The organism is Paenibacillus sp. P5_B5, assembly GCF_056400365.1.
In genome coordinates this window covers 115343-173013 of record NZ_JBFULK010000004.1, presented here as the reverse complement: position 1 = coordinate 173013, position 57671 = coordinate 115343, and the positions used below count along the sequence as shown (strand labels likewise).

Annotated in this window: 55 protein-coding genes and 1 other annotated feature (2 of these 56 running past the window's edge); of the genes, 11 read left to right on the top strand and 44 right to left on the bottom strand. The window is 41.5% G+C overall.

From position 1 onward, the window contains the following. The 4 genes from AC1DOK_RS07270 to AC1DOK_RS07255 form a co-directional block, all read right to left on the bottom strand. Positions 1–88, bottom strand: the 5' portion of a protein-coding gene (locus tag AC1DOK_RS07270; protein WP_477553582.1) for a hypothetical protein. Its footprint begins 581 nt before the window's first position; the window shows 88 of its 669 coding nt (coding positions 1–88); the start codon lies at positions 86–88; its stop codon lies off the left edge, out of view. 11 nt (positions 89–99) lie between these two features. Beyond that, positions 100–1140, bottom strand: coding sequence for an SAF domain-containing protein (locus AC1DOK_RS07265; protein WP_477553581.1), 1041 nt, complete (start codon positions 1138–1140; stop codon positions 100–102). 13 nt (positions 1141–1153) lie between these two features. Further along, complete coding sequence (locus AC1DOK_RS07260; RefSeq protein ID WP_477553580.1) at positions 1154–2710, bottom strand: serine/threonine protein kinase; 1557 nt, start codon at positions 2708–2710, stop codon at positions 1154–1156. A gap of 214 nt (positions 2711–2924) precedes the next feature. Beyond that, the gene (locus AC1DOK_RS07255; RefSeq protein WP_477553579.1) at positions 2925–3236 is read right to left on the bottom strand and encodes a winged helix-turn-helix transcriptional regulator; all 312 of its coding nucleotides are present in this window, start codon (positions 3234–3236) and stop codon (positions 2925–2927) included. Positions 3237–3373: 137 nt separating this feature from the next. Here AC1DOK_RS07255 and AC1DOK_RS07250 point away from each other — a divergent pair, with 137 nt between their 5' ends. Further along, on the top strand, positions 3374–3778 hold the full coding sequence (locus tag AC1DOK_RS07250) for a DoxX family protein (protein ID WP_477553578.1): 405 nt from the start codon (positions 3374–3376) through the stop codon (positions 3776–3778). A 76-nt stretch (positions 3779–3854) separates the two neighbouring features. On the opposite strand, the gene AC1DOK_RS07245 is transcribed toward AC1DOK_RS07250, so the two are convergent. Continuing rightward, positions 3855–5828, bottom strand: a complete 1974-nt coding sequence (locus tag AC1DOK_RS07245; protein ID WP_477553577.1) for an FAD-dependent oxidoreductase — start codon at positions 5826–5828, stop codon at positions 3855–3857. Between the two features lie 507 nt (positions 5829–6335). Here AC1DOK_RS07245 and AC1DOK_RS07240 point away from each other — a divergent pair. Beyond that, positions 6336–6509, top strand: coding sequence for a hypothetical protein (locus tag AC1DOK_RS07240; protein ID WP_477553576.1), 174 nt, complete (start codon positions 6336–6338; stop codon positions 6507–6509). 62 nt (positions 6510–6571) lie between these two features. Here AC1DOK_RS07240 and dtd read toward each other — a convergent pair whose 3' ends face one another. Both dtd and AC1DOK_RS07230 read right to left on the bottom strand, forming a co-directional pair. Continuing rightward, complete coding sequence (dtd, locus tag AC1DOK_RS07235; RefSeq protein WP_477553575.1) at positions 6572–7012, bottom strand: D-aminoacyl-tRNA deacylase; 441 nt, start codon at positions 7010–7012, stop codon at positions 6572–6574. Between the two features lie 15 nt (positions 7013–7027). Further along, the gene (locus tag AC1DOK_RS07230; protein WP_477553574.1) at positions 7028–9214 is read right to left on the bottom strand and encodes a RelA/SpoT family protein; all 2187 of its coding nucleotides are present in this window, start codon (positions 9212–9214) and stop codon (positions 7028–7030) included. Positions 9215–9572: 358 nt separating this feature from the next. On the opposite strand from AC1DOK_RS07230, the gene uraA reads away from it, so the two are divergent. Both uraA and AC1DOK_RS07220 read left to right on the top strand, forming a co-directional pair. Next, positions 9573–10862, top strand: coding sequence for a uracil permease (gene uraA, locus AC1DOK_RS07225; protein WP_477553573.1), 1290 nt, complete (start codon positions 9573–9575; stop codon positions 10860–10862). A 262-nt stretch (positions 10863–11124) separates the two neighbouring features. Then, the gene (locus tag AC1DOK_RS07220) at positions 11125–11409 is read left to right on the top strand and encodes a hypothetical protein (RefSeq protein WP_477553572.1); all 285 of its coding nucleotides are present in this window, start codon (positions 11125–11127) and stop codon (positions 11407–11409) included. A 5-nt stretch (positions 11410–11414) separates the two neighbouring features. Here the strand turns inward: AC1DOK_RS07220 and AC1DOK_RS07215 are convergent, their stop codons facing one another. The 7 genes from AC1DOK_RS07215 to AC1DOK_RS07185 all read right to left on the bottom strand — a co-directional run bounded on the left by AC1DOK_RS07215 (position 11415) and on the right by AC1DOK_RS07185 (position 18734). Further along, the gene (locus AC1DOK_RS07215; RefSeq protein ID WP_477553571.1) at positions 11415–11831 is read right to left on the bottom strand and encodes a DUF4395 domain-containing protein; all 417 of its coding nucleotides are present in this window, start codon (positions 11829–11831) and stop codon (positions 11415–11417) included. Between the two features lie 187 nt (positions 11832–12018). Further along, a complete protein-coding gene (locus tag AC1DOK_RS07210; protein WP_477553570.1) occupies positions 12019–12531 on the bottom strand; it encodes an adenine phosphoribosyltransferase in 513 nt (170 codons plus the stop codon). A gap of 25 nt (positions 12532–12556) precedes the next feature. Then, on the bottom strand, positions 12557–15040 hold the full coding sequence (recJ, locus tag AC1DOK_RS07205; protein WP_477553569.1) for a single-stranded-DNA-specific exonuclease RecJ: 2484 nt from the start codon (positions 15038–15040) through the stop codon (positions 12557–12559). Between the two features lie 19 nt (positions 15041–15059). Beyond that, the gene (locus AC1DOK_RS07200; protein WP_477553568.1) at positions 15060–16010 is read right to left on the bottom strand and encodes a cation diffusion facilitator family transporter; all 951 of its coding nucleotides are present in this window, start codon (positions 16008–16010) and stop codon (positions 15060–15062) included. 140 nt (positions 16011–16150) lie between these two features. Further along, the gene (secF, locus tag AC1DOK_RS07195) at positions 16151–17077 is read right to left on the bottom strand and encodes a protein translocase subunit SecF (RefSeq protein ID WP_477553567.1); all 927 of its coding nucleotides are present in this window, start codon (positions 17075–17077) and stop codon (positions 16151–16153) included. Continuing rightward, positions 17067–18299 carry a protein translocase subunit SecD gene (gene secD, locus AC1DOK_RS07190; RefSeq protein ID WP_477553566.1) on the bottom strand — a complete coding sequence of 411 codons (1233 nt, stop codon included), beginning with the start codon at positions 18297–18299 and terminating at the stop codon, positions 17067–17069. Before secD ends, secF begins: the two co-directional genes overlap by 11 nt. Positions 18300–18467: 168 nt before the next feature. Then, complete coding sequence (locus AC1DOK_RS07185) at positions 18468–18734, bottom strand: post-transcriptional regulator (protein WP_477553565.1); 267 nt, start codon at positions 18732–18734, stop codon at positions 18468–18470. A gap of 201 nt (positions 18735–18935) precedes the next feature. Here AC1DOK_RS07185 and spoVB point away from each other — a divergent pair, with 201 nt between their 5' ends. Then, positions 18936–20504 carry a stage V sporulation protein B gene (gene spoVB, locus AC1DOK_RS07180; RefSeq protein WP_477553564.1) on the top strand — a complete coding sequence of 523 codons (1569 nt, stop codon included), beginning with the start codon at positions 18936–18938 and terminating at the stop codon, positions 20502–20504. Here spoVB and AC1DOK_RS07175 read toward each other — a convergent pair. Next, positions 20494–20748, bottom strand: a complete 255-nt coding sequence (locus AC1DOK_RS07175; RefSeq protein ID WP_477553563.1) for a YetF domain-containing protein — start codon at positions 20746–20748, stop codon at positions 20494–20496. The two genes, spoVB and AC1DOK_RS07175, sit on opposite strands and share 11 nt — an antisense overlap. Before the next feature lie 220 nt (positions 20749–20968). Here AC1DOK_RS07175 and AC1DOK_RS07170 point away from each other — a divergent pair, with 220 nt between their 5' ends. Together AC1DOK_RS07170 and AC1DOK_RS07165 are read left to right on the top strand one after the other, a co-directional pair. Then, a complete protein-coding gene (locus AC1DOK_RS07170) occupies positions 20969–21358 on the top strand; it encodes a TIGR04086 family membrane protein (protein ID WP_477553562.1) in 390 nt (129 codons plus the stop codon). A 104-nt stretch (positions 21359–21462) separates the two neighbouring features. Continuing rightward, positions 21463–22311, top strand: coding sequence for a phosphatase PAP2 family protein (locus tag AC1DOK_RS07165; protein WP_477553561.1), 849 nt, complete (start codon positions 21463–21465; stop codon positions 22309–22311). 75 nt (positions 22312–22386) lie between these two features. Here AC1DOK_RS07165 and yajC read toward each other — a convergent pair whose 3' ends face one another. The 8 genes from yajC to AC1DOK_RS07125 form a co-directional block, all read right to left on the bottom strand. Further along, positions 22387–22692 carry a preprotein translocase subunit YajC gene (gene yajC, locus AC1DOK_RS07160; RefSeq protein ID WP_477553560.1) on the bottom strand — a complete coding sequence of 102 codons (306 nt, stop codon included), beginning with the start codon at positions 22690–22692 and terminating at the stop codon, positions 22387–22389. Positions 22693–22717: 25 nt separating this feature from the next. Then, positions 22718–23854 carry a tRNA guanosine(34) transglycosylase Tgt gene (gene tgt, locus AC1DOK_RS07155; protein ID WP_477553698.1) on the bottom strand — a complete coding sequence of 379 codons (1137 nt, stop codon included), beginning with the start codon at positions 23852–23854 and terminating at the stop codon, positions 22718–22720. 13 nt (positions 23855–23867) lie between these two features. Then, positions 23868–24920 carry a tRNA preQ1(34) S-adenosylmethionine ribosyltransferase-isomerase QueA gene (gene queA / locus AC1DOK_RS07150; RefSeq protein ID WP_477553559.1) on the bottom strand — a complete coding sequence of 351 codons (1053 nt, stop codon included), beginning with the start codon at positions 24918–24920 and terminating at the stop codon, positions 23868–23870. Positions 24921–24928: 8 nt separating this feature from the next. Next, entirely contained in the window at positions 24929–27013 is a 2085-nt protein-coding gene (locus AC1DOK_RS07145) for a SpoIID/LytB domain-containing protein (RefSeq protein WP_477553558.1), read from the bottom strand. Between the two features lie 108 nt (positions 27014–27121). Further along, on the bottom strand, positions 27122–28126 hold the full coding sequence (ruvB, locus tag AC1DOK_RS07140; RefSeq protein WP_477553557.1) for a Holliday junction branch migration DNA helicase RuvB: 1005 nt from the start codon (positions 28124–28126) through the stop codon (positions 27122–27124). 108 nt (positions 28127–28234) lie between these two features. Then, positions 28235–28861, bottom strand: a complete 627-nt coding sequence (gene ruvA / locus AC1DOK_RS07135) for a Holliday junction branch migration protein RuvA (RefSeq protein WP_477553556.1) — start codon at positions 28859–28861, stop codon at positions 28235–28237. After that, complete coding sequence (gene ruvC, locus AC1DOK_RS07130) at positions 28858–29361, bottom strand: crossover junction endodeoxyribonuclease RuvC (protein ID WP_477553555.1); 504 nt, start codon at positions 29359–29361, stop codon at positions 28858–28860. The genes ruvA and ruvC overlap by 4 nt, the downstream gene beginning before the upstream one ends. Before the next feature lie 231 nt (positions 29362–29592). Further along, a complete protein-coding gene (locus AC1DOK_RS07125; protein WP_477553554.1) occupies positions 29593–30255 on the bottom strand; it encodes a BofC C-terminal domain-containing protein in 663 nt (220 codons plus the stop codon). A 153-nt stretch (positions 30256–30408) separates the two neighbouring features. Between AC1DOK_RS07125 and AC1DOK_RS07120 the strand changes: the two genes are divergently transcribed. Further along, entirely contained in the window at positions 30409–32292 is a 1884-nt protein-coding gene (locus tag AC1DOK_RS07120) for a hypothetical protein (RefSeq protein ID WP_477553553.1), read from the top strand. 30 nt (positions 32293–32322) lie between these two features. Here AC1DOK_RS07120 and AC1DOK_RS07115 read toward each other — a convergent pair whose 3' ends face one another. The 7 genes from AC1DOK_RS07115 to AC1DOK_RS07085 form a co-directional block, all read right to left on the bottom strand. Beyond that, positions 32323–33372, bottom strand: coding sequence for a LysM peptidoglycan-binding domain-containing protein (locus AC1DOK_RS07115; protein WP_477553552.1), 1050 nt, complete (start codon positions 33370–33372; stop codon positions 32323–32325). Positions 33373–33520: 148 nt separating this feature from the next. Continuing rightward, entirely contained in the window at positions 33521–34402 is an 882-nt protein-coding gene (gene ilvE, locus AC1DOK_RS07110; RefSeq protein ID WP_477553551.1) for a branched-chain-amino-acid transaminase, read from the bottom strand. Between the two features lie 6 nt (positions 34403–34408). Further along, entirely contained in the window at positions 34409–35293 is an 885-nt protein-coding gene (gene pheA / locus AC1DOK_RS07105; protein ID WP_477553550.1) for a prephenate dehydratase, read from the bottom strand. A gap of 2 nt (positions 35294–35295) precedes the next feature. Continuing rightward, positions 35296–36273 (bottom strand): homoserine kinase, encoded by a 978-nt coding sequence (gene thrB / locus AC1DOK_RS07100; protein ID WP_477553549.1) that lies wholly within the window; start codon positions 36271–36273, stop codon positions 35296–35298. 50 nt (positions 36274–36323) lie between these two features. Further along, positions 36324–37385: a threonine synthase gene (thrC, locus tag AC1DOK_RS07095; RefSeq protein ID WP_477553548.1), complete on the bottom strand. Its 1062-nt coding sequence runs from the start codon at positions 37383–37385 to the stop codon at positions 36324–36326. 41 nt (positions 37386–37426) lie between these two features. Then, positions 37427–38713, bottom strand: a complete 1287-nt coding sequence (locus tag AC1DOK_RS07090) for a homoserine dehydrogenase (RefSeq protein WP_477553547.1) — start codon at positions 38711–38713, stop codon at positions 37427–37429. Positions 38714–38742: 29 nt separating this feature from the next. Next, the gene (locus tag AC1DOK_RS07085; RefSeq protein WP_477553697.1) at positions 38743–39183 is read right to left on the bottom strand and encodes an ACT domain-containing protein; all 441 of its coding nucleotides are present in this window, start codon (positions 39181–39183) and stop codon (positions 38743–38745) included. Between the two features lie 234 nt (positions 39184–39417). Here AC1DOK_RS07085 and AC1DOK_RS07080 point away from each other — a divergent pair, with 234 nt between their 5' ends. From AC1DOK_RS07080 to AC1DOK_RS07070, 3 genes are all read left to right on the top strand, one after another. Further along, a complete protein-coding gene (locus tag AC1DOK_RS07080; RefSeq protein ID WP_477553546.1) occupies positions 39418–39930 on the top strand; it encodes an NUDIX hydrolase in 513 nt (170 codons plus the stop codon). A 106-nt stretch (positions 39931–40036) separates the two neighbouring features. Beyond that, positions 40037–41443, top strand: a complete 1407-nt coding sequence (locus AC1DOK_RS07075) for an aldehyde dehydrogenase (protein ID WP_477553545.1) — start codon at positions 40037–40039, stop codon at positions 41441–41443. Positions 41444–41483: 40 nt separating this feature from the next. Further along, entirely contained in the window at positions 41484–41909 is a 426-nt protein-coding gene (locus AC1DOK_RS07070) for a GNAT family N-acetyltransferase (RefSeq protein ID WP_477553544.1), read from the top strand. A 1-nt stretch (position 41910) separates the two neighbouring features. Here AC1DOK_RS07070 and AC1DOK_RS07065 read toward each other — a convergent pair whose 3' ends face one another. The 14 genes from AC1DOK_RS07065 to AC1DOK_RS07000 form a co-directional block, all read right to left on the bottom strand. Then, positions 41911–42168, bottom strand: a complete 258-nt coding sequence (locus AC1DOK_RS07065) for a hypothetical protein (RefSeq protein WP_477553543.1) — start codon at positions 42166–42168, stop codon at positions 41911–41913. Between the two features lie 200 nt (positions 42169–42368). After that, positions 42369–43382: an alpha/beta hydrolase gene (locus tag AC1DOK_RS07060; protein ID WP_477553542.1), complete on the bottom strand. Its 1014-nt coding sequence runs from the start codon at positions 43380–43382 to the stop codon at positions 42369–42371. Positions 43383–43889: 507 nt separating this feature from the next. Further along, positions 43890–45191: a GTPase ObgE gene (gene obgE / locus AC1DOK_RS07055; RefSeq protein ID WP_477553541.1), complete on the bottom strand. Its 1302-nt coding sequence runs from the start codon at positions 45189–45191 to the stop codon at positions 43890–43892. Between the two features lie 14 nt (positions 45192–45205). Next, on the bottom strand, positions 45206–45967 hold the full coding sequence (locus AC1DOK_RS07050; protein ID WP_477553540.1) for a Spo0B domain-containing protein: 762 nt from the start codon (positions 45965–45967) through the stop codon (positions 45206–45208). A gap of 223 nt (positions 45968–46190) precedes the next feature. Then, positions 46191–46505: a 50S ribosomal protein L27 gene (rpmA, locus tag AC1DOK_RS07045; protein ID WP_477553539.1), complete on the bottom strand. Its 315-nt coding sequence runs from the start codon at positions 46503–46505 to the stop codon at positions 46191–46193. A 5-nt stretch (positions 46506–46510) separates the two neighbouring features. Beyond that, positions 46511–46858 carry a ribosomal-processing cysteine protease Prp gene (locus AC1DOK_RS07040; RefSeq protein WP_477553538.1) on the bottom strand — a complete coding sequence of 116 codons (348 nt, stop codon included), beginning with the start codon at positions 46856–46858 and terminating at the stop codon, positions 46511–46513. 13 nt (positions 46859–46871) lie between these two features. Further along, a complete protein-coding gene (gene rplU / locus AC1DOK_RS07035; protein WP_477553537.1) occupies positions 46872–47183 on the bottom strand; it encodes a 50S ribosomal protein L21 in 312 nt (103 codons plus the stop codon). Positions 47184–47196: 13 nt separating this feature from the next. Next, positions 47197–47274 (bottom strand) — a sequence feature (ribosomal protein L21 leader region). Between the two features lie 333 nt (positions 47275–47607). Next, positions 47608–48777, bottom strand: coding sequence for an Rne/Rng family ribonuclease (locus AC1DOK_RS07030; RefSeq protein ID WP_477553536.1), 1170 nt, complete (start codon positions 48775–48777; stop codon positions 47608–47610). 20 nt (positions 48778–48797) lie between these two features. After that, positions 48798–49673: a M50 family metallopeptidase gene (locus AC1DOK_RS07025; RefSeq protein ID WP_477553535.1), complete on the bottom strand. Its 876-nt coding sequence runs from the start codon at positions 49671–49673 to the stop codon at positions 48798–48800. Beyond that, entirely contained in the window at positions 49666–50658 is a 993-nt protein-coding gene (locus AC1DOK_RS07020; RefSeq protein WP_477553534.1) for a peptidoglycan DD-metalloendopeptidase family protein, read from the bottom strand. Before AC1DOK_RS07020 ends, AC1DOK_RS07025 begins: the two co-directional genes overlap by 8 nt. Positions 50659–50794: 136 nt before the next feature. Continuing rightward, positions 50795–52933, bottom strand: a complete 2139-nt coding sequence (locus tag AC1DOK_RS07015; protein WP_477553533.1) for a DNA topoisomerase III — start codon at positions 52931–52933, stop codon at positions 50795–50797. Positions 52934–53238: 305 nt separating this feature from the next. After that, a complete protein-coding gene (locus tag AC1DOK_RS07010; RefSeq protein WP_477553532.1) occupies positions 53239–55809 on the bottom strand; it encodes an NEW3 domain-containing protein in 2571 nt (856 codons plus the stop codon). Positions 55810–55839: 30 nt separating this feature from the next. After that, positions 55840–57567: an ABC transporter permease gene (locus AC1DOK_RS07005; protein ID WP_477553531.1), complete on the bottom strand. Its 1728-nt coding sequence runs from the start codon at positions 57565–57567 to the stop codon at positions 55840–55842. A gap of 10 nt (positions 57568–57577) precedes the next feature. Next, positions 57578–57671, bottom strand: partial view of an ABC transporter ATP-binding protein gene (locus AC1DOK_RS07000; RefSeq protein ID WP_477553530.1) — the end only. The gene runs 986 nt beyond the window's last position; the window shows 94 of its 1080 coding nt (coding positions 987–1080); its start codon lies beyond the right edge, outside the window — the gene reads right to left on this strand; the stop codon is at positions 57578–57580.

Below are 57671 nucleotides of genomic sequence, written 5' to 3'. Positions count from 1 at the left end.
CTCTATAACCGCAAGCCGTTAGAATTTTACTAATATAAATCAGCAAATCACTCTTATCACAAGCTCCTATAACAACTATACGGTTCATCCATATTCCCCTTATTGCGCAGAATTGCTATCAAAAATACGTGACTGCTCTTCTACATCACTTATGTTATTTGGGACGCCTTCAATACTTGGAGTATGCACTTCATTTGATCTAGATTCTCCGCTTATTATAGCTTCTACATTTGAAGCATTAGAGTCAGAGGTAGGAGCAATAAGACTAGAATCTCTTGGATTTCTAACTACATCTGAACTTTGCTTGGATATGTATGTTAACTTATCCGTTTCGCCCATTTCCTTCAGATCCTTCTCCAGAATTTCTCGATGCCGTTTCTCCAGTACCGTTCTAGCTACATGAACGATATTCGGATCAGCTTTGATTAGATCAAGCACTCTGCTGCTTACTGGATATGTGACTATCGCCTCTTCCTGCATATAAGGATCAACATAACTTAGTGCATAAATCGTTGCTTGTTCAAGATAGGCATCGACAAGTGCGCTCGACATCGTCAGAATCTCTTCCTCATCCATTTCGACCCATAAGATCCCGCCAATCAAATCTTTAACCTTCTTCTTGGTTAGAACGATGTAATCGTGACCAGTAGGAAACTTAATACGAATGTCGGTATAATCCCCTACTTTTAATTTGCTAGGTAAAGCAATCATCTTAAATTCATTGTTTCGTAAATCTTGTGGAACATTGCCATTCTCGAATAGCATCGACTGGATTAAAGATGTATTCCTCTTTATATCAATTTTGGCAACCTTACCAACTGCATCTTGCTTCGTAACTATATTCTGTGGAATGATCTCCTTCGTAAGCTCCACCATTGAAATCTGATCTGCTGAAATAACCGTTCCTGCTCCAATGTCTTGATTAAGTACATACACCTTTTGTTTAGCTATTTGCTGCTCAATCAGAAGCTTCTCTGCTTCTTTCACTTTATCCTCGTAGGACGTAATTGTTTTCATTTGAGCGTCGTTAAGCTCCTGATAACCCCAATATACAATCCCACTAGACAATATAAGCATAGACAATGCACCTATCGAACCTGCCATTATTAAGTTTTTGGTTCTTTGACGAATAACCGTCATCTAAGTCCTCCTCTCATCTTATCGTCACAGCATATAGTAGGATCATTACTGCTAAAGCACTTGAGGCAATTAAACAAAGTTTGAATACTCTCTTGAAAATTTGCCTTCGAGACTTCTCCTCATCTACTTCCTTTATGATCAGCTCCATCACTTCTTCTACAGCTTCATTCATACGAAATGGATCTGGCTGACAAGGAATTGAGACCACCTGAGCGTTCGTTACACCGCTTCGAATGTCATCAATCGTTTGCTTCACTGCAAATGGTACTGTATAAACACAACGACTTTGATCTTTGTACGGATATTTACCATGAAATCTAGCAATCTCATACTGTCGCCATTCACAGCCAGAGACTACAACGATTTGTTTATGAGCACGGATGAATTCTTCAAACCAGTCATTTCCGTCATAACAGCCAATATCTAATACAATATAAGTGTAGTCCTCTAATAAGAGTGAAACTAAGTCTACGTTAGCTCCTGATTTATAATATTCAACACCGTTAATTGTAAATTTATTAGTCCCATCAAGAGGTGTTCTAGACCCTTCATACATACACTCTATTCTGGAGAAATCCTGTGAATCATTAGCTTCTACTATTGCTACTTTAGCTTGCCTCGCGGAAAGATAATTAGCGATAAGAATAGCTGTATGAGTTGTCCCTACCCCCTTATATACACCTGTAACCGCGATTATCACGGGTCCTATATTCTTAGAATGAACTGCATGATTAACATTATTCTGATCCCGTATTGCTGATCTAGTATGGCTAATTCGAGTCAAATCTCGTTTAACATCATTCGCTTTCTGATATCGATCATATGGTGAACTTCGTAACAGCTTATTGATAATTTGAGTTAATTCTTGTGATAGACCTTCCTCTATTTCATCTAACCGCTTTTGAGTGACATAGTAGTATTTACCTCTGCTAAGTAGATAGTACATAACCGCACCTAAGGTATATAAATCTGTACGGTTGTCCGTTTGTTGTTGTTCGAACTGCTCAGGAGCAGCAAATCCAATCGTACCTAACTGAACTGTATCCGTCTGTTTACCTTCTTTGAAGTTACGGGCAACTCCAAAATCAATTAATCGAATATTGTCATTCTCGTCGATCATGATGTTAGAGGGCTTAAGATCTCTGTAAATAATCGGAGTTGATTGACCATGATGTAGATAATCAAATAACTCGCAAATTTGAAGAGCGTATTTAATTACAGTCTGACTTTCCATTCTCTTGTTCTTACGTTCAAATATTTGCTGTAAAGTATGGCCCTTAATGTAATCCATAACAAGATAACTTGTCCCATATTCGTCAGGTCTGATGTAATCAATAACAGTGGGTAAATAGGAGTGGTTCAAACGCACCAAGATTTCTGCTTCATCAATAAATCTTTGGTAGTCTTGATTCTCAATCACCGTTTCTTTGATCGCCCACTGCTTACCAAGAAGCTTCAAGTCCTGAGCGAGATATACAGTCCCCATCCCTCCTTGACCTAACAAGGATATGATGCGATATCGTCCTGCTAGAATATCTGAAATGTTAAGCTTACTTCCGCGTGATTCCAATCAGCTACCCTCCTATAGGTTCTAGACCCTTTAACTCCCCCCTTTATTAGACAAATACATACATTCATAGGACCAACAGCCCCTTTCAAGCACAAAAAAACGCCCATGACACACGATTTACGTGAGTCTTGGGCGGTTCTTCCGCACTAAATATTAACTTAATACTATGTTTATCATAAATTGGGACATTTTGCAAGTAGGAAATTTAGATTTCCTACTGCCCTGACCATTTCTCAGCCCATTTCTGAACCTCATCCATCGTTCGCTCTAGGTCCTTCCCTTTATCCGATAGTTCGTACTCAATACGCACCGGAGTTTCAGGATATACATGCCGAATAATGATACCGGCTGTTTCTAATTCTTTAAAGCGCTCAGAAAGCATACGATCACTCATGTTAGGTATCACATCAGAAATATCTTTGAAACGCTTTGGACCACTTATCAATACTTTAATAATGAGCCCTGTCCATCTTTTGCCCAGTAGCTCAAAAGCATCTTCAAATCGCGGACAAAGTCGATCTGTCATGTTAAATCATCTCCTTAACCAATTATATTTTAACATAACCCCTTGACAAAAAGATAGTCACTAACATATTATACTAACATAAAGTAAGTAATTATAAATAAATTATTTATTAATTATAATTTAGGGGATGATGTTTTATGTCGATTGCTATCGGTTTATTACTTATTCGTTTAGTTGTGGGATTATCCCTAGCTGCACATGGTGCACAAAAACTATTTGGTTGGTTCGGAGGATACGGTCCCAAAGGTACTGGTGGGTTCTTTGATTCCATCGGATTTAAACCAGGCGTATTACTAGCGGTACTTGTTGGTCTTGCTGAGTTTGGGGGAGGCCTAATGATTGCAGCTGGCTTCCTAACCTGGTTAGGTGCAGCCTTCATTGTCATCGTCATGCTGGGTGCATTACTGAAAGTTCATTTAAAGCATGGCTTCTGGAATGGAGCGAATGGCATAGAGTTTCCTTTAATCCTCATCGCTGTTGTCATTGGAATCGCTCTGATCGGTGCAGGCGACTATTCACTCGATGCATTGTGGTTTAATTAATTCAATTATTTAATCTTAACAAAAGAAGACTTACATCCTAGAGATGCAAGTCTTCTTATTTAAATTTACATGGTGCTTATTCACCAATCAAACTTACTTCAATATCCTTCAGCATCATGAACATTTCACCATTGGTAAGGTTCTCAGGGTCTTTGACCGCTTTGAACGTATCTTCTTTCACGATACCCGCCTTGATTAGCTCGCCTTGCGCATCGCTTGGTGCATTCACCTTAACACCTAATCCAAGTGCAATTGTATAACTTGCCTGTTCAAGCGTAAGTGGTAATTTCGCAGCCTCTTTCAAATCACCCTTAACAGCCTTGCTTGGATCACTCTTAACAGCATCTGCTTTCATTCGTTTGACACCGCTAATCAAGTTAGCCATGCGAACAGGATTGGATTTCTTGCTGTAATCATATTTTTTCTCATAGCCCAGGTATTCAAGTCCATATGCAAGTGCCACACGGAGGCCTTCATACTGAGGATCTTTCATATAATCATAAGGCTCAATCTTGAATGGTTTAACATCCATTCCTTGCTTATTGAGTTGATCCTGCAGCTGTGCGATCAGCTCCTTGGATGCCGACATTTCGCGGAAGGATACATTAGCATCTTTGGCAAATTTAGCTGCCGCCCCAGCCGCTTCCCCTGTTCCCATACCAACTGGCACAGTACGTGCAGATCCATGTGGAAGGGTATCAAAGCTAGCCGCGCGACCAACTACTAATAGTCCATCTACTTTAAGCGGTACGATGCTGCGGAATGGAATCGCGTATTGATCCGTCTTACCTACGACAGTTCCATCGCCTGCTGCGCTTGAATTCTGGATATCAACCTCATACGAGCCGAAGGCGATTCGATCCCAGTGATCAACATTCTCTAGTACATCAAGAATGTGCAGACGGTATTCACCTTCAATATGGCGTGTTTCGCGGACATACAGTTCAGGTGCAGTTGCATCAAGTTCAAGGCCTGCAAACTCTGGGAAATTAGCTTTCATATAATCCACGACAAGCGGAACTTCCTTCTTACCAATCTCAAAGGCTTCCTCTCTAGACTTCGGATCTGCTCCGTCGATACCGAATATTTGTAATGCATTAATGAGCATCGTTTCATTATTTTGGCGTCCGATATTTAGACCCCGCATTTTAACACGTTCAGGATTACTAGAAGGATATTTGTACATTTCATTATAGCCCCATGCACTAACTTCATTCGCTCCAGTTCCTGCGTTGTCATCACCATTCAATCTTTCTTTCACTTGCTTCCAAACATCAGGCGTCACATTCTTCAGACGAAATACTAGCGTAACAGCCATTTTCGTCTTGGTATCGCCAACCAAATCTTCCCTACCATATGTATAAGGTACACCTGCCGCTACAGCAAGATCGGCGTCTTGCGTCGCATCAATTACGGATTTGGCCTTAACTGTTTTCTTAGAGCCATCCTGTAGTATTAAATTCACACCTTCAATTACCTTGTTCCCATTTGATGTTTCTTCAGCTTTCATCAGCGGTTCAATGGTTTGCACCTGCAATAACAGGTCAATGTTCTTCTCATCTTTGACCATTTTATTAAACACATTAGCTGCTGTGATGACGTCGAACGAATCTCCCTCAATCTGATCGAACATTTCGGAGAAAAGTCCTTTATTGAGTGGAACCTGACCGGTGATTGCATTGCCTCCAGGCTTCCAGTTCATATCGATGGTATTAAGCCACCCTAACGTAAATAAACCACCTAGGATTTCACGATTATCACCGTCTACTAACAAAGTTCTCAGCCCATTGCGAGATGCCGATACTGCGGCTGCAATTCCCTCAGGATCCGTCCCGACTACGATGACATCATACTGATCCGTAATATTAGGCGAGATATTAACCTTCTCTAGCTCCTGCGGCTTTGATAGATTGTGAGGGTGCTTATATTGATAATATAATGCTGCTCCTCCTGCGATCAACGTTAAGATAATCAGAGAACTCATAATGACAAGCCATAATTTCGATTGTTTCGTTTGTTTCAAGTTAGATGATTTCGATTGTGCTGCCATAATTCACCTTCCTGTAATAAAATTTATGAAAATAGGATTATTTCCACGAAATATGTATATTCAAACAGAACTAGTGTACCACAAACCGAGTAGAGAACGAAAGAAGAGCCATCATGGCTGATGGCTCCTATTAGCACGACTAGGCTTTGATCTCAATTTATGATGCACGGGGGCAAACTCTCCACTCACTTCCATATCACTTGACTGACTACCCCAATGCAGTGCTTCATGATAGGTTGAATGCTCATTATTCATTAAACTTGTGATAATCTTTTCTTTACTAGACTGATGCATGCAAGCTTACGCCCCTCTGTAGTTTGGTGTATTAATAGATACCTCTATTGTTGCCAAATTTGCAGGTAACCTTACACACTCTCCGAACTTAAGAATCTTGTAAGAAATGAGTAAGAAAAAAGTGAACTTCATTTACTAAGATGAAAGTGAACGAAAGATTATTTCATATTTTGGTCTACATATATCGAATACACAATCTAGGAGGAAATGATAATGACAGCTCATATTATTATGAAATGGATATTTATTTTATGTATTGCTTCGCTTATCATGAATGGAATTTTCTATTTAAGTGTTGGTAACTCAACGTCGCTAATTAATATTTTTTCTGCTATTGGGTTTGGGGTCATCACAGGGATCGGTACGTTAATGACGAGGAACAAATAAAACCACTCATCATAAAAAAATAAAAACCGTAATCCCCATAAGAGAAATACGGCTATGAAATCCTATTTGCTATCAATGATTAGAGTGACAGGACCCGAATTGGTGAACGATACATCCATCATCGCGCCGAAGGAGCCTGTTGCAACGATTAGTCCCTTGTCTCGCAATAGTTCATTGAACTGCTCATACAATACTTCTGCTTGCTCAGGTCTAGCAGCGGAGATAAAGCTTGGTCGCTTGCCTTTACGGCAATCACCATACAGTGTAAATTGTGATACCGATAGGATTTGTCCACCTACCTCGAGAACAGATAGGTTCATTTTCCCCGCATCGTCTTCAAAAATCCGTAATCCAGCAATTTTCTCAGCTAAATAACGAGCATCTTCTATCGCATCCTCATGTGTTACGCCAACTAGCAACATAAGTCCGTGCTCAATCTGACCTACAACCTCACCGCTGACGACCACCTTGGCTTCTTTACTACGCTGAACAACGACTCTCATCTATTCGTACGCTCCTTATGCCTGCATAATCCGTTGGACGGAATATACGTCTTTGACACGTTTGATCTTCTCCACTACGGAATGTAAATGGTCTACATTGCGAATTTGGATTGTCATATGAATTAACGACATTTTGTTCTTATCTGTACGGCCCGATACAGCAGAAATCATTGTCTTACTCTCCGAAACTGCCTGGAGCACTTCGTTCAAGAAGCCTCTGCGATCATGACCAGTAATTTCAATCTCCACATTGTAATTGGATTCGACAGCTCCAGCCCATTCCACTTCGATAATCCGGTTGCTATCATCAACATCGTCAGTCGGGATGTTCGTACAATCTGTTCTGTGGACAGTTACCCCGCGACCGCGTGTAATATACCCGACGATTTCATCACCTGGAACTGGATTACAGCATCGGGCAAAGCGTACAAGTAGATTGTCGATGCCTTTGACACGCACACCATTAGTCGGATAGCCTTTGCGTTCCTTCTCAGGTGCCGATTTAACTTCCTTCACTTCATTGGTAAGCTGAATTTTCTCGGCTTCTTCAACTTCCTTACGGTACTTCTCCGTAAGCTTATTCACAACTTGAGAAGCTGTAATACCACTAAAGCCAATGCCAGCTAGCAAATCGTCTGGATCGTTAAAGGTAAATTTCTTAGCTACATCATTTAATTTCTCATCGTTCAAGAAATTCGAAGGATCAAGTCCCATACGCTTGATTTCACGTTCAATCGCTTCACGGCCTCGTTCAATATTTTCTTCGCGCTTCTCTTTCTTGAACCATTGCTTAATTTTACTGCGTGCATGGGAAGATTGGGCGATCTTAATCCAGTCTTGACTTGGTCCGTATGAATGCTTCGACGTGAGAATTTCTATGATATCTCCTGTCTTCAACGTATGATCAAGCGGAACGATTCTTCCATTCACCTTCGCGCCAATCGTACGGTTACCTACCTCCGTGTGAATGCGGTAGGAGAAATCGAGTGGCCCCGATCCCTTAGGCAGCTCAATTACTTCGCCTTTAGGTGTAAACACAAACACAAGGTCTGAGAAGAAGTCCATCTTCATCGATTCCATAAACTCTGCAGCATCCGTCGTTTCATTCTGAAGCTCTAGAATTTCATGGAACCAGCCCATTTTCTCACCAAAAGTACTTGATGGAGCTACCGAGCCTTCTTTATAGGCCCAGTGAGCAGCTACCCCAAATTCAGATGTTTTGTGCATATCCCATGTCCGAATTTGAACCTCTAATGGCTCCCCTTTAGGACCAATCACAGTCGTATGCAGTGACTGATACATATTCGTCTTGGGCATTGCGATATAATCCTTGAAGCGACCTGGCATCGGCTTCCATAGAGTATGAATAATACCTAGTGTTGCGTAGCAATCCTTAATATTCTCCACAATGACTCGAAGTGCCATTAGGTCATATATTTCGTTAAACTCTTTATTCTTAGAGCTCATCTTCGTATAAATGGAATACAGATGCTTCGGTCGGCCCGAAATATCTGCTTCAATGTTCATTTCCTTGAGCTTACTCTTGATGTTCGTGATGACTTCTTCAATATATTGCTCGCGCTCAGCGCGTTTTTTCTGCATGAGATTGACAATACGATAATACTGCTGAGGGTTTAAATAGCGGAGGGCAATATCTTCCATTTCCCATTTAATTGCTGAAATACCAAGTCGATGTGCGATCGGACAGAATATTTCTAATGTCTCATAAGCGATTCGCCGTTGATTCTCTTCAGACTGATATTTAAGCGTCCGCATATTATGGAGCCTGTCAGCAAGCTTAATCAAAATAACTCGAATGTCCTGTGCCATAGCCACGAACATTTTACGATAATTCTCATTCTGTTGCTCTTCTTTGGATTTAAATTGAATCCGTTCAAGCTTGGTTAGTCCACCAACGAGCATAGCACAAGTTGATCCAAACTTTTCTTCAAGTAACTCCAATGAAACCGTAGTGTCTTCCACGACATCATGAAGCAAGGCAGCGATAATTGAGGTGACGTCCATTTGCATGTTCACCAAAATTTCCGCTACCGCTACAGGATGCAGTATATAAGGTTCGCCTGATTTACGCGATTGCCCATGATGAGCTTTCTCCGCAAATTCATACGCTTGTTCTATCTTCTTTAAATCGTTCTCCTTGAGATAACCTGCCGCTTTCTCGAGTAAGAGCTCTATGCCCATAATTCAGTCCATTCCCTTACTATCGATTCAAATTTTATTTTAATTTTAATTTTAATTCATTATGCCTTGCAGGTCTACCTTACGTCAACTATAGTCTGTAAGGTATTCGTCAAAATATATCAATTTGTAACAGTATACGTTGGAATTAAGGGAAAGTTCTCAATAACTTTCTTATTTCAGTAGCAAAATTTTTTTACCTCATTCATAAATTCTTAGAAACATCATCAAAAACATTTATGCTCTGAGTATTAAAGTAGTTTCTTGTAAGTAATTGACGAATTTACAAATGAATAATACACTCTGTAAAGGAAATTTAAGTCTTCTATCTATTTATAAGCCGAAAGTGAGGAATTTAGCAGTGGAATCAAACCAGCAGTCTAGCCCTAAATTTATCGACATTCATGAAAAGCCTCCGCTTCTTACCGCAATCCCCCTCAGTCTACAGCATTTATTTGCCATGTTTGGATCAACTGTACTTGTACCGATTATTTTTGGTGTTAATCCAGCTACGATCCTGCTCATGAATGGTATTGGAACCTTGCTGTACATCTTTATCACTAAAGGTAAAATCCCTGCTTTTCTTGGATCAAGCTTTGCTTTTATCTCTCCTGTCACAGTTGTAATTGCTTCTCAAGGAGGCTACGAGGCAGCACTCGGCGGATTCATCGTTGTCGGGGTTATTTTCTCACTCGTTGCACTACTCATTGGCAAGATCGGTACCGCGTGGATTGATGTCGTGTTCCCACCTGCCGCTATGGGCGCAATCGTTGCCATTATTGGACTCGAGCTTATCCCTGTAGCTGCCAAGAATGCAGGTATTATTGGGGATGCCGTAAACGGAGTACCTTGGAGCGCAGATCCCAAAGTACTAACAGCATCACTGGTCACATTCGGTATCGCTGTATTCGGAACAGTTCTCTTCAGAGGCTTCCTACGTATTATCTCCATCCTATTCTCAATCATCGTCGGTTATTTAATTTCAATCCCACTTGGTCTGGTTAATTTCGATGGAGTGAGAGACGCAAGTTGGTTCCAAATGCCAACATTCTATACACCAACATTTGAACTCAATGCGATTCTGATCATTTTGCCTGCTGCACTCGTTGTAATTGCAGAGCATATTGGTCACTTGGTCGTTACAAGTAATATTGTTGGTAAAGACTTATCCAAAGATCCTGGTCTACATCGCTCCTTACTTGGAAACGGAATTTCAACCATTATTTCCGGATTCTTTGGTTCCACTCCAAATACAACCTATGGTGAGAATATTGGCGTACTCGCATTAACACGTGTTTACTCAGTATTCGTAATTGGCGGAGCTGCTGTACTAGCAATCGCGTTATCATTCATTGGTAAATTAGCCGCATTGATCCAGGCTATTCCAGAGCCTGTTATGGGCGGGGTATCACTACTCTTGTTCGGAGTAATCGGGGCTTCTGGTATTCGAATTCTAGTTGATTCCAAAGTCGATTATGGTAATGCTAAGAACATTGTTCTAACAACAGTCGTACTCGTTATTGGTCTATCTGGTGCTATTCTGAAATTCGGTAACTTCGAGCTTAAGGGTATGGCATTAGCTACTGTCATCGGTATCCTGCTTTCCCTCATCTTCAAGCTAGCGGATGTGCTTAAATTAACACGTGATTAATAACACTTGATTAATAATAAGATATGTAAATTAAGGCTCTAAATCAAAATCAGTGCTTGCTACAGAAAGAACATACGCAGATCGTAGCGGACATCTATCGTCGCCATTACTATTTTTCAAGCACTGATTTTGGTGTTGAGCCTAGATTAAAGTATATAAATACTGTAAGACAAAGAATCGTGGATTCCACATAGGACCCACGATTCTTTATGTCTATCATGTTATAATGATCTAAATCAGTTGAATTGGAGGCCATGTAGAGATGCCGTTCGTATTGAAAAATCAAGTAACATCCGAAATTTATGCCTGTAAGATGCTTAATAATTATAATATCCTCTATTATGGAATCAAATCCTGGCAGTGGAAGGATGAAGCTGAAGCGGGTGCCTCTTTATTCTTGCAAGAGCAAGCAGTAGACAAGAGTGAAGACTGGGTAATTATCGAAGTAGAAGACAATCGGCTCAAACTATTCAATGTTAAACTTAAAAATGATCCGAAGCGTAAACTGTATCTTGATGATTCAGGTACCGTTCATACCAGATTCTAACGAAGCTAACTTCTTCTGTGTTTGAACTGCTTAAACTGAAAATAAAGAAAACATCCAATGCAGAACCCGAATAGAGCCATTAGAGCCGCAATAGCAACCATACCCGCAAATACATATCCTGCAGTTGACCACGGCATGACAAATAGAAACAGGTTAGAGAACGTCAACAAGATGACTGCAATGGAATTATTAAATCGTTGGAGTTCAAATGCTTCTGTATCGAACTTGCCCACATGACCCTGAAGTAGCGGTTTTACTACCATAATAAATAAATTCCCTTTACCACCACTCACTAGACCGACCACTTGAATGACCCATAATAATAAAATAAGTATCGGTTGTTGTAAAAGTACAGATGCGGTTATAAACAATACCATCGCAGCTTGATTGGTTCGAACGTAAGGAATAGGTATTTCTTTCATCTTAATCACCCACTTAAAAGGTATGAATACTATGTATTGAGTATACATCCGACCATGGCTAATTACAATAAGCATTTAACTTATAAGCTGAAAGATATAATTCTATATCACTAAGAAAAACCGCTCAGCTTATTAGCAGTTTAACTGCTAATAAGCTGAGCGGTTCTCGTATATGCCAATCTATGAATTAATAAGTAATTAAGGAACGAACTGGCACTTCACCCATCTTGCTGCGTCCATCTAAGTAAGAAAGCTCAATGAAGAATGCTGCACCGGTCACGATTCCACCAAGACGTTCCACTAGGTTAATCGAAGTCTGAATTGTTCCACCAGTAGCAAGCAAGTCATCCGCTATTAATACACGTTGTCCTGGCACAATCGCATCATCATGCATAGCTAGTTTGTCCTTACCATATTCAAGTGAATAGTCAGCTTCAATTGTTTGACCTGGAAGCTTACCTGATTTACGAATTGGAATAAATCCGACACCAAGTGCGTAGGCAAGTGGTGCACCTACAACGAAGCCACGAGCTTCTGGGCCTGCAATTACATCGATTTCCAAGTCTTTGACAAGCTTGGCAAGTTCATCGATCGCTTCTTTGTATGCTTTCCCATTCTTAAGTAGCGTTGTGATATCCTTAAACCGAATTCCCGGTTGAGGATAGTCCATAATAACGCGAATATGTTCTTTAAAATCCATTTGATCTTCCTCCTAAAACATTAGGTTATGATGGTTGAACCGTATCTTCTAGTATATTTCTCATCCACTGCTCTAATTGCTTGGCAGAAGTATAAATACAAATCTGTTCTACTTCAGCAAGGTCGAGGCGAGCTTGGTATGTGGTAGATTCTGATAAGTCCCGTTTAGATGGGGTAGATGCTACTCGCAAATGGGTAGCGTCTCGTTCAATAAATTGCAATTCCTCAAAAACAGAAAGCATCCAAACAACCGATTGATCAGAAAGATTAAGACGGCGTGCAAGCTCACGACAGACACGCGCGTGTTCTGAGGATAGATTCCACTGTCCAAGAGATTTAAGCGAGCTATACAGCCCCTTGAACTCATCACGAGATGGCATTACACTACTGCTTTGCGGATCAGTATCTGCAAGTAAGGCATAACAGCGCTGCATTCCCGTGCTCAGAAGCACAGCTTGCCGAAGATGTTCAATTTGTCTCGGCAAATTGTAGAATACCACATCGGTGACGGAATGAAAAGCACGCATCTCCGCGTGCTCATTCGCAGGCGTCACCTCGCCTGTGCCGGCGTGTATCTGCCACGCCGGTATAGAGAGGCGCGCCGCATCTGCGGCAGGCGCGCTAAGGCTGCGCTCGCTGCTGTTGCCTGTGGCAAACAGCAGCAAGCCCGGTACGGCGCCGGCTTCTGGCGGCGCCGCATCCGCCGCGGCGCTGAGCGCGGCGAGCTTCTCCTGCGCGCGCGTAGCACCGCGCCAGTCGAACAGCTGCAGATGAGGGATCTTGACATCCCTCATTAATAATTGCGGCTTACGAACGCCATTCCATTCGTTCACAGATAGCTCTGCTAGTGTATCCACTGTTGCTCCTACAGTCATCCACGGGCTAAGGTTACCTTTGCTAAAGGCAACACCTTCAATGGAACAGCTGATCTCGTCCTGTACTTGTGTTAGAGCGAGCTTCAAATGCTGACTTTCCTTCCCCATTGTGCGGATGTCTGAAATCTGAAGATCAGTGATAACAAATTTGGGTGTTGGATTACCCATACCATAAGGTGCAAGCATTGCTAGCTCTTCTATACAAGCAATCGGTACATCTGCAAGACTGCAGGTTACATCTGCTTGTAGCTGTGGAACCAGCTGCTCTGGTTTTAATCGTTCAACTGCATAAGCATTCAGCCCATCTCTTAGCTGATCGATTCGCTCCGCTTGAAACGACATACCAGCAGCTGCAGCATGTCCACCAAAGTGATCAAGCAGTGATGCGCACGATGTCAGTGCTTCATACATATCGAATCCAGTAATGGATCGTGCTGAACCTTTAGCAGTTCCTTTATCCGTATCAATACTGAGAATAATCGTAGGCCTGTAATAGCGCTCGACAATTCGAGAAGCAACGATACCAACAACACCCACATTCCAGTCTTCACCTGCAAGCACCAACACACGAGGCAGCACCTCGGTGCTTGGTTCCATCCCGGCTTGGCCTTCTAAGCGCATACTCTCCACTTGGGCAACCGCTAGTTCAGTAAGCTGTTCAACGATATGCTGACGTTCAATATTTAACGCATCAAGCGTTTGAGCAAGCTGAGCTGCTTCGTTCACATCCTCAGTAGTCAACAGCTTCACTGCTGCTTCGGCTGACTCAAGTCTACCACTTGCATTAAGTCTTGGACCAATACCAAATCCAATATGCCCAGCGGAAACGTCTCGCTCCTCTACTTTGCACACCTGCAGCAAAGCCTTGAGTCCAGGTGAGGTTGTATTTCTCATACGTTCAAGTCCAAGCCTCACAATGACACGATTCTCACCCTGTAGCGGCATAAGATCCGCCACTGTACCTATCGCCGCATACTCTAGCAGCTCCAAGGGAACACGACCAAGAAGCGCGTGTGCTAGCTTAAACGCAACTCCAGCACCTGCGAGTCCCTTAAATGGATAAGGACAACCAGGCTTCTTAGGATTAATAAGGGCTAGCGGCTCAGGCAATACTGCCGGTGGTTCATGATGATCAGTTACGATTACATCCATCCCCAGCTCGCGAATATAGGCTATCTCTTCTACAGCACTAACACCTGTATCCACAGTCACAAATAGAGCGACTCCTTGCTCATGAGCTAGCTTAATAGCTTCACGATTAAGCCCATATCCTTCTCGTACGCGATGAGGAATATACGTATCAAAGTTTGCACCTAAAGTTCGTAGCAAAAAAGTCATAAGCGCAGTTGAAGTGACACCATCAGCATCATAATCACCATATACGCGAATCCGTTCTTTTTGTTCTACTGCAAGCTGAATTCGCTCGATAGCTACCTGCATACCATCCATTAGAAAAGGATCGTGGAAGCCCTCGATCCCTTCAAATAAAAACCGTTTTGCGTCATCAGCAGCGTGAATCCCCCGTTTCACAAGCAGCTTAGCTACTAATAGGGATACGTTCAATTCCTCAGCTAGTTTGGAGGCTAATATATCATCCGTTAAGCCAATTTCCCATCTTGCTCTCCCAAGCAGCATTCACACTTCCCCTTCCTAGTCAATGCAGCATCGATGAAAATTCATTCTGCTCAATTTCCAAATTATTCTTATAAGGATAACCCGGATCATAGGGATAGACATGGATGATAACATCTGAAATGTGAAGAAAACGGTCCATTAATCGGCCCTTCACATCTTTAGCTATTTCATTTCCTTCCATAACCATAATCCTCGGATTAACACTAATTTTCACATTTACAATGACGTAATGTCCGTGCTCCTTAATTCGCAAATCTTCAACTGTGATCACACCATTCACACGTTGTACAGTTTGCAGAAGAACGTCCTCATCCTCTTTAATAACCATATGATTTGATGTGCAATAAATGGAGTTCATCAGTAATTGATAACCCATTCTCAAAATCAATAATGATACAATCAAGCTTGCTAATGGATCCAAGTAATAAAAGTAATTCAATCCGAAAAGTTTACCAAGATAGGCGCCTCCGACTCCCGCAAGCGCTACCAAAGAAGAGTATACACCATACTTATGGCTACGAGCATTGGTAATTAAGGCATGTGCAGACATTTTTATGCCAAGTCGAATCTTGTATTGGAATAAAACCTCACTAAGCACAATTGAAATAACAATAATAAGTGCATATCCCTTTGGAGGCATATCCACCCCGTTATATAGCGACTTTATTGCTGAAATGCCGATTTCAACCCCTACAATAAATATGAGCACAGATACGATAACCGAAGCAATAGCCCCCGCTTTCTCATGTCCGTAAGGATGATCTTCATCTGGTGGCATTTTTGCGGCACGTAAACCGCTTAGAACAGCGAACGAACTAGCAGCATCAGATGCAGTATGCAGTGCATCCGCTAGAAGAGCTTTACTATTCGCGAACCATCCTATAAATCCTTTTAACAAAGCTAAGGATAAGTTGCCGATAATTCCGATCCAGGCAACGAACTCCGCTTTCTTAAAACGCTCTTTCGTCATCTTGCCACTCCCTATGAATGATCTTAATCCACCCTCGAAACGTCCCACCTGAAGATATTTCCCCTTATACACTTTGAAGAGCCACGTAAATCATGTTACGCGGCCTTCTCTTGTGTAATTAGCTTACTGATAATAACGAACTATTCCTTAGCAGGAGCAGCTTTGATTTTAGTAGTCTTAATCGCACTTCTTTTGAACAAGTACCATAGCGGAGTAGCGATGCAAATCGATGAGAATGCACCGGACACAAGACCAACCATTTTGGCAAGGGCAAACAGTTTAATGGACTCGCCTCCGAAAATGTACAAACATACAGCTGCAATTAAAACTGTAATAACAGTATTGATATTACGTGACATGGTTTGCCAGATTGAATCATTAATCATTCTACTCAAATCTTCATCTGAACGAACTTTTACGAATCGTTGATTCTCACGAATTCGGTCAAAAATAACAATTTTATCATTAATCGAGTAACCAATAATCGTTAGAATAGCTGCGATAAAAGGCAAATCTACTTTTAATTGGAAGATCGAGAAAATACATATAACAATGAATGCGTCATGCAGAATTGCAATAATTGCTGCAAGAGCAAATCGCCATTCAAAACGAATGCTTACATAAATACCGATCCCTACACTTGCGACTAAGACTGCTAAAATTGCTTTAAGTCCAAGCTCTTTGGCGATATCCGCAGATACTGTGTTCACTTCCATAGACACATTCTCACCAAATGCTGTTTTGGCTGCTGCTTCAATTTTTTTAGTCGTTTCATTATCGAGTTCTGAATCGAATCTAGCTGAGATCCGATCGTTGTTAGACCCACCAATGACAAGAGTCGAGACTTCAACACCAGTTCCTTTTAACATTTCATCTGCTTGCGATTTATCAACCTGTTTGCCTACAGATATGTCAATGGATGTACCTGCTTTAAAGTCGACCCCATAGTTAAGTCCAAAAGCAAATAAAGATACGAAACCTAACACAATGATCAGGATTGAAATCGAAAAGAACTTATTCCGATGCTTAATAAAGCTAAAACTGTCATGATATTGATTAAAGTTCACGGATTTCAGCCTCCTTCACACCGAAATACTTCGTACTCTTAACAAGTTTACTGCGAACAAGTAAGTTCATCAGAATTCTGGCTAAATAAACGTTTGTTATAATGGAAATAACGATACTAAGTAAGTTGATTACAGCAAAACCTCTGATCGCTCCATTACCAATTACATATAACACGACACCAGCGATAATATTGGTAACGTTGGCATCCATAATCGTTCTGAATGAAGCTTTGGAACCCGCTTTAAGCGCAGAAGGTAAGCTCTTACCTGCTCGAATTTCTTCTCTAATACGTTCGTACGTAATGATATTAGCATCAACTGCCATACCAACCCCGAGGATAAGTGCAGCGATACCCGGAAGTGTTAAAGTCGCATGCATCCAGTTAAATACAATTAATAGCAACCAAACATAAGTAATCAAGGTGAATGCTGCTACTAAACCAGGAACACGATACAGAATCACCATAAATAACAAGATGATTATGGAAGCAATCACACCTGCCTCTATCGTTTTATTCAGTGATGCTTGTCCAAGAGTAGCTCCTACCGATTGCGTGTATTTCTCAGTTAATTTAAGTGGCAAAGCCCCTAAATTAATCGTATCCGCAAGCTTTTGGGCTTCTGCATATGTGAAGTTACCCGTAATTGTAGCTGTATCACTATCAATCGTACCTGGGACATTCGGGTTTGATATCATTTCTTCATCCAAATAAATGCCAAGCGTTTGTCCAGTAAGTTTTGTCGTAACATCTCTGAATTTAGCACGATCTTTCATTTTAATTTCGACTAAAGGTTGATTAGATTTGTCATATCCAACTTTTGCTCCACCTTCGACGAAATCCGTACCAATTAATTCTTTTGTACCATCAGGACCACGGAATGTCAGTTCAGAAGGTTTACTAATGAGTTCACGAACCTCTTCTTCATTGGTTACACCTGCTAGTTTAACACGAATACGATCGGTACCTTCTGGAAGCACCTCTGGTTCAGTAATACCAAGCTTATCAATTCGTTTCGCAATACTTACTGCTGCTTCTTTGAGAGTTTTCTGATCTACGACACTACCCGGCTCTAACGGTTCAGCTACGTATAAAATCTCAAATCCACCCTTTAAATCCAAACCTAATTTAACCTTAGATAACAGTTCAGGACTTGTCCAAACCACGACACTAAGAGTTATAACTATGGTCATAAAAAAAATGGTAATCCGCTTAAAATCCATTTCTAGCTTGTCTCCCTTCATACTCAATACGCCTATTATACCTACCCGTGAAAAACCATGTCAATTTATCACTAAAACTCACACATCATGACGACTATATGTACAAGCAAGAAGAAACGAGCTTTTCAGCTCGCTGTAGCCTCTAACTTTAGTCTCAAGAAGATACACTTACATTCCCTTATACATTCTCATAGTCAACCAGTTCATGAATTTTGTTACCTTAAGAGATAAGATATCATTAACAATTTCGTGTAGCTGTGGCGTTCCTATTTTATTATATTTATCTGATACACACAACCATATTTCCTTACCATCTACAGCATCATAACCTAGCATGTGGAATTCCTCTGCTTTACTATTACATAAATTCTCTAGCGTTTCATTGAGCTCTTTATCTTCGAAATTACCATCCTTTAAATCACCAATAGGATTCATGCTCGTCTTCCTCCCCGATGTTAGCTCATACGTTCATTCTATTCATTATAGTTTATTTTCAGAAAACATGTTTTGATAAATTTCGCGAAGCTTATTTATTTTTCCTGCTTACATGCATATGTCTAAATGAAAATACTAGCATGAGCTTGGACATGTACTGCATATTCTGAAATAGACGAGTTTTGTAAAGGGGACGAAAACGTGGGCAAACAATCGTTTATCACAGGAGTGCTTATCTTATTAGTCGCAGGTCTGATTAATCGAATTCTAGGGTTTATTCCACGTATTATGTTGCCTCGTTTAATTGGTGCTGAAGGAGTAGGCTTATATCAACTTGGATGGCCATTTTTATCTGTTATTCTAACAATTGTAATTGGAGGAATTCCTCTAGCAGTTTCAAAGCTAGTCGCTCAGTCAGAAGCCGAAGGAAATGAAAGACGAACTAGATCTGTTCTACGCTTATCTCTTTCATTATCTATTCTACTTTCACTCGTATTAACAGGCATTTGTCTTGTAGCTTCCCCATGGATTACAACACATCTGCTAACCGATAGTCGAGTGTATTATACATTTATTAGCATGAGCCCAATCATTCTAATTGTTGCGGTATCAGCTGTACTACGTGGGTTTTTTCAGGGAAAACAAAATATGATTCCTTCTGCAACCTCACAAATTGTGGAAACAATTGTTCGGATCATTATGGTGTTGATTTGTGCCTATACGTTACTTCCATATGGAATTGAATTTGCTGCTGCTGGAGCAATGATTGGGGTTCTTGCGGGTGAAATCGCTGGGGTTATGGTTTTGTTTCTTCACTATCGCTTTAGTAATAAAGAACAACTTCCGCAAGTTCGGGTTTCAATCGGAACCTCTCAGAAGCTAGGACGCTTACATTTATTGCGTAACATGCTTCGTATTGCTGTGCCGGTTACAGGAAGCCGACTTGTGGGCGCTTCCTCTTATTTGTTTGAATCCATCTTAATTACCCAAGGTCTTGCAGCCGCTGGAATCGCTACCGCAATTGCAACAGCACAATATGGAGCTTTGCAAGGTATGGTCATTCCTCTTCTACTGTTGCCAAGTGCATTAACTGGTGCTTTATCAACATCACTTATTCCATCGCTTTCAGAAGCTGCTGCTCGCAAGGACTATGAGAAGGTTCGTATGCGAATGCATCAATCCATGCGTCTTGCACTACTTGCAGGTGCTCCCTTTGCGATCATCCTATTCATACTTGCTGAACCACTCTGCAGCTTATTATATAACCAGCCACAAGTAGGCTCGATGCTTGCCATGATGGCACCAGTTGCTCTACTGATTTATATCCAGGCCCCGTTGCAAGCTGCTCTTCAAGCTCTAGATCGTCCAGGAGTTGCACTAATTAATACCTTAATCGGTGCTTGCATTAAACTTCTACTGATCTATTTACTCGTCAAACAACCTGAATTTGGAATTCGCGGTGCGTTACTTGCCAGTAACATAAATATTGTGATCGTGACATTGCTTCATTTGTATAGTGTCAAACGCTCTCTAAATTATTCTGTTAACAGTGGAATTGTCCTGAAAGTACTTTTCTCTATGCTTGTTGCAGGTGCTTGTTGTTTCTTCGTTATGCAGATCAACTGGAACGAAAGCATGACAATTCGTTTCTTTGCAGCATGTGGAACCGCGCTCTTTGTATATCTAGGTATGATATTTGGTCTTCGCCTTATCCTTCCTACTGACCTGAATCGTCTGATCAAGTTTGGACGGAACATTGTTAAAGTTTAAGCAAGAATACCTTACCTCGATGATCAATTGTGCAAATATGAATCTCTTTAAAAGCACGTGCTCCTAATTCCTGAAGTTGATTTTTGAGCCAGAACCTTGTCTGACCGATTTGTTCTAAATTCTCATCCTGTACCTTCCCATTCACAATGAGCGGCAAGGGAAGTGAAGCATATCCGTAATTACATGACTTGGCGGGGAATGATCCTTTATTGGTGATATTAAGCTTTGGATTAAGCAGATCCATCTTTGTTTAACCCCCTGTCAATCTGTTCTGAAGCTTCACAGGTAGTCTGACCTATGCCAAAAGGGAACATACAAGTTGACTTTAAACTAATTGTTGGCAAGTCCTTTAGTACTTGTACTAATTCTTCCAGATCCACCATATCTATGAATAGAAGGAACATTGTCGCAATCCAATCAGAATTGGTTTCTTAAAACTTATGTGGAAGAAGGGAAGAGCCTCTATGAATACAATGGATAAAGTTAATCAAGTAAAGTTATTTCCTCCCCTTATTTCTGGACTTATTTATGCATTTATTGTGATGCTAGCCGGTACACTCATCACTTCATTCTACCTCTTATTTAGCTCTACTGGGGAAAACAGCTTGCCTACATTCTCTTATTTGACACATATCGTTTCACTTCTTATTGGTGGGTGGATTGCTGGAAAGAAGTCGCGTACGAAAGGCTGGTATTATGGAGGCCTACTAGGTTGTATATACTCTCTCATTCTATTCATGGTTGCCTTTCTTGCTTATGATGCTGGACTAAACATGCGTTCGATGGCATTACTTGGCACCTGTCTTGCAACCGCTGCAATTGGAGGTATTTTTGGAGTTAATTCCAGCAAATAGCCTGTATTTTAGCATACACATCCATTAGCCAATTCCCCTAAAGCATGCTATAATGACTCAGCTATCACATACTAAATGTTCCAATAGTTAGGGGAGAGTAATTCGTGGGTCCGTTTGAATCGATGACGAATGTTTCCATATATACTGCCATTACAGTTATCATCCTACTAGTACTTGCACTTCGCACAAATCCAATTAAGATTATTTTTCACTTTGTTCTATCCTTTTTTTCGAATTTCAAAAATTCACTATATTTGCTAGCAGTACTAGTGATTCTATTCTTGAATAAGCTAGAACTTTCAGTAGAGCAGAGTATGAATTATCAAGCTGATTTCACACAAAGCTTCTATCAGATTGAAGGCAAATTTGTAGAAACTGTGCAACATTTTTTCAACAATGATATCCTCACATATATAACAAGCTACTTTTATGTAATTGTCTTTACTTGTCTTATGATTGTTTCCATCGTCATTTATATTTATCACAGAAATTATCAACTATTCTATGCGCTCTGCTATGCAGTTCTTATTAATTATATTGTCGCTATCCCCTTTTATTTATTTTTCCCGATCACCGAGGTTTGGCACACGCAGTCTAATGTAAATTTATTAATTCATAATGTGTTCCCTACTTTTGAGCAAGAGTATCGCCTCATGTCTGGACTTGATAACTGTTTCCCGAGTCTGCATACTTCCTTGTCAGTAACAATGGCGGTTATTGCTGTACGATCGAACAATAAATTTTGGCAATATTTCACTGCTTTAACGGCTGTGATTATTATTTTCTCGATCTTCTACCTTGGAATACATTGGTTAATCGATATGAGTGCTGGTCTGCTACTGGGAGTTGCAGCTTCAATCATCGGACTTCGTATTTCTGAAAGAGCTTCGATACATGGATCAAATAAGACAACGATCAATCCATTAGCTAATCCTCAAAACATTAGTAAATAAATCAATTTCATATAACAAAAAACCGTCGGACTATAAGTCCAGACGGTTTTTTGTTTTCTTACTATCTTATGGTGATTAAGAAACTGCTGTCTCAGAAGTGCTTACTACCGTATTAATGGCAGAGCGATCAAATGTCATTTTGGAAGCATCGTTTACACGAAGAACAACCACATCGTCAGTAATTTCCATAATCGTGCCATGAAGGCCACCGATCGTAACTACTTTATCGCCTTTTTTAAGGTTTCCAAGCATCATGTTGCGAGTTTTCGTACGTTTTTGTTGTGGTCTGATGAGTAAGAAGTAGAATAAGATAACCATAACAATTAGTGGTGCGAATGTGATCCAGCTACTACCCGTTGCTGCTGCTGCTAACTCGTACATTCAAAATTCCTCCCTGGTTCTAAATCTAAAATCCTCTATCGTTGTCATAGAGTCCATATTTAGTGAAGAAGCGATCTCTAAAATCGAGTAATCGATCTTCAGCAATTGCTTGTCTAACATCGCGCATAAGCTGCAACAGAAAATGCAAATTATGTATCGTTGTTAAACGAATGCCGAAAGTTTCATCCGCCTTAATTAAATGACGTATGTAGGCTCGGCTATAATTAGAGCAGGTGTAGCATGAGCATTCAGGATCTAGAGGCCCAAAATCATCTGCATACTTAGCATTCCGGATTACGAGACGACCACTTGATGTCATCACAGTACCGTTACGTGCAATACGCGTCGGCAATACACAATCAAACATATCTATGCCGCGAATGGAACCTTCAAGAAGTGCATCCGGCGATCCAACTCCCATTAAATAACGAGGTTTGTTCGCTGGTAGAATCGGCACTGTACAATCAAGCATATCGTACATCATCTGTTTAGGCTCGCCAACACTCAGTCCACCAATAGCATAACCCGGGAAATCCATGGAAGTCAAATGCTCCGCACTCATTTTACGTAAATCTTTGTACATTCCACCTTGAACGATCGCAAATAAAGCTTGAGTATCTGGGTTTGCATGACTAGCAAGACATCTCTCAGCCCATCTAGTCGTACGTTCTAATGATTGCTTCACATAATCATAATCTGCAGGGTATGGCGGGCACTCATCGAATGCCATCATAATATCTGAACCAAGTGCATTCTGAATTTCCATTGCTTTCTCAGGAGAAATGAATAGCTTGTCTCCATTTAAATGTGAACGGAATTGAACGCCTTCCTCTGTTATCTTCCGAATATCACTCAGTGAGAACACTTGGAATCCGCCACTATCCGTTAGAATTGGTCGATCCCAGTTCATAAATTTGTGTAGTCCACCAGCACGCTTCACAATATCGTGACCAGGACGCAAGAATAAATGATAGGTATTGCTCAAGATAATATGAGCATCCATCTGTTTTAATTCTTCTGGACTCATTGTTTTGACAGTTGCGAGTGTTCCTACAGGCATGAACGCAGGCGTCTCAATCACACCATGTGGTGTATGCACGCGGCCGAGTCTCGCTCCTGATTGCTTACAAGTTTTAATATGTTCATACGTTACAGCAGCCAATAATCTCACTTCCTTATTTGTAAATAAACATCGCGTCTCCAAAGGAGAAGAATCGATATTGCTCAGAAACCGCTTCGTGATATGCTCGCGTGATATTCTCCACTCCAGCGAGTGCAGATATTAGCATGAGCAGCGTCGATTTGGGTAAATGAAAATTCGTCAAAAGTGAATCAACGAGCCTAAATTCATAGCCTGGATATATGAATATATCTGTTGATCCACTGCAAGCTTGAAGAGGAAACGAGTTCTGGGCAACTGTCTCTAAAGTTCGAGCGGAAGTTGTCCCTACAGCAATAATTCGGCCACCTCTAGCACGCACCTCATTAATAGCATCTGCCGTTTCTTGTGATACCTCGTAAGTTTCCTCATGCATCTTATGATCTTCAACTCGGTCTACCGATACGGGGCGGAATGTTCCAAGACCCACATGCAAGGTAACATAGGCGACTTGTACACCCTTCTCTTTTATTTTACCCAAAAATTCATTGGTAAAGTGCAGACCTGCAGTTGGTGCAGCGGCTGACCCTTCATGCTTGGCATAAACCGTCTGATAACGCTCATTATCATTCAGTCGTTCTTTAATATATGGAGGAAGCGGCATCTGTCCTAACTCATCCAATATTTCATTAAAAATGCCTTCGTATTCAAATTTAAGAATACGCGCACCCATCTCACGTTCTTCTAGAACAACAGCACGAAGCAGCGGTGTAAAGGGTTCATCATCCGTTTTATTCCCGAATTCGAGTACTGTGCCCTGTTTTACCCGCTTACCAGGACGGACTAGTGCTTCCCACTGGTCGTTACCCAGAGATTTAAGTAACAATATTTCTGCTTTAGCACCTGTATCCTGCTTGAATCCAAAAAGCCGGGCTGGAATTACCCGTGTATCATTCATCACGAGTAAATCCCCGGCTTGTAAATAATCAAGTAGTTGTTCAAAATGCTGATGCTGGATTTCTCCAGTTTCTTTATTCAACGTTAAAAGTCTTGAACCAGTTCGATTAGCAAGTGGTGTCTGTGCAATCAATTCCTCTGGCAAGTCAAAATCAAACTCGTTTAAATCCATTCTAAATTTCACCCTTTAGTTATACTTACTCCGTTAAAATAAGCCTGTATTATCTGTTCATACGTATAGCCTTGCAATGCATAATTCCTTGCACCATATTGCGATAAACCAAGACCGTGACCATAACCCTTTCCTTTAAAAAGAAATTGCGTATCTGCTGTCACTGCTCTTACATCGCCAGGCGTCGCACCCATTACAAAATATTGTGACTGAGCAGGGCTTACCTGTTTATTCGTGGCACTAAGTGTATAAACAGCAGCACTATCTGTTTTATCTCGTTTCGTACTTGCTCCTTGTATAGTATATCTACCTGTTTCGACAATATCAAACAAGGTACTCGGCAATGAACCAAATACGGTACGTAAGGCATCTGGCGTTTTGGCTTTCACGGTCTGGCCATTGGCTTTCACTTCGGTTACACGACCGGAAGGACCACGACTTATAACTTCAAGTTTAGCAACAGTTCCGGTTAAATCCGTTCCACTCTTGACTAGCAGATTCGTAAGTGTTGCCGTATCAAAGCGTCGTTCCCAAACATAGGGAGAATTCGCTACGACTGATTCTAACACAAGCACTTCATTACCTGTATCCAGCTTCGTTATAACTGAACCTAGTGTGGAATTCATCGTTGGTGCAGTCCGTACATTGAGTCCATTCTCAGTTACCGAATAATAACTAAACCCTGTTGCGTTCTTCTTTCCTGTATCTCGTATATAATTACCTTTCACGTATCCGGTACGGTTATCAGATAACAATATACGATACCACTGTTCAGCTCCTCCATCATCTGGTGATTGAACACTAGATGTGTTAGGAACATCATTTTTCCATACCTCAGAAGGATCTGCAGTGACTCCTCCAGCACTTGCAGAATAGAAGGTTGCAATAGGATTACGCTGCTGATCGACAACAATTTCACCCTTTGTTGCATTGACAGCTTCAATGACTGTATCTGACTCTTTATCCATTCCATAATACGCTTGATCATATGTATTATCTACTACATTTACAATATCATAGGTATTTCCGTTGGTCATCGCATAGGTACGCGAAAGAACTGCTTGAGCCTTTAATGCTTCTACTGGATAAGAACCACCCATTTCAGCACCAATAACGGAGTACAAGTATTCTTCAAAAGGCAGTTCATTGACAACCGCCAAATCATTATTATATAAACTAAATTCGAAATCGCCACGATATTTACGATCCATACGCTCTTTGACAGCTACACCAGTCTGCTTAGGATGAACCCATAACTTACTATTGGCACCGAATGTGTAGTGCGGCACCGTTGTACTGATTACAGCACTAGTTTGGATCATGACATAAGGAAGGTTGGTATTAGCTTGTTGTAAGCTGATATTAGGAAGCAGCTTAGCAGCTTCAGATTGAAGCTTAGTAAGAGCAGCTTTATCCGGTTCATTACCTACCCATACTTGATACACTGAATTGCCTGCACTTCCTGGAATCATAACCACTGATGCACTTAAGCCTGCTTTGGCTATAGTCTCCTGTAGCTTCTCTGCAGATGATTGATCATTGTAGGATGGCGTACTTAAACGTACGGTTCCTGTTAATGTAGGTGAATAGCCGTTAATTAAATCAACTACAGATGCATTTTTCAATACCTGATCTCGAGCCGCAGCAGCGTCACCAAGCGCCATAAAATGTCCGTATACAACTCGGTACGTCATCTTACCTTTTGTGGAATCAGCAAACACCTGAGCCTTCTCAGGTGGGGAAGAGAGTACTTCGGCAAGAACATTTGCCCTATTCAAATCCTCGGTTACTAAAAGCTGCACACCATATCCATCAGCTGAAGTGCGAATCTGGCTTGCATTCGTATTTGTCCATAATTCTATTATGTTCTTATCATTTCGAATTCCAATATCAAACCCACTAGTAGAATTTAATGTAATAGAAGACTCTAGTGAACTCTTACTATCATTCATAAAAAGAGCAACACGAATTTTATCCCATTTAGGCACAGCAGCAGAGGCCTCGCCATCACTCAGCGGGATAGTAGCGCCGAATAATAATGTTCCTATTAAGGCGATTTTACCGATTTGATGCAGCCACAAATTTGATTTCATGCTAGAACATCCCCCATCTTAAGCTATCAACACATATAGGAACTTGGCCGGACTCTATCGTTCGACAAATTCTATACTTTTTAACCATAGCAAAAGATGGGAACTCTATCAAGTATGGTCTGGAATTGGTAGTCCCAAATGCTTATAGGCCTGCGCAGTTACTGTCCGCCCACGAGGGGTACGCTGCAGAAAACCGATTTGTAGCAAATATGGCTCGTACACATCTTCTATTGTCTGACTTTCTTCACCAATCGTCGCAGCGATCGTGTCAAGCCCTACTGGTCCACCTGCAAAGCTGGTTATGATAGCACGCAGCATTTTGTGGTCAATCTCATCAAGACCGAGATCATCCACTTGAATTAAGCTAAGCGCAGAGTTTGCGATCTCAATCGTTATGACACCATCACCCTTAACTTGCGCGAAGTCACGTACACGCTTCAACAAACGGTTAGCAATCCGTGGTGTACCACGTGAACGCATACCGATTTCTCGTGCAGCTTCTCCAACAATCCCTACTCCAAGAAGATCAGCGGTACGAGTTACAATATATGTAAGTTCATCCACCGTATAATATTCAAGCCGCGATACGACGCCAAATCGGTCACGTAATGGAGCTGATAATAACCCTATGCGTGTTGTTGCACCAATGAGTGTGAAAGCAGGTAGATCAAGCCGTACCGAGCGTGCAGACGGTCCTTTACCGATAATAATATCAAGCGCAAAGTCTTCCATCGCTGGATACAATACTTCCTCAACCGTACGGTGAAGTCGATGAATCTCATCGATGAACAGCACATCGCCCTCCTGTAAATTGGTCAGAATCGCTGCTAAATCACCTGGTCGTTCAATCGCAGGTCCTGATGTCGTACGTATATTAACGCCAAGTTCATTCGCAATAATATTGGAAAGTGTTGTTTTACCTAGCCCAGGAGGTCCATACAAAATGACATGATCAAGCGCTTCTTTACGAAGCTTAGCTGCTTCAATGTACACCTTCAGATTATCCTTGACCTGAGATTGCCCTATATATTCCGAAAGATAACGCGGCCTTAAGCTGAATTCCGCCGCTACATCTTCCATCATCAGGTTAGCGGAAATAATCCGGTCTTCCATGCGTAATCCCTCCCTAAATTTTGTGAGTATAAGTTCAGATAACCTTATTAACTATTATAGCGGAATCATCCGCTACTTCATGAATCCGTTGTTATCTTCATATGCTCGTTACTGTTTAAACAGCGCCTGTAACGCTTGACGCATAATAACTTCGACTGAATCTGTATCAGCACATTTACCACGAATCGACGCTAACGCTCGATCTGCTTCTGCCTCATTATAACCAAGGCCAAGCAATGCATCCTTAGCTTCAGACCACCCTGTAGCTAGAGAGCCTGTATCCAGACTCTCTATCCCAAGCACTAAGGCTGCGCTTGCCGCGCTGCCTCCTAGTTCTGCGCCAAGCTTGTCCTTCAGATCGAGGACGAGCCGTTGAGCTGTTTTCTTACCTATGCCAGGAAGCTTCGTCAAGAATGGTACGTTCTCACTCTGAATTGCCGCGATCACAGCTTCTGGTCTTGCACCAGCTAATACACCCAAGGCAACCTTTGGTCCAATACCCGATACACTGAGTAGTTTGCGGAACATCGTTTGTTCCTCACGTGTCGGGAATCCGAATAGCAAATGCGCATCTTCACGGACATGATAGTGCGTATATAAAGTGATTTCCTTCCCCTCTTGAAACGTGGAGATAAATGGATTCGGACACCATACCCTATATCCAACACCATTCACATCTACAACAACATATTCTGTTTCTCGATTGGCTAATATGCCCCGTACAAAATCAATCATCCTCTAACACTTCCATTCAACTTATTCAGTAGAGCTGATGAATGCGCATGACAGATCGCCACAGCAAGCGCATCCGCAACATCATCCGGTTTAGGCACAGCGCTAAGTTTAAGAAAAAGTTTAACCATCTCTTGTACCTGTTTCTTCTCTGCTTTCCCATAACCAACGATAGCTTGTTTAACCTGCAGAGGTGTATATTCACCGATCTGCAAGCCACGCTGCTTAGCAGCAAGCAAGATAACCCCACGGGCTTCTCCAACTGTTAAGGCTGTTGTGACGTTACGATTGAAGAACAGTTTCTCAATTCCCATCGCATCTGGCTTATATTTATCAATTAATTCGATTGTCGATTCATAAACGATTTGTAGTCTTTGTGCTGTCTCTGTATGTGCTTCTGTTTGAATAGCTCCATATTGTACAGGAACAATTCGCGAACCTAATTTATCAACAAACCCGAAACCTACAATGGCTATCCCTGGATCAATCCCTAATATACGCAATACTATTCTCTCCCTCAGTAACAATAACCAATATGAGCATCAATGATTAACATCAATAATTAATTATTCGCGTCAATTGTGCGATCTTCATCCACCAAAAAGGCGAACATATGTATCACTATGATTTGCATTATAGCAGATAAATACAAAAAGAGATAGACACGTCCCTCCTGATTCAAAGGGCCGATTCTACCTCTATTTCTCGAGCTTCATTTTTACTAAAAATGGTTCCTAATGTCCTGGATTTGCTGTCCCCATCGTTTGTTCAACGCCAATTCGTGCATAATCAGCAAAGGTAGACAGCACAGAGTTATATTCCTCTAAATCGGTTACACGAATCCCTACATAAAGTTCCTGTACAGCTTCAGGGGGCAAGGCGCTTTTGAGATATTCTATGTTTAATTGAAAAAAGGTTTGAATCACCTTGTTCTGCTGTGGTAATCCATCAAAAAGAGACAACACTCCGCTCTCATCAATTCCAAAATATGCAGCTTCCTTGCATGTGGTAGACAAATCTTGAATATGCTCAGTCAAGTATACTTGCCCACTTTCCTGCAAGATAACTTCCCAATCAGGATGCTCCTTGGACAACTTGAGTATATCGTTTGTGGATAACTTGCCAACCTGCTGCAATTCTTCCCCACATACGTATTTTTTCTGAATAAACACATCACGAGATTGATTTACTTGCTTGAGTTTACTAAACACAGATTGATTGCTTACTTCGAACTGTCCTTGATTACTCGCAGGTTCAAATACAGGCTGAGATTCATTATTAAAACTCCAATTAAGTATAATAGGCATGGCAATCATGACTGTAATTCCTAACGAGATCCATTTCAGCTTACGGCGCAACTTTTTTTTCAATTGCTTCATTAGATTGAAAATAACCATGCTATTCACCTCTTATCCTAATTTTATCTATTTTTCCCATTGCGAAAACTCGATATACATGCAGGATTTATTGATGCTTAAGCAGAATTAAAGTTAGATAGAACGTTTTTACTGCCTATTTCATTACATTTGCAGTTCTTCAGGAGGAAATGCATGAAACGTTGGGGCGAGCAACACCGCAATATCATTATTGTATGCGTGCTCTTCTTAAGCTTAATTGCGCTTATGATTGTCACTCTTAAACAGAATAAATCGGAGGATCATCTACCTGCTAGTCAGCCTGCTACTCCTTCTCCGAATGCAGCAACACCGAATGTGTCCGTAACACCATCCAATGAATCAGCCGATTCTGAGTTGTTCCAGCTTGTACAGGACAATAAATATAAATATTTTCGTGTAAGCGAGGGTAATCAATATTGGGACTATGAACCAGGTGAGTCCATATGGTTCTCGCAAGGGGATGCCCAATTTATGTTATCTTTAGACATCCCAAACCCAAGTCGTTTATCTTCACAGCAGCTAGAGATGCTGCGTAATAATATCGCAATTACTACTACTGCCGGTGAACCGGTTTCTTTTACCGTTATGGAGGGAAGTATTGAGCAGCAATTAGTTATTTCACTTAAAGGTACGCCCAATAGTGATTTAACGCTAAGTTTCTATTCACAAGATCAGGCTGAGACTAAAGAAGTTAAAATTTACTATATGAAACCCTTTGAATATAAACTTACATCAGAAAAACTACCATTACTCGATAAAGCATTTAAAGTAAGTAAAGAACGGATGGAGTTGCCATTACCCGTTTCTGTTAATCTGCCCTATACAATTACTTTTGAATTCACAGATGAAGTAGACCGTGATTCAGTGAACAAACATTTTAAACAAACTCTTACAGAAGCTAATTGGTCTGTGGATTGGGTCGATAATCGTACCTTTAAACTTACATTGTCTTTCGACCATCAACCTTCAACTCCTATGATTCGCTTATCAGCAAGTGGTATTCGCAATGCGCGTGGCGTCGAATTAAAGTCGTTAAATTATGTATCACTTGAACCAACTCGTATACAAGGCTATGCCATTTATGACCTTGCTACAAATACACAATCTCCTTTGCTAACTACGAACAATCTATATGAAACAATCATGCCTTCTCCTAATGATATGTGGCTGCTAACCTCTACTGCGATTCATACACCACGTCGAACTGAATATTTATATGAGTTACTGGACCGGAAAGGAAATGTCATTCAAACATTTGATCATAATGAATTAGTTATGCCGATGTGGTCAGCAACAGGTGATCGTATCGTCTATGTCAATGGAAAGTCAGGTAATCGTGAACTTGTCCAATATAATAACGAGAATGATACGAATGAGCTTATTTGGCAGGTACCGGACTCGAGTTCACAAATTATTGCCTTTGATATCGAGCCTAAACAAGGGAATATCGCGATTGCATGGGGAAAGTTTAATAGTACAAACACCATGGACATTCAACTAGAGACACTGTCAGGTATAAATAATCAAACATCTAAGCGGTTTGCAAACATAGGTAAGGTTTCCTGCTACGAGGCTTCATGCTCATTTCAACTCAAATGGATGAATGAAAATACTCTGTTATACCATATAAACGAAGACAGCATGATCCTCATTCCTGAGTCAGGGCAATCCCGAGCTCTCAATAATGCCACGAATCAAACTAAACGTCCAACTATCATCGAAACGATTCAGTACCGAGGCAAAACATGGTCTATTTCCATGAGCGAAGAAAATGGTAATGAATATTGGATATGGAGTGATGGTGAACAAGATATTTCATTTACAACATCTATCAATATGGCTGAACAATCGGGGATTATGAAAGGACCTTATCCATTCGGATTAACAGCGCTCCTCTTTGCCGAAGGTAAGGGTTGGTATCGTATTGATCCAGGAGCCAAAACAGCACGATTGACCAATGAAGTCCCAGATTGGTGGAATCCTGAGCTTATCATTGGCCAATATAAAGAAAAACTTATTATTGGTCTGGATAAATAGTATGAGTGATCAGGTTAAAAACTTAAATGTTTAAATATTTGTCCATGGATGACTTGATTTCTTGATTGGCTTGGAGGCTTTCTTAGAAGAAGGATGCTGTGATTGTACAGTTATTGCTGCAACAGCATCTTTAGTCTTGGACTTGCCTCCTTTGGTCTTATCTCTAGTATGATTTGAAGCCTTACTTGGAACCTTCCCGGGAACTTTATCTACTGCTTTTACCCCGTTACCCACTCTACCTTGGTATCTCTTTGACTGCTCATCAGGCACGCTTTCATAATTCGGATATGCCGGTACATTTGCTTTAGGGTCAGCACCGTACATTTCGTACGGTTTCGTTGCGCTTGTTGAATAAGCAAGATAAGAAGGATCACCCCATTGTAAAAGCTGTTCATCCGGTGTCCCGTTTATCGCTGAAATATGAGGAAATTCTTCAGCCTCATAACTAGCCGATAGATCAGGATCCCGATCTACATAAGCATCCTCCACAATTGGTGTATCATAAGTGAACTGTGGACCCTGAGCCATCTGTGGTACTTCAGCAAAATGTGGAACCTGAGTCATCTGCGGAAACTCAGCAATATGTGCATCCTGAGTCATCTGTGGAAACTCAGCAATATGTGCATCCTGAGTCATCTGTGGAAACTCAGCAATATGTGCAATCTGAGAAGTCTGTAGATCCTCAGCAAGATATGGTACCTGAGCAATATGTGTAACCTGCGGCTCCTCTCGAAAAATTTCAGCTGCAAGTTTAGGAATATATACGGTTTCCCCATCAAGCAGTACATTCGGATTTCGAAGCTGTGGATTCACACTTATGAGCGCTTTAAGAGGCACATTCCAAGCTTTACTTAACTTCCAAAGCGTATCACCCTGCTTCACAACATACTGATCCAAATACTCTGCAGGAGGTATTTCAAGCGGAGAGGGTGGATGAGGGATTTTCACCCTAAAACCTGGTACAAGCTGATCTGTATGACTTATTTGAGGATTCAAGTCCAATAATACTTCTGGTTGCACATTGAATTTTTCTGCAAGATTCCAGAGTGTATCCCCTTTTCTAACCATATGAATTTTCAAGCGATAAGCCTCCTTTACTTCTACCTGACTTACTACCCAGTAGCATTCAGTACATTTTATGCAACGATCTAGGCATTTGACCTCCCTCCAAATAAAAAAATCCCTTATGGCATCGAAATACCATAAGAGATTATATTTACACAGCTAACTATTCGAATACTTTAACGCCGTCTACTTCAACGATCGAACGGAATTCTTCTAATAAACGAAGAGTGACCTCACCAGCTTTACCAGTTCCAATTGTACGACCATCTACCTCGCGTACCGCAATAACCTCTGCAGCAGTACCTGTGAAGAATACCTCATCAGCAACATAGACATCATGAAGTGTAAATGGTTCTTCCTTCAGCTTCAGTCCAAGACGCTCACAAATTTGCATAATCGCAAGTCTAGTAATACCTTCAAGCGCTCCAACATAACAAGGAGGGGTTGTTAGCACACCATTCTTCACAATGAAAATATTATCAGCTGAGCCTTCAGCCACATAACCTTGAGAATTCAGCATAATTGCTTCACCGACATCTGCAAGATTAGCTTGGATTTTAACTAGAATATTATTTAAATAGTTGAGTGACTTGATCTTCGGATTCAGTGCATCTGGGATATTTCGACGCTGTGATACAGAGATCGTCTTAAGCCCATTACGATACATTTCTTCAGAATAAATCGACAGCTTCTCAACAATGATAATGACGCTTGCTTTCGGTGAACGTTTAGGATCTAATCCAAGATCACCAGGCCCACGAGATACGATTAAACGTATGTAACCATCGCGCATTTCATTGCGTTTGATTGTTTCAACAAGTGCTTCCTGCATTTCTTGATAAGAAAGCGGTATATTCAACATGATTGATTTAGCCGAATCATATAATCTGTCCAAATGCTCTTTACACTTAAAAATATTACCATTATAAATCCGAATACCTTCAAAAATCCCATCCCCATATAAGAAGCCATGGTCATAGACGGAAATTTTGGCGTCTTCTTTTGCTACAAACTTGCCATCAAGATAAATTACTTTCTCTGCCATTAGTTATTACACCTCCACTAATTTTGGATCAATGGGATAAGTATAACATGGATAACAACCAAGTGTCCTCACCTGACAACCAATGGCTTCAATTTCTTGCAACGCCGCCGATAGCAGGACAGAATCTATATTCCCATCAATCTCAATATAAAAATAATAAGTACCGAGTTTGCGCTTGGTCGGTCTCGATTCTATTCGGGATAAGTTAATTCTTCTCCAAGCGAATGCGGACAATAGCTGATGCAAGCCCCCAGGGTAATCCTCTGGTAACGTCGCTAGTATGGTCGTCTTTTGGTGCGAGATTGTACCTAACACAATCGGATCTTTACCAAGCAACAAGAACCGGGTCCGATTATCTTCATAATCTTGGATCGAACGAGCTAGGACAGGAACATCATGCAAATAAGCTGCATTCAAAGGACCGATACCCGCAATAGAAGGATCATTAAGCTCGTGAACAAGACGCACACATTCAGCAGTAGAGCTAACAACTTCAATTTCCGCATGCGGAATATGTTCTCGAAGAAAATGACGACACTGTGCAAGTGCTACAGAATGTGACAGCACTTTCTGAATATGCGAATAAGGATTACTACCGGTACCAGCTTCTGTCTGACTATATCCGATTAAATTCATCTCAATTGGATAGACCCATTCCGCTTGAATAGGCAAATCGATTTCATGTACCATCCAGTCCAGGTGAAGTGAAACAGAGCCTTCAATCGTATTCTCAATTGGGATGACCGCGTAATCCGTCTCACCATTCACAGTTGACATAAATACATCCGAAATTAGCTTAAATGGCTTAAATTCAACAGATAAATTCTGTGTAAAATGGCTAGCTGATTCTTCTGAGAATGTTCCTGGCCCAAGCAGTGACATCCGCTTCATTTTTAGTGAGACCCCCCATAATTTAGAGATAAATTGATGAAGTCTGCAAATGGCGTGCTAGCTTCGGCATGCACAACAAGAGCGCCAAACGCGTCAGGCAATAGCCAGCGAAGCTCGACATCCACATCATGCTGCTCAAAGGTGCTTAGAAGGAATGCTTCCAGCTCATGTTTATTATTGCTGCGAATGTCTACGAGTGCAAGAACAGTTGGACCTGCGCCAGATAAAGCAGCGCCTATTGCACCGTGATCTGTCGCACCCGCCAGGAATTCCTCCATGCCTGGAATCAAAGCCGCACGATGCGGCTGATGCAAGCGATCATGCATTGCATGGCGAATCATGCTAAGGTTGCCTGTTGCTAGTGCAGCAACAAGTACAGAAGAGTGGCTGAGGTTATACACAGCCTCCTCAAGTGGTACATGCTGCGGCAATACGTTGCGTGCTTTCTCCGTTGATAGCTGGAACGACGGAATAGCGACAAGCACTTCCATGTCGGGATGCGGATTCAGCCTAATGTGCTCCGCACGTTCTCCGTCCCAGAACGCAACGACTATGCCGCCAAACAAAGAAGCACCGACGTTGTCGGGATGCTTCTCTAACCTTGAGGCAATCTGGAACAGCTGAACCTCAGTCAGCTTGTTCCCGATCAGTGCGTTAGCGGCAACTAGAGCGCCAACGATTGCTGACGCGGAGGAACCGAGCCCCCTCGTCAGTGGAATTTCGCTGTACATTGCGATGTACAGCTCTGGATGATGTTCACTCGCTTCAGCGAACACCATCTGAGCGACTTGATAAACAAGATTAGATTTATCAAGCGGTACTCCTTCTAGCTCTTCTCCAAATAACTCAATCTCAGTCGAGTTAGCGATTCCCATCTCGATCCAAGCATATAAATTCAGCGCCATACCAATACAGTCAAATCCAGGTCCCATATTTGCCGTGGAAGCAGGGATTTTGACACGAACACGCTTAGTTGTCATCTGATTATCTCCCCACGATCAATAACTCTATCTATCTGATTGCTTCGTGCTTAGCCTTCAAGTTGACGAATAGCATCCATTACTGCTTCTTCTGTATCCTTCACAACAAGCGGCTGGGTTGCAACCGTCTTAATAGCAATATTAGGGTCCTTCAAACCATTACCAGTCAATACACATACAACAGATTGCCCTTTGGAGAAATAACCCTCCTTATGGAGCTTAATCACACCTGCAATTGACGCTGCGGAACCTGGCTCTGCGAATACGCCTTCCTTAGCCGCAATTGTACGATAAGCATGCAGAATCTCCTCATCTGTCACATAATTAATTTGACCTTGTGATTCTTCTGCAGCTGCAACCGCTGATTTCCACGAAGCTGGGTTCCCAATACGAATCGCTGTAGCTACAGTCTCTGGATCTGCAATTGGCTCACCTCTAACGATCGCTGCGGCGCCTTCAGCTTCAAAACCGATCATTTTCGGTAAGGAAGATGATTTACCGTGCTCATGATACTCCTTAAAGCCTTTCCAGTAAGCCGTGATATTACCTGCATTCCCTACAGGGATTGCTAGATAATCAGGTGCTTTGCCAAGCTGATCACATACTTCGAATGCCGCTGTCTTCTGTCCTTCAATTCGGTACGGGTTCACGGAATTCACAAGGGTAATTGGATGTTTAGCTGTAATCTCACGTACAATCTCAAGCGCACGGTCAAAGTTACCTTCGATCGCAATGACCTTAGCACCGTAGATAATCGCTTGTGCCATTTTGCCCAGTGCAATATTGCCATTCGGAATAAGTACGATACAATTTAGATTACCACGCGCAGCATAGGCTGCAGCAGCAGCTGATGTATTACCTGTTGAAGCACACATGATCGTGCGTGATCCTTCCTCCATCGCCTTCGCAACTGCCATAACCATACCACGGTCTTTGAACGATCCTGTCGGATTTAGCCCTTCGTATTTGAAATAAAGATCTAGATCAAGCTCTTCGGATAATTTCTCCGCACGAATAAGTGGTGTATTACCTTCATGTAAAGTAATAAGTGGTGTATTTTCATTAACTGGCAAATACTCTTTATAAGTTTCTAATAGTCCCATGTATCTCATCTTTAACAGTCCCTCTCTCACTCCATTTAATTTGTCTTTTATTAGCCTTCTACGCGATATACACTTTTAATTTCATGAATAACATTTAAAGCTTCAAATTCCTCTAATACTCTCTTCATTGCAGCACGGTTTGCATTGTGGGTAATGATAATAATTTCTGCATTTGGATTCGTTTCATTTGGATGCTGGAACACTGACTCTAGGCTAACTTCATGCTTCGAGAACACTTGAGTAATTTTTGCGAGTACACCCGCTTTATCTGCAACATGCAGCAGAATGAAATACTTGGATTCAATCTGCTCATCTGTTTTCATTTTCGTTTCTTTGTATGGTTTGAACGTTTCACGACCGTTAACACCTAATTTCAAATTACGTGCTACAGCAATCAGATCAGCTACGATCGAAGTTGCAGTAGGCAATTCACCTGCGCCTGGCCCATAGAACATCGTCTCTCCAACCGATTCACCATATATATACACTGCGTTGAACACACCATTCACTGAAGCTAGTGGATGAGAAGTTTTCACCATAGTAGGCTGTACAGATACAGCAATATGATCATCATGGCTCTCCGCAATACCTAGTAATTTAACTTCGTAGCCTAATTTTTTGCCGTATGCGATATCTTCTTTCGTTACTTGTGAGATGCCTTTCACTTCAACATCTGACAAAGCAACACTTGCATGGAAGCCCAGAGTTGACAGTATAGTCATTTTACGAGCTGCATCAATTCCTTCAACATCAGATGTTGGATCGGATTCTGCAAACCCTAGATCCTGTGCTTCTTTCAATACATCTGCATAAGCAGCGCCTTCTTGACTCATTTTGGTCAAAATAAAATTCGTAGTACCATTCACGATACCCATAATCTTCGTAATTCTATCAGAGGAAAAGCCATCAACAAGTGTACGAATAATCGGAATTCCACCTGCTACAGCCGCCTCGAAGAATACGTCACAGCCGTTGTTTGCCGCTTTGTCCATAATTTCCTTGCCATATAAAGCGACTAGATCTTTGTTCGCAGTAACGATATGCTTACCATTGTCTAGCGCGCGTAGGATATATTCCTTCGCTAATTCTACGCCACCCATAACTTCGATAATCACGTCAATTTCAGGATTATCAAGAATATCATCCGGGTTATCAGTCAGTTTATCTTGACTAACAGCAATATTCCGACTCTTATCCATATGTTGAACGAGCACCTTCTCGATTACGATCGGAGAACCTGTTTTGCGTTGTAAGTCCTCTTGATGACCTTCAACAATACGCACCACTCCAGTACCTACTGTTCCAAGCCCTAATAATCCTACTTTAACTGGTTTCATCTGTCATTCCTCCTACAAGTTTTGTACGGTTACAAGGAGCCACCTTGTCCGATTATTTTGGCTTGTCTGACACCCTCCGTAGTGGAAAGAGCATCAATCAATTCATATATTTGTTCGCCCATAAGTGAAGCTTCGACGGAAATCGTAACGTTAGCCATACCTTGGAGCGGTATCGTCTGATTAATCGTTAGCACGTTACCATGATGATTAGCAATTGTCGCTAATACTTTGGATAACGTTCCAGAACGATGCTCCAAATCCATACCAATTGTAACGATTCGTTCCCGTTCCATCGTCGAAAGCACATGAATTCCATCCTTATAGCGATAAAACGCACTTCTACTTAAATCTACTCGCTCTACTGCCTCATGGATCGTTTTTACTTCGCCTTTAGCGAGAAGCTCCTTAGCTTGCACTGTTTTGAGTACAGCTTCAGGAAGAATATCTTCTCTAATTAAATAGTAGTTCATTTTTTTATCTGGCAAGATGTAATCGTCCTCTCCAGAAATACGAATGTATCTATACAGTGGACATTATACGCAAAAATTGCCTATAATTCAATGGGTAATTAATGAGACTATCTATTTATATTATCAAATTTGAGCAAATAGTTAAATTCCTTTTACAGTTATATCATCAGGAATTGCCGCGCAGGCTTTGCTGTGATACGCTGAGTCATATAATACGATGAGGTGCCTGTAACCATGATCACACTACGACTATTAGCTACTGCTCTTCTATTTAATGATCGCAATGAATTACTGATGATGAAACGAGCCGCCAATCGCACATTGTCTCCAGGAAAATGGGCAGCAATTGGAGGACATGTCGAACCCCATGAAATCGCAACACCCATGACTACCTGCTTACGCGAGATTGAGGAAGAAACAGGAATCACATCTAACCAAATTAAAGGGCTACAACTCAGGTACGTATTGATAAGGTTGTATGAAACTGAAATACGTCAACAATTCTTCTACACGGGGCACACGAATGCTGAACCCTCTATTGAAACTGACGAAGGTGATCTATTCTGGATACCACGCACGGAAGTGTTAAGCTTAGATCGAGATTTACCTCATGTGTTCCGCTCGCTACTAACACACTTCTACGAGAATGAAGAATATACCAAGCCATGGATTGGCATTGCAGGGCGACCAGCAGAGACGAATAAACCTGCTATTATTTGGAACCCTTTAATTGATCCACTATTTTAACTAATAACCTAATTAACCTACTAATCCAATTAGAATCTGCACCCTACAACACGATACACTAACCTACTGAGTTTATAACCATTTTATACATGGAGGAGATTGTGTTATGGTGGCAGTTACGAACTTACAGGAAATTATTCAAAAAGGTAGACAATTTTATCAATTGGGTCGAACACTAGATGTCGAGTTTCGTATAGAGGCCCTGCGTAAATTTCAAGCTGGTTTGCTTCGTCATGAAGCTAATCTACTAGAAGCGCTGCGACTTGATCTGAACAAATCTGCATTTGAAGCCTATTCATCTGAGATCGGAATGTTATTAGAAGAAATTCGAATGGTCCTTAAACAGCTTCGCCACTGGGCTAAGCCAACCTCAGTGAAAGGTTCTATGGTGCTATTCGGATCACGCAGCCAGATTTATCACGAACCATTCGGAAATGTGCTCATTATCTCGCCATGGAACTATCCCATGCTGCTCAGCTTGTCTCCTTTGATCGGAGCGATTGCCGCAGGGAATACAGCGATACTTAAACTATCCGAACTAGCTGTTCACTCCTCAGCTGCTATAACCGAGCTTATTGATGATGTATTTATTCAATCATATGGTGAAGGCTATGTAAGTGTAGCTCAAGGTGGAGTTGAAACAAGTACCGCTCTATTATCCGAGCAATTCGATTATATCTTCTTTACAGGGGGCACATCAGTCGGAAGAGTTGTCATGGAAGCGGCAGCCAAGCACTTAACCCCCGTCACTTTGGAACTCGGTGGTAAGAGCCCTTGTATCGTTGATCGTGATGCAGACATTCGGTTAGCTGCTAAACGAATCGTATGGGGGAAATTCTTGAACTCTGGACAGACCTGCGTTGCGCCTGACTATGTGCTTGTTCATGCGGATGTTAAGGATAGGCTTATCCAATGTCTACAAGAGCACATTACCAAGTTTTACGGCTCTAATCCACTTGATGAGAGCCATACTAATCTGCCGACTATCATCAATGATCGGCATTTCTATCGCCTCAAGCAGCTTTTAGATGCCAGCAATGGGAACATAGTCTTCGGTGGTGGAACAGAAGAGAAGCGTAAACTAATTGCGCCTACGCTTCTAGATAACATCACATGGGATGATCCTGTGATGGCAGATGAGATATTCGGCCCTCTTCTGCCGATTATTACTTATACCGACCTCGAGCGTGAGGTAGTAGTTCCTGTTACCTCACGCCCTAAGCCACTCGCTCTGTATTTATTCACAGAGTCAGTTGAAGTACGTGAGCATGTGCTTAGCCGCATATCCTTTGGCGGCGGCTGCATCAACGATGCGGTGCTGCATCTCGCCTCCAAGCACATGCCTTTTGGTGGCGTTGGCGCCAGCGGCATGGGTGGATACCATGGCCTGAGCTCATTCAACCTGTTCTCACATCACAAAAGCGTGCTCAAACAAACGACTCGCTTTGACTTACCATTTCGCTACCCAACAATGAAAAATGGTTTAAAATGGATAAAACGTTTTATGAAATAACCATAATATAAAATAGGAGTGAATCCTTTTGTTAATTAACATGACCCATAAGCTAGTAGACCCTGAAGTAAGAGAACTCATCTCCTATTCCGTATTTCCTGATCCAGATGAGCTTGAGAAAGTTATTAACGAGTATCAGTCTGAACCTGCTCTAACGTTATATGGATATGAAGAAGAGAATACTTTGATTGGCTTAATTGGCGTATATGATGATGGCGACGAACAGCTTCAGATCAAGCATATTGCTGTTCAGCCTGAGAATCGTTTGAAAGGTTACGGGCGAGGGTTAATTCTGGAATTAATTGAACACAGCAAACCTGCATCCATTAAAGCTGAAACTGATATTGAAGCTGTTGATTTTTATAGAAGCATTGGCTTCTCAATCTTTAGTTTAGGCGAACTATATCCGGGAATAGAGCGATTCCACTGTGTTTATGATGTCGATACAGAAACAGATGTAGAATAATTCAATGCAGCATAGCTAGTGAATAGTGCATAGCCGTTTTACGAACTGCTTTCAACTGGTCTACTTCCTCTTTACAGAAGAAATTAGTATCACTAAACAAATGCTCTATACTTGCAAGTGACGCTTCAAATGCTTTCTTTTCACAATGTAGCAAATAGTAGCATACCTGAAAGCAATGATTTTCGTATTGCTTCAGGATATCAGCTTTGGAGCTAAGCTCATTAATCTCTATATGATGATCTAGAACATTAGATTTCACCTGAAATACCTCCAATTCCAAGACTGTGGCTCATACTATAATTAAGAATTTCAGCTATTTCATTATATAAACAATATTTAAAATTTCTAATAATAAATCCTTAAGAAATGTTAAAGATTATACACTCAAGAAGAAACGCTACCGTCCCTATGACGGCAGCGTTTCTTAAAACGATTATATGGAAACTATATTAATTATCCTTATTGAGCTAAAGCTAGCTTGGCACGGCTCTCTTCTACATTCTGTAGAAAACCAAATGCATGTTCCAAATAAAGCTCAGGCTTAGTTTGATAAATAAGCTCATGTTCACCTTTAGGAACAATCCATAGCTGTGACAACTTATTATCTTGATTAGCCGCCATCTGCTCTGATAGTTCATAAGGAGCGCGATGATCATTATCTCCGTGGATGAAGAAGATCGGTACATCAAAGGATTTAGACAGCACTCGTTCATGAGGAATATCCTTCATTCCAACCCCATTAATGATCGAGGAGAACATTTGAACCAAAGGAACTGTTGGGAATTTAGGAAGGTTCACTACTTGCTTCACATTATGATAAAGTGTATCCGAATTTAAAATAAATGTACTGTCTAGAATCATGCCATCAATTTCAGGTTCATGAAGAGCAGCTTGTAAGGCAGTACCAGCTCCCATAGAGAAACCCCATACATACACTTCTTCCATTCCACGAACTTTGAGAAATTGAATGGCACCAAGCAATTCTTCCGATTCTTGTATGCCACCGGTCATCAGTTTATTACCACCTGGTGACGCATATCCATAATCAAACATGAGTACATTGTATCCACGTTGATGCAGTTCATTTGCTAATGTATATAAAGGAATCCACACTTCTTCTCGATTTCCCCCGTATCCGTGAGAGAATACAAAGCTCTTCTTAGAACTAGCTGGAATTAACCAGCCCTCGATTGTGGAAGCACCATTGGCACTCTGAATTGAAACATCTTCATAAGCAAGACCCAGCTTCGCTTGAGGATTAGAATGTAAGGGTGCAATAGTTGGTCTAGCTAGAAACCAAGCCATAAATGCATAAAAAGCTAGCAATACGTTCACTGCAATAAGTGAAATGATAAGTACGATGATCAGTAATCGTTTTCCTTTACGTGAACGAGGCAAACTCATTTCAATAGAAATAGGTTCTGCAATTGGCCCAGTGGTAGTTGCATACGATGATAGTAATGATGTTGACATAGGATAATTCGCCTCTCTTTCTAACGATTATCTCTATGTTATAATGGAAACGCTTACAAATGTGAAAAAATCCAAAAAGTTAATCTAAATGTAAACATCTTGTAACATTGTGCTAGATCTAAAGATTAGAGCCAGCCTTCAATTAATCAATCAGACTTGCTTAAGACAGAACCATATACAGATCGTAGCGGAGGGGACGGAATTGTCCTGGAGAAGCGAAGCGCTCGCCTACAAGTTTTCCGAAGGAAAACTACTTCGTAAGCGTATGCTTTGCCCCCGGATTTCTACCGCTATAAGCGGTAGAAATCCGGGGGTGGGCAGCGATCGTAAGGACAATCCGTCCACGCAGCGTTCATCAATCGACTCGATTCCATTTGTTCAAGCACTGATTTTGGTGTTGAGCCTTTATATAAGAGGTAATTCTACAATTACAAATAAAAAAAGCCTAAAAGTCCTTGTATGAAGGACGCTTAAGCTTTTGGAGGATTACATCATAGATCTATATTTTTATTCGTGATCAACAAATTCAAATTCAAAATCGCAAATTCGAACGATTGTACCGTCTACTGCACCGCGCGCACGCAAGGCTTCATCGATACCCATTTTACGTAGGATACGAGCAAATCTCAGTTGACCATCATGCGTAGAGAAATTCGTGCGTTTGAATAAACGATCGATACCTTCGCCTTGAACAACATAAGCTTCGTTATCTCTTGTAATCGTAAATTCATTATTAACCTTCTTCTCCAAGCGATACACTTTACGTTCTTCTATATCTGCCAAGTCTTCGATGAGTGGCATTTCGGGAATGGTTGCAAGAAGATCGGCAACTTTGTATAACAGCTCCTGAACGCCGTCTTTAGTCGCAGCTGAGATTGGGAAAATCTCATATTTCTTGCCTGACTCAGCTAGCTTCTGCTTGAACACTTCGAGATGTTCTGCAGCTTCTGGGATGTCCATTTTATTTGCAGCAATAAATTGTGGACGGTCTTCAAGCTTCACATTGTATAGCTTCATCTCTTCGTTAATTTTGAGCCAATCATCGAATGGATCTCGTCCTTCACTTGCTGACATATCCACAACGTGTACGATAGCTCGAGTACGCTCTACATGACGTAAGAATTCATGACCAAGACCAACACCTTGATGTGCACCCTCGATAAGTCCTGGCAAATCTGCCATCACGAAAGAACGACCATCCCCTACATCAACCACGCCTAAATTAGGTGTAATCGTTGTAAAATGGTAAGCACCAATTTTAGGTCTTGCACCAGAGACAACAGATAGAATGGTTGATTTACCTACACTCGGAAAACCAACAAGTCCAACGTCTGCCATCACTTTAAGCTCAAGCACGACCCAGCGCTCAACACCTTCTTCGCCCTTCTCAGCGATCTCAGGTGCTGGATTATTAACTGTAACAAATCGTGTATTACCACGACCACCACGACCACCCTTAGCAATAACGACTTGCTGTCCGTGACGAGTTAAATCTGCAATCACTTCATGCGTATCATCATCAATTACGACAGTTCCAGGCGGTACACGCACAATCATGTGCTCAGCACTTGCACCATGTTGGGTTTTGTTACGACCTTTTTCCCCGCGCTGAGCTTTGAAATGTTTCTGATAGCGGAAATCGACAAGCGTACGCAAGCCTTCATCGACACGGAATATAACATCTCCGCCCTTGCCTCCATCTCCACCGCCAGGTCCACCCTCAGGCACATACTTCTCACGACGAAACGCAACGAGTCCGTCGCCACCGTCGCCACCTTTAACATAAATCTTCGCTTTATCTACAAACATACATACACCTCTATTTACGTCTGAAACGGTAACTTCAATGTTACCGCTACTTCGTGTTCAGCGAAGCTAATTTCTTCAGCGGCCATATCCGTTTGTCCTGTTAGCAGCATTTTTTCAATCGTCCGTTCCAGTAAATCACGTTGATAATAACCGCGAAATACGAAATCAAGCAATAAAGAATCCTCTTCTGGAACAAATTGCAATGAAAGAACATTTAATAACTCCAGGTCATTGCCTGCTCTTGCAGCATTCTTAAATAAACTAATCATATCACGTGTAATTGTGGTAATGAATTCAGGAGTTAGAGGTAACTCAGCGAGATTAATCTCTTCCTCAATCTCCACTTCTAATTCCATTTCTAACATATTACTACGAATAGCAAGTAAATAAGCGACTAATGCCGGGATACCTAGCTTGGATAAATAGCCTTCTTGCAGCATCCTTATTCTTATTTTCTCCATCGTAGTATGTAAATTATCATATTTCTTTAATTGAATATATCCGAATAAAATTTGGAGATCATTTAGCATATCATGCCGCATTCTAGCGGATATATGGAGCAGATCCATTTCATTCTTGTGCGACTCCGCAGCAAGAACCTCAGCCTGTTCGGATTGCATGCGCCGAATATATCGATTAATACCAGCATAACCGCAAGCGATCGCCAGCACAACAATCAGGAGCTTTACTACAATATGTAGAGAGCTCAAAACGACACTAACCATTGCAATAATCGAGAGTATAAACCAAACATTCGAGCTTGTCCACCGATACATACGATTTCTCCCCGCCTTGTGCACAACGTCACCCTAATTCTTTCCCACATAATTATATCATTCATATGGAAATATGCACCAGCATTATTCACATATGAGCGGTCTAAAATGGAGCCGTATATGTTAAGCAAGGTAAGAAATAATTGTTATCGAAATGAGATAAACTCTTTACCATTAAAAAAAGCCTTGACGAAGTGAATCGCCAAGGCTTTCAACTCTGCATTTATGCTTCTACAGCTGCTGCTACAGGAGCTTCTGCAACTACAGGGTATACACTCGCTTTCTTACGATCGCGACCCCAACGTTCGAACTTCACTACACCTTCAACAAGTGCAAACAAAGTATCATCTTTACCGATGCCTACATTGTTACCTGGGTGAATTTTCGTACCGCGTTGACGAACGAGAATGCTACCAGCTGTTACAGTTTGGCCGTCAGCACGTTTCACACCAAGACGTTTCGCGATGGAATCGCGTCCGTTCTTCGTGGAACCTACACCCTTCTTGGATGCGAATAACTGAAGATCTAATCTTAACATAGATGTCAACCTCCTTCTTTATAAGATGTTACAACTTTTATATACTCACCATATGATTCTTCGATCGAATTGAGCATAACAACCATACTTTCAAGCAGCAGTTGAACACGCTCTGTAACAGATACAGACTCCTCAGTCTTGATATCGACTTCAAGTAATCCTTTACGTATCTTTACATGAGGCTGTACTCCCGTTAACGCTTCAATAGAATTAACTGTACCGACCGTAATTGCCGATACTGCAGAGCACACAATGTCTTTGCCTGACTCGTCATATAACGCATGGCCTGTTACTTGATAAGCAATAATGAAAGAATTCTCGCTACTAAGACGCTTTACTTTGACCTTAATCATCGCAAAAGACCTCTTATGCTTGGATTTTTTCGATTACTACTTTTGTATACGGTTGACGGTGACCTTGCTTACGGCGGTAGTTTTTCTTCGCTTTATATTTGAAAACGATGATCTTGCGATCTTTACCTTGCTTCTCCACTTTCGCGGATACCGTAGCACCAGAAACAACCGGGGAACCGAGAACTAGACCGTCCTCTTTGGATACTGCTAAAACGCGGTCAAAAGTAACCGTTTCGCCTTCGCCAACAACCAATTTCTCAACATACAATACATCGCCCTCTTGGACTCTGTACTGTTTGCCGCCAGTTTCAATAATTGCGTACATTCGTTGCACCTCCCTCATGTCTCAGACTCGCCATTATCTAGGTGACGATTGCTCGTACTTAAAAACCCGACATGTGCGGTTACAGCATGTTTCGCAACACACCAAATCATAATATCACAGACAGCCTAATAAAACAATCCAAAAGTTATAATTATCATTAGTTGGTTATCACAAACTTTAATTATTTGCACCCACTTCACATCGTTTGATGACCGCTACGCGGACAGATTGTCCCTACGATCGCTGCCCACCCCCAGATTTCTTGATCTTATACCGCCTATAGCGGTAGAAATCCAGTGGCAAAGGCGAACGCTACGCTTCTCCAGAACAATTCCGTCCGCTCCGCTACGTTCTGCAGAAAGTTCGGTTTTTTGGAAGGACTAATTGTGATTTAGAGCCACTTCAATTGATACTAACCAAATACCTACTTACGTTTACGTGTTATTTCAAGCAATCCAAGCTTGGTCCAGCCGACGATAATCGTTTTGGATCGATCACTTAATACCGCTTGTCCAAAAGCATCTAGAATCGCGAGTTGATTCGCTTCTACACTCATATCAATAAAGTCCACAATAATCATTCCACGAATATTACGTAACCGAAGCAGCCTAGCAATTTCAGTTACTGCCTCCATATTTGTATGGAACACCGTTTCCTCTAAATGAGTTGAGCCAGTAAACCTACCCGTATTTACATCCACTACTGTCAAGGCTTCCGTAGGGTCAATTACAAGATAACCCCCACTTGGCAACCATACCTTACGACGAAACAGACGATTTAACTCATCATGAATCCCATAAGCATCAAAGATAGCTACTTGATCGTTACTTGAATATAATTGCACACGTCCTACTAAATCCGGACTTTGCCGCTCTAGTAGTTCTCTCATTTCCTTACATACCTGTTCATTATCAATCCAAACCTCATGCACATCATCATCAATCACATCGCGCATAAGTCTTGGCAATAAATCTAGATCCTGATATAAGTGGAGTGGCGCTTCACCTGACTCGGCCTTCTCTTTCACATTGTTCCAGAGCTCCCGAAGCTCCGTCAAATCCCGCTCCAATGCTTGCTTAGATTGACCCGCTGCAACAGTTCGGATAATGATACCCTCTTCATCTGAACGTAAGTTCTCAGCAATATCCTTAAGCCTAAGCTTCTCTGCTTCTGAATCGATCTTCCTAGAGACCGCAGTATAATCCGCATCTGGCATATATACGATCCAGCGACCTGGAATTGAAAAATGCGTGGTTATTCTAGCACCTTTGGTTCCTTCTGGTTCTTTTACTACTTGTACCATCAGCACTTGTCCACGCTTAACAACATCCGCAATAGAAGGCTTAGAACGCGGCTGCTTCTCCATATTAACTGGTAACAAATCATCTATGTATAAGAAAGCATTCTTTTCTAATCCAATATCAACAAAAGCTGCCTGCATGCCAGGCAGTACATTTACTACACGTCCAAGATAAATCGAGCCTGTACGCTGCTTATCATCGAGGTGCTGAACGTCAAATTCAACTAGTCGATGATTCTCCGTAACCACAGCTTGTGTGATGTCAGGCCGACATTGTACAACAATCTTCTTCACATCCTCACCCCACAGCTATTTTACATGAAAAGCTCTGAAACTGCACTCCCTGGTTTTTTTTCATGAAAATAAGCTGTCAGTAATCGCTGTTCAGGTAGTACCTTCTGGATGACACCTCGCTCATTCATCACATATATAAGATGGTACTTCTCGCGCATAAATAGCTTCAGAATCTCACTAACCTGTCGTCTTCCATTTACTACAATAGGCTGTGCTAATGTACCCTCTGCTATAAACGCCTTTCCTCTCTCTGCTCGAACAGATAAGAAGCGAATGAAATGATAGGGCGCATTTCGCAATGAATACCAATTCGAATACAATAAGAATAAGCTGATTGCCATCATACTAAGCTGAGGACGCCCTTGCCCCATTTCCCATACGATGACCCCAATAATGATTACACTGATGATGAGCGATACGATAGCACCGTACCAAATCGTGCGGTAATAGGGAAGAAAGTAACTAAGTGCTACCTGCATAACCTTACCCCCATCCAGAGGTAAGATCGGAAGTAAGTTGAACAATCCAATCATCATATTTGCATCAATAAAGTAGTCCCACCATACGGGATCTAATACCTCGAACATTTTCATACCCCAAGCTAATGCAATCATCCATACATGCTGAGCTGGACCAGCAAGTGCAACCACTAACTCTTCCCAAGCAGGAACCGTACCTAACTCTTCCACCTCAGCCACACCACCAAAGGGTAGAAGCTTAACTTCCTTTAGCCGCCAGCCATACCATTTGATCGCCACGACATGTCCGAGCTCATGTACAAGCACAATGCCGAATAAAGTCATAGCTTCAACAAAATAACCTGTTACTAAGGATAAAATGAACAGAAGTGTAAATAAGGGGTGAATTCGAAATTGAATGCCTGACCACTTAATCAAATGAAACCACTTCCACTGGGTTCACATAGGTCTTGTCCAATTTAATCGAAAAATACAGCATACCTGTTCCTTTACGATCATTCTGACTAGCAAACCCAATTGTATCCCCGCCTTTCACCCAATCATTCACCCTAACTCGGGATTCCTCCATCCAGCCATATGCTGACTGAACACCGTTCGGATGCTTGATATTAACAGTTAGACCAGTACCATCAGTTGTATCTACAAAAACTACTTGGCCCTCATCAAACGAGGCAACAGGAGAACCTGTTTTGGTTTGTAATAGAACGCCAGTCTGGCTCTGCTCAAATGGAATAGTAACATAACCTTGTAGCGGTGCAAAATAAGTGCGTTTATTGCCAAGACTTGCCTTAATGGTCTCCTCTTGCCGCCGCTGTTCTGATCGAAAAGCTGGGATAAAGGATGGTGTATCTCCAAATGTTTGTTTAAACCAAACTGCAACAGAATCAAATTCCAATGGATTCGATAAGGCATTAATGACATAGCTCTTACCTTTCTCCGCATAAGGATGCTTGAGTTGAAACATACTCCAGATCATCACAAAGAGAAATAAGCAGATGATCGTTTTAATCCAGAATATACGCAGCCGCGGTCTCTCCGACCAAGTTTCTGACGAATGTATGGAATCTTTATCATTAAATATGCCTTTTTTATATTTTTGCTTCCAGACATATTCAGGATCTTGCAAACGCGGATCTAGCAGGATTGGTTCGATATAGGGCACTAGTTGAATCGTTTCAGAAGGGTTATCTCTATTGGGCTTCGGCTCCTTCTTATAAGAGCGTTCAAAATCGATATCATGAACATGAACATGAACATGATCCTGATTCTGATTCTGATCCTGCTCACGATCATGATTGAACAGCTGTGGGTATTCTCGCTCCCTAAGCTCTCTCGTCTCGACTCCAAGCAATTGCTTTACTCGCTCCATCCGGCGCATTCTCACATTACGCTTGACTTCCATCTTGCATACCTCCCAAAGCTTTGTTCAGATCAATCGATCGGACAACTTATTACAATCTATGAGAGGATATATAAAAATAGTAGAGTAATTAAAAAACCAACCAGTAACTTTCCTGGTTGGTTCAATCTGACACGTCTTATTCCGATTTATTGAGTGCTTGTCTTAAGGCGTCGGCAAGACCCGAATTAAGCGAGGTGTTATCACTAAACTGCTTGATGAGCTGTGCTTGCTGTTGCTTCTTCACTCGCCCTCCACCGGCTTGGCCATCCAACTTCTCAACAACATTACAGCTGCGACATTGCACATATTTACCTGCTTTTCCTGAATGAATTTCCATCTTCTTGTGGCACAATGGGCAGCGTTTATTAATGACTTGCGGCTCTGCTCCACGTCGATAACTACACTCGCGATTCGAGCAGACAAGCATCTTACCACGCTTAGTGTTTCGTTCCATCAAGAGATTACTGCATTCAGGACACTTCGAATGTGTAAGATTGTGTGGCTTATAATCAACCTCACTAACCTTCACCTCTCGGACAAGCTGATCAGCTTGTGCTCTTATGCCACTAATAAATTTGTCACGATTCCCTTGTCCACGTGAAATTCGTTCAAGCTCTCGCTCCCATTCAGCAGTAAGCTCAGGAGAACGCAATTCACTAGCAACAAGCTCGATCAATTGCTTGCCTTTACCTGTAGGCACGAGTGCTTTAATTCTCCGCTCTATTGTTTCCGAATGAAGCAGCTTCTCGATGATATCAGCACGTGTAGCAGGTGTTCCAAGATTATGCTTCTCCATCTGTGATAATAATGACGCTTCTGTATAACGGCTAGGTGGTCTAGTTGATTGTTCTGAAGATCGGCAATTCTTAACTGCTAACAGTTGTCCTTCTTTAAGCTCAGGTAATAGTTGACGGGTAGCTGTACGATCGTCAAGATCCCCATCTTCATCATCGGTTTGATCTAACGTGTTACCATAAACTTCTTTCCAGCCCGCATCCTTCTGTACTCTTCCCTTGGCATAGAACTTCTCTCCACCTGATTCAAGCGTTAAACTTGTTTCATCGTATCGATAAGCAGGGTAGAACAGAGCGATGAATCGTCTTACGATCAAATCGTAAAGCTTCCGTTCATCTGAGCTGAGTGCACTTAAATCGACAAACTGTTCCGTCGGAATAATCGCATGATGATCCGTTACCTTGCTGTCATCAATAATTCTTTTGGTTACAGGAAGCTGTTTGCGTAATAACGGCCTAGCTAATGCTGAGTAAGGACCTACTGCAACACTTTCAAGCCTGCCTTTGAACGTTGAAGCCATATCCGATGTTAAGTACCGTGAATCAGTACGCGGATAAGTAACAAGCTTATGCTGCTCATATAGCTTCTGTAAGACATTTGAAGTCTGTTTAGCTGAGAAGTTGAGTCGATTGTTCGCATCTCTTTGCAATTCTGTTAAGTCATAAGCTAGTGGTTGTGGCTCCATTTTCTCAGTCGTCACGCGCTTAATTAGCTTAGCAGATGTTCCCTTCACTTTACTTACAATAGAATCGGCTCTGTCTTTAGCAAACAGTCTACCACCCTGCGCTTCCTCACCGCGCCATCTCGCTTGAAATCCTTCAAAATCTGTCGTCACTGTCCAGTAGGGAACAGGCCTAAAATTCTCAATTTCACGTTCTCTGTCCATCATCATCGCAAGTGTAGGTGTCTGGACACGGCCAGCAGATAATTGAGCATCATATTTACAAGTCAGAGCGCGAGTTACGTTAAGTCCAATTAGCCAGTCGGCCTCCGCACGACACACAGCCGAAGCATACAAATTATCATAGTCTCTTCCTGGACGCAGATTAGCAAATCCGTCTCGAATCGCCTTATCCGTCTGCGATGATATCCATAACCGTTTAAAAGGCTTGCGCCAGCTCACCATTTCCATAATCCAGCGGGCGACTAGCTCTCCTTCACGCCCTGCATCTGTAGCAACAATAAGCTCGGATAGATCCGCACGTTTGCATAGCTGAGCAATTGCTTTATATTGATGCGATGTTTCACGCATTATCTTCAGCTTCATTTTGGCTGGGAGTAGAGGAAGATCCTCGAGTCTCCACGTCTTATATTTAGGATCATAGTCTTCCGGTTCCGATAACTCGACCAGATGACCAAGCGCCCACGTTACTACATATTTGGGTCCTTCAATAAAGCTCTTCTGCTTCTGTGTACAGCCAAGAACGCGTGCAATTTCTTTGGCTACGCTCGGTTTCTCACATAATACAAGTGATTTCATATAATCTCCCTAAAGTTAATTAATAATTGATATTGTGTAAAGTGCATATAGTTGATGACGTAGATTGATTATACACCACTAGAAGAAACGATTTCACCGTCTATTTAGGGCAACAGTAGTTTTCATAAGAAAACTGAATGAAAAGCGTGGAATTAATACTTTCATATATAAACAAGCTAGCATCTGCTTATCACAGATACTAGCTTATTCATGCTACAATTTTATCATTATTTAGCTTAACTAGGACAGCTACTACCTTCTTTACCAATCATTCGTTCTCGATTGTTCACCTTTGTTTTCCCATTTCATACACTGGCGTTACTAACGATCGGTTGACAGACCCTTGATTGACTAAGCATATTTACGAATAAGCGAATCGCGCCAGGTACTAAATGAGGAATCTCTCTGTACCACACGAGTGAACTGTAAGAATAAACCCCTTTACCATAGGCTGCTGTTAAGAATATACCTGTAAACTCTTCTTCTCCAGGATCACCTGTGGAAATGAGCTCTGTATATTCACTTCCCCAATAGCACGGAATATACGCTGAACGTTCCTGAATCCAGTGATTCCAGTCTTCGCATGTAATTGGATTTGGGTAATGAAACATGGAATGATGAGGAGCAAGAATAGTTACCCTCGAATTCTCATTCGTCACCCGCCACTTTAAGAATGGTTTGCCAATTTCGATTGGATAAGGCGCAAGCTCTGCTTGCCAATTATCTTCTGGCTTATGGTATTGAACAACGAGATTACCACCGTCGTATGCATATTGCAGAAGCCTTTGATTACAAGATACAAGCTCTGGTCTAACTGCATAGGCTCGAATCCCTAATACAATCGCATCGAAAATACTTAAGTCACCGAACTCTATATCCTTAGGTTCTAATCTTGTCACATTTAAACCAACTAATCGTAAATAGTGATCGATATTATCAAATCCGCTTGATACATAACCGACTTTTAACTGCTCAGATAATTGTAAATCGAACGCTTGAATTTTCAATTGCTCTTGACGTATATAATAAGTTCTACCGATATGTGGATATTGAATCACTTGAGTACCTTGACTACAAGCATATTGCTTATCTTCCACTACCGCCGAAATCGCATAATCACCATTGTTCACTCGAGCAGTCGGTTGAACCATGAAGGCTACCGTCAGCGTCTCACCCTTAAATACATAATCCAGTTCATGATATGCTGGCTGCGCAGTCCAGCCATCTGGTAGTCTTAAATGGATTGAAGCATGCGTAGCACCTGGATTGTAGTTCCGTATGGTAGCTTTCACTGGAATACTCTCTGTTTTATTCATCGTGTTAAGAACAATCGCTTCAGGACTCAAACAGATGGAATAAGCAGGAAGAATAGCTACCGTCTGGGTTGGGTGAATAAGAACATGGCTTGATACGTGAAACGCGATATATTCTACTTCACCACTAAGAATTGGATCATCATAAGGGTTAAATTCAGGCGCATCTATAGGTACCCTAACCTCAAACTGTACAGAAACTGTCTCGTTATACTCCAGTTTACTAAAGCTTGTTTCCCCTAGTGCCGTAAATGTCCAACCAGGTGGTACCTTGAGCTTTAAGCTCAAATCTCTTAGTGTTACTATTCCACCATTGAACGTGGTCATCGTTACCTTAGTGATCTGTCCAGGTACTAGTTCGGCTGATTCAGGTCTAATTTTGGCAATAACAGATAGAGCCTCAGAACAAAGTGAATTGAGTTGATCTTCCTTCACACGAAGCCGATGAGTTAAGTCAGCTTTGGTCTCATCATCCAGGTTAGACTTTTCAATATCGCTTATCGTGTTGGAAACATCGATCCTCATACGCTGTGCTTCAAGTGCGACCTGTGAGAATCTTGGGAATGAAGATACGATATGCTGAACATCCGAATGCAGAGCATACAGATCTGTAATCACACGTTTATCCCCGTTCTTCCCTTCAACCACTTTAGCTAAATCATCAAATGTAAACGCAATTCCATCAAATAGATCTTGTTCTTGTTCAAGTGTTGGTATAACGGCCCGTACTAGCTCATAGTAGCTGCTAATCGGACCTTCATCGATATGCGAGCCCATTCCTTGCGTTTTATGCATAAAACGGGAATGCTCCCCCATTTGAACATACGACGCGCCGTAAATCTCATTGAACTCTCCCGTGGGCACGAATACATGGTATGTATCCTCCCCAGCAGGAGCATACATTTTCTTAATTTGATAAGGTCTAATCCCTGCTTCCAAATGTTCAGGATATACCTCTGCATTCGCAGCATCATCAAAGGCTCGCATCGTTAATATATTCATTGCCCGATGATGACCATGTGTTGTTACATCATTCTGAAAAGCATTAAACACAACATCAGGACGCATTTGTCGAATGGTACGAATTAACCGCTCATAAGTCAGATCTTCGCCCCATTTGGATAATGTTTCATCCTCACATTTAGAAAAACCAAAATCATAAACCGGATCATGAATCTGCTGGCTGAGTAGACAGAGCGTAACATTCATCATCTTGGAGGCTTCTTCTAATTCCCTTGTACGAATCACACCGAGTGCATCACCAAGCTCACTGCCCAGTTCGTTCTGCCCACCTTCACCCCTTGTAGCAATAAGGCTGATTGTACGAACACCTTTGCCGAGCGAATAATAAGCTAGTGTATCACTATGCTCATCATCAGGGTGTGCTCCAGTGTTCATAATGCTAGCAACTGTCGTTAATGGATGAATCGACTTCCATAGCTGAACGATTCCAGGTCCCCTCTTGATCGACTTTGTCGATAACTGAGCTAACATTCCAGCTTCTTCAGCTGGGCACTTATCTGAAGTAATTAAGGGGTCTCCCCCTTTACCTCGAATAACCATTGTGTCCTCATCCTTTTTGGGCTATCTAGTTTATACCGTCATATTTGCACGATCACCGGTTATTTTTTGTGTGATAGATAACACGAGTATGATCGTTATAATTTGAAGTACGCCATATGCGCATGCAGTTCCAAAATCAAATGAATACATCCGCTGATAGATGGCTACCGAAATAGGCGCCGTCTTCGTTGTAAATAATAGAATTGATGCAACGAATTCTCCAATTCCCTGTACAAATGCAAGTAATGTACCTGCTAGAATCCCACTCAATGCCATTGGAAAAATAACTCTCCTAAAGCTATACCACCACGATGCACCTAAATTTCGTGCAGCTTCCTCAACAGATACATCCATCTGTAACAGTGTTGCTGAAGTAGAACGGAATACAAGTGGTAAATGACGAACGAAATACGCAAGAGGTATTATCCATACTGTACCCACGAGTACTTGACCAAAGCTAAATACCGAAGGCACGTTAAACGCTGCGATCAAGTTGACAGCAACTACAGTCCCTGGTAGCGCCCATGGAATCATAATTAACGTTTCTAGTAAAAACTTACCTTTAAACTTAAGTCGTACCATGCAATATGCTGCTGCAACGCCAAATATGAGAACACCAATCGTTGCTATACCACTCATCCTAAGAGAGTTCACAATCGGCTTCCATGTCTTGCTATTCGTAAACAGGTCAGCATAATAGTCTAGCGTATATTTGGGAGGTAGGATCTGAACTGTCCATGTCCCGTCTACAGAGAACGAAATGAGTACAATGACAAGAATCGGTAAAATCAGAATAAGAACACCTAGGAAAGAACAGCATACCGATACATATTTGAGGACTTTGTTCTTCACTTCAGAGCGATGAACGCTTATCCCTTTGCTCATGTTCATATAGCTTCGTCTTCCTTGATACCAACGCATAATAATGAGAAATAGGATCGACACGATCGATAATATAGTCGATTGCGTAGCAGCCATATCCAAGCTTCCGTTCGTGCGGGATAAATAAATCTGCATCGTCATCGTACGCTGGATACCAAAAATTAACGGTGCTGTATAGGAAGCCATTGAAATCATAAATACGAGTAAAGAGGATGCGACAAGTGCAGGTGTTAACATGGGCAATATTACCTTGCGCCAAATATAGATTCGGCCTGCCCCCAAACTAGCTGCTGCTTCTTCAAGTGAAGGATCAAGTCCTTTAATGGCAGCAGAAGCTGTCATATAGAAATAGGTATACATGGTAAACGTATGAACAACGACTACTCCCCAAATACCTTTAAGTGCGAAGGGGACTTTATCAAGGTTGAATAATGCCTGTAGTGCTCTTGGAATAATTCCACTCTCAGCATACAGAAATGAGAATGATAGCACCCCGATAAGCGGTGGTAATGCTAGTGGAACGAGTACAAGAATGGACAATACTTTTCTTCCTGGAAAATGGTATCGCTCCAATAAGAAAGCCATTGTTACACCGACAATTCCACTCGTAATAACACTAAGGATTGAAATATAAACACTATTCCATAATGCTTCTAGATTATTCGAATGCTCTAGAGAGAAAAATTGCTTGTAGTTTACTAGGTCAAAAGCACCTTTGATTTGAAAACTTTCTGCAAATGTCTGATAGAACGGAAAGATAACATAGCCTAGTAAAATCAAGAATAGAGGCGCTACAAGTAAATAGACAAAATAAGGAGATGATTGTAAGGATAATCTGCGCTGAACTGGCTTAGCCGCTTGAAGTTCTGTTTTCATATGTGCTCCCTCAGTCCGTAAAATAGACACTTTCCTTAGGAATAAAAAACGCGATTTGCTCACCACGTTGTCGCAGCTTATGTCCCTGATTAATAAACATTGCT

Coding starts and splice junctions, on each gene's coding strand:
- AC1DOK_RS07070 (WP_477553544.1), top strand. CDS start 41,484: ATGACCCATAAGCTAGTAGACCCTGAAGTAAGAGAACTCATCTCCTAT.
- AC1DOK_RS07170 (WP_477553562.1), top strand. CDS start 20,969: ATGAATACAATGGATAAAGTTAATCAAGTAAAGTTATTTCCTCCCCTT.
- AC1DOK_RS07240 (WP_477553576.1), top strand. CDS start 6,336: ATGACAGCTCATATTATTATGAAATGGATATTTATTTTATGTATTGCT.
- ruvB (WP_477553557.1), bottom strand. CDS start 28,126: ATGGAAGACCGGATTATTTCCGCTAACCTGATGATGGAAGATGTAGCG.
- AC1DOK_RS07060 (WP_477553542.1), bottom strand. CDS start 43,382: ATGTCAACATCATTACTATCATCGTATGCAACTACCACTGGGCCAATT.
- pheA (WP_477553550.1), bottom strand. CDS start 35,293: ATGAAGCGGATGTCACTGCTTGGGCCAGGAACATTCTCAGAAGAATCA.
- AC1DOK_RS07245 (WP_477553577.1), bottom strand. CDS start 5,828: ATGGCAGCACAATCGAAATCATCTAACTTGAAACAAACGAAACAATCG.
- secD (WP_477553566.1), bottom strand. CDS start 18,299: ATGGATTTTAAGCGGATTACCATTTTTTTTATGACCATAGTTATAACT.
- recJ (WP_477553569.1), bottom strand. CDS start 15,040: ATGCTGCTTGGGAGAGCAAGATGGGAAATTGGCTTAACGGATGATATA.
- ilvE (WP_477553551.1), bottom strand. CDS start 34,402: ATGGCAGAGAAAGTAATTTATCTTGATGGCAAGTTTGTAGCAAAAGAA.
- AC1DOK_RS07255 (WP_477553579.1), bottom strand. CDS start 3,236: ATGACAGATCGACTTTGTCCGCGATTTGAAGATGCTTTTGAGCTACTG.
- AC1DOK_RS07175 (WP_477553563.1), bottom strand. CDS start 20,748: ATGGATCTGCTTAATCCAAAGCTTAATATCACCAATAAAGGATCATTC.
- AC1DOK_RS07120 (WP_477553553.1), top strand. CDS start 30,409: ATGAAACGTTGGGGCGAGCAACACCGCAATATCATTATTGTATGCGTG.
- AC1DOK_RS07050 (WP_477553540.1), bottom strand. CDS start 45,967: ATGTATCGGTGGACAAGCTCGAATGTTTGGTTTATACTCTCGATTATT.
- AC1DOK_RS07080 (WP_477553546.1), top strand. CDS start 39,418: ATGATCACACTACGACTATTAGCTACTGCTCTTCTATTTAATGATCGC.
- AC1DOK_RS07265 (WP_477553581.1), bottom strand. CDS start 1,140: ATGACGGTTATTCGTCAAAGAACCAAAAACTTAATAATGGCAGGTTCG.
- AC1DOK_RS07200 (WP_477553568.1), bottom strand. CDS start 16,010: ATGACGAAAGAGCGTTTTAAGAAAGCGGAGTTCGTTGCCTGGATCGGA.
- obgE (WP_477553541.1), bottom strand. CDS start 45,191: ATGTTTGTAGATAAAGCGAAGATTTATGTTAAAGGTGGCGACGGTGGC.
- AC1DOK_RS07015 (WP_477553533.1), bottom strand. CDS start 52,933: ATGAAATCACTTGTATTATGTGAGAAACCGAGCGTAGCCAAAGAAATT.
- AC1DOK_RS07250 (WP_477553578.1), top strand. CDS start 3,374: ATGTCGATTGCTATCGGTTTATTACTTATTCGTTTAGTTGTGGGATTA.
- yajC (WP_477553560.1), bottom strand. CDS start 22,692: ATGTACGAGTTAGCAGCAGCAGCAACGGGTAGTAGCTGGATCACATTC.
- thrB (WP_477553549.1), bottom strand. CDS start 36,273: ATGACAACTAAGCGTGTTCGTGTCAAAATCCCTGCTTCCACGGCAAAT.
- AC1DOK_RS07005 (WP_477553531.1), bottom strand. CDS start 57,567: ATGAAAACAGAACTTCAAGCGGCTAAGCCAGTTCAGCGCAGATTATCC.
- AC1DOK_RS07040 (WP_477553538.1), bottom strand. CDS start 46,858: ATGATTAAGGTCAAAGTAAAGCGTCTTAGTAGCGAGAATTCTTTCATT.
- AC1DOK_RS07010 (WP_477553532.1), bottom strand. CDS start 55,809: ATGGTTATTCGAGGTAAAGGGGGAGACCCCTTAATTACTTCAGATAAG.
- AC1DOK_RS07230 (WP_477553574.1), bottom strand. CDS start 9,214: ATGGGCATAGAGCTCTTACTCGAGAAAGCGGCAGGTTATCTCAAGGAG.
- AC1DOK_RS07215 (WP_477553571.1), bottom strand. CDS start 11,831: ATGAAAGAAATACCTATTCCTTACGTTCGAACCAATCAAGCTGCGATG.
- AC1DOK_RS07185 (WP_477553565.1), bottom strand. CDS start 18,734: ATGAATCCTATTGGTGATTTAAAGGATGGTAATTTCGAAGATAAAGAG.
- AC1DOK_RS07090 (WP_477553547.1), bottom strand. CDS start 38,713: ATGAAACCAGTTAAAGTAGGATTATTAGGGCTTGGAACAGTAGGTACT.
- AC1DOK_RS07075 (WP_477553545.1), top strand. CDS start 40,037: ATGGTGGCAGTTACGAACTTACAGGAAATTATTCAAAAAGGTAGACAA.
- rplU (WP_477553537.1), bottom strand. CDS start 47,183: ATGTACGCAATTATTGAAACTGGCGGCAAACAGTACAGAGTCCAAGAG.
- thrC (WP_477553548.1), bottom strand. CDS start 37,385: ATGAGATACATGGGACTATTAGAAACTTATAAAGAGTATTTGCCAGTT.
- AC1DOK_RS07220 (WP_477553572.1), top strand. CDS start 11,125: ATGCCGTTCGTATTGAAAAATCAAGTAACATCCGAAATTTATGCCTGT.
- AC1DOK_RS07020 (WP_477553534.1), bottom strand. CDS start 50,658: ATGGAAGTCAAGCGTAATGTGAGAATGCGCCGGATGGAGCGAGTAAAG.
- queA (WP_477553559.1), bottom strand. CDS start 24,920: ATGGATTTAAACGAGTTTGATTTTGACTTGCCAGAGGAATTGATTGCA.
- AC1DOK_RS07125 (WP_477553554.1), bottom strand. CDS start 30,255: ATGGTTATTTTCAATCTAATGAAGCAATTGAAAAAAAAGTTGCGCCGT.
- ruvA (WP_477553556.1), bottom strand. CDS start 28,861: ATGATTGATTTTGTACGGGGCATATTAGCCAATCGAGAAACAGAATAT.
- AC1DOK_RS07210 (WP_477553570.1), bottom strand. CDS start 12,531: ATGGATTTTAAAGAACATATTCGCGTTATTATGGACTATCCTCAACCG.
- rpmA (WP_477553539.1), bottom strand. CDS start 46,505: ATGTTAAGATTAGATCTTCAGTTATTCGCATCCAAGAAGGGTGTAGGT.
- AC1DOK_RS07145 (WP_477553558.1), bottom strand. CDS start 27,013: ATGAAATCAAATTTGTGGCTGCATCAAATCGGTAAAATCGCCTTAATA.
- AC1DOK_RS07085 (WP_477553697.1), bottom strand. CDS start 39,183: ATGAACTACTATTTAATTAGAGAAGATATTCTTCCTGAAGCTGTACTC.
- dtd (WP_477553575.1), bottom strand. CDS start 7,012: ATGAGAGTCGTTGTTCAGCGTAGTAAAGAAGCCAAGGTGGTCGTCAGC.